The organism is Rahnella victoriana (assembly GCF_004330295.1).
GTDB lineage: Bacteria > Pseudomonadota > Gammaproteobacteria > Enterobacterales > Enterobacteriaceae > Rahnella > Rahnella victoriana.
This window is the reverse complement of record NZ_SJOJ01000013.1, coordinates 1-57,671: the sequence shown is the minus strand read 5'-3', so window position 1 is coordinate 57,671 and position 57,671 is coordinate 1. Positions and strand designations below refer to the sequence as shown.

46 protein-coding genes (1 of these 46 running past the window's edge) are annotated in these 57,671 nt (G+C 55.0%); 24 read left to right on the top strand and 22 right to left on the bottom strand.

Going from position 1 to position 57,671, the window contains the following annotated elements:
• Nucleotides 1-2,058 carry the 3' portion of a glycogen phosphorylase gene (gene glgP / locus EYY67_RS12680; protein ID WP_131693659.1) on the top strand. Its footprint begins 390 nt before the window's first position, so only the last 2,058 of its 2,448 coding nucleotides appear in the window; the start codon falls outside the window, past its left edge; the stop codon is at nucleotides 2,056-2,058.
• Nucleotides 2,059-2,263: 205 nt separating this feature from the next.
• Here glgP and glpD read toward each other — a convergent pair whose 3' ends face one another.
• The 9 genes from glpD to ulaG all read right to left on the bottom strand — a co-directional run bounded on the left by glpD (nucleotide 2,264) and on the right by ulaG (nucleotide 11,415).
• The gene (gene glpD, locus EYY67_RS12675; protein WP_131693658.1) at nucleotides 2,264-3,775 is read right to left on the bottom strand and encodes a glycerol-3-phosphate dehydrogenase; all 1,512 of its coding nucleotides are present in this window, start codon (nucleotides 3,773-3,775) and stop codon (nucleotides 2,264-2,266) included.
• A 273-nt stretch (nucleotides 3,776-4,048) separates the two neighbouring features.
• Nucleotides 4,049-4,807: a DeoR/GlpR family transcriptional regulator gene (locus EYY67_RS12670; protein WP_131693657.1), complete on the bottom strand. Its 759-nt coding sequence runs from the start codon at nucleotides 4,805-4,807 to the stop codon at nucleotides 4,049-4,051.
• Between the two features lie 9 nt (nucleotides 4,808-4,816).
• The gene (glpG, locus tag EYY67_RS12665; RefSeq protein WP_095923855.1) at nucleotides 4,817-5,647 is read right to left on the bottom strand and encodes a rhomboid family intramembrane serine protease GlpG; all 831 of its coding nucleotides are present in this window, start codon (nucleotides 5,645-5,647) and stop codon (nucleotides 4,817-4,819) included.
• A 108-nt stretch (nucleotides 5,648-5,755) separates the two neighbouring features.
• Nucleotides 5,756-7,024: a type II toxin-antitoxin system HipA family toxin gene (locus EYY67_RS12660; protein ID WP_131693656.1), complete on the bottom strand. Its 1,269-nt coding sequence runs from the start codon at nucleotides 7,022-7,024 to the stop codon at nucleotides 5,756-5,758.
• Nucleotides 7,021-7,509, bottom strand: a complete 489-nt coding sequence (locus EYY67_RS12655; protein WP_131693700.1) for a helix-turn-helix domain-containing protein — start codon at nucleotides 7,507-7,509, stop codon at nucleotides 7,021-7,023. Before EYY67_RS12655 ends, EYY67_RS12660 begins: the two co-directional genes overlap by 4 nt.
• Nucleotides 7,510-7,628: 119 nt before the next feature.
• Nucleotides 7,629-8,819 (bottom strand): trans-sulfuration enzyme family protein, encoded by a 1,191-nt coding sequence (locus tag EYY67_RS12650; protein WP_131693655.1) that lies wholly within the window; start codon nucleotides 8,817-8,819, stop codon nucleotides 7,629-7,631.
• 142 nt (nucleotides 8,820-8,961) lie between these two features.
• Nucleotides 8,962-9,282 (bottom strand): thiosulfate sulfurtransferase GlpE, encoded by a 321-nt coding sequence (gene glpE, locus EYY67_RS12645; protein WP_095923851.1) that lies wholly within the window; start codon nucleotides 9,280-9,282, stop codon nucleotides 8,962-8,964.
• 84 nt (nucleotides 9,283-9,366) lie between these two features.
• A complete protein-coding gene (gene ulaR, locus EYY67_RS12640) occupies nucleotides 9,367-10,122 on the bottom strand; it encodes an HTH-type transcriptional regulator UlaR (RefSeq protein WP_095923850.1) in 756 nt (251 codons plus the stop codon).
• Nucleotides 10,123-10,350: 228 nt separating this feature from the next.
• Entirely contained in the window at nucleotides 10,351-11,415 is a 1,065-nt protein-coding gene (gene ulaG, locus EYY67_RS12635) for an L-ascorbate 6-phosphate lactonase (RefSeq protein WP_095923849.1), read from the bottom strand.
• A gap of 414 nt (nucleotides 11,416-11,829) precedes the next feature.
• Here ulaG and ulaA point away from each other — a divergent pair, with 414 nt between their 5' ends.
• The 8 genes from ulaA to malQ all read left to right on the top strand — a co-directional run bounded on the left by ulaA (nucleotide 11,830) and on the right by malQ (nucleotide 21,060).
• Nucleotides 11,830-13,233: a PTS ascorbate transporter subunit IIC gene (gene ulaA / locus EYY67_RS12630; RefSeq protein WP_131693654.1), complete on the top strand. Its 1,404-nt coding sequence runs from the start codon at nucleotides 11,830-11,832 to the stop codon at nucleotides 13,231-13,233.
• Between the two features lie 42 nt (nucleotides 13,234-13,275).
• Nucleotides 13,276-13,584, top strand: coding sequence for a PTS ascorbate transporter subunit IIB (gene ulaB / locus EYY67_RS12625; protein ID WP_095923847.1), 309 nt, complete (start codon nucleotides 13,276-13,278; stop codon nucleotides 13,582-13,584).
• Between the two features lie 10 nt (nucleotides 13,585-13,594).
• Nucleotides 13,595-14,065 (top strand): PTS ascorbate transporter subunit IIA, encoded by a 471-nt coding sequence (gene ulaC, locus EYY67_RS12620; protein ID WP_095923846.1) that lies wholly within the window; start codon nucleotides 13,595-13,597, stop codon nucleotides 14,063-14,065.
• Nucleotides 14,066-14,090: 25 nt separating this feature from the next.
• Nucleotides 14,091-14,747, top strand: a complete 657-nt coding sequence (locus EYY67_RS12615) for a 3-keto-L-gulonate-6-phosphate decarboxylase UlaD (protein WP_095923845.1) — start codon at nucleotides 14,091-14,093, stop codon at nucleotides 14,745-14,747.
• A 10-nt stretch (nucleotides 14,748-14,757) separates the two neighbouring features.
• Complete coding sequence (locus EYY67_RS12610; protein WP_095923844.1) at nucleotides 14,758-15,618, top strand: L-ribulose-5-phosphate 3-epimerase; 861 nt, start codon at nucleotides 14,758-14,760, stop codon at nucleotides 15,616-15,618.
• Entirely contained in the window at nucleotides 15,615-16,304 is a 690-nt protein-coding gene (locus EYY67_RS12605; RefSeq protein WP_131693653.1) for an L-ribulose-5-phosphate 4-epimerase, read from the top strand. The genes EYY67_RS12610 and EYY67_RS12605 overlap by 4 nt, the downstream gene beginning before the upstream one ends.
• 257 nt (nucleotides 16,305-16,561) lie before the next feature.
• Nucleotides 16,562-18,976, top strand: a complete 2,415-nt coding sequence (gene malP, locus EYY67_RS12600) for a maltodextrin phosphorylase (RefSeq protein ID WP_131693652.1) — start codon at nucleotides 16,562-16,564, stop codon at nucleotides 18,974-18,976.
• 8 nt (nucleotides 18,977-18,984) lie between these two features.
• Nucleotides 18,985-21,060, top strand: a complete 2,076-nt coding sequence (gene malQ / locus EYY67_RS12595) for a 4-alpha-glucanotransferase (RefSeq protein ID WP_131693651.1) — start codon at nucleotides 18,985-18,987, stop codon at nucleotides 21,058-21,060.
• A 44-nt stretch (nucleotides 21,061-21,104) separates the two neighbouring features.
• On the opposite strand, the gene EYY67_RS12590 is transcribed toward malQ, so the two are convergent.
• From EYY67_RS12590 to gntX, 3 genes are all read right to left on the bottom strand, one after another.
• The gene (locus EYY67_RS12590) at nucleotides 21,105-22,523 is read right to left on the bottom strand and encodes a CBM96 family carbohydrate-binding protein (protein ID WP_119825334.1); all 1,419 of its coding nucleotides are present in this window, start codon (nucleotides 22,521-22,523) and stop codon (nucleotides 21,105-21,107) included.
• 272 nt (nucleotides 22,524-22,795) lie between these two features.
• Nucleotides 22,796-23,371: a Fe-S biogenesis protein NfuA gene (gene nfuA, locus EYY67_RS12585; protein ID WP_013573573.1), complete on the bottom strand. Its 576-nt coding sequence runs from the start codon at nucleotides 23,369-23,371 to the stop codon at nucleotides 22,796-22,798.
• A 97-nt stretch (nucleotides 23,372-23,468) separates the two neighbouring features.
• Nucleotides 23,469-24,158 (bottom strand): DNA utilization protein GntX, encoded by a 690-nt coding sequence (gene gntX / locus EYY67_RS12580; RefSeq protein WP_131693650.1) that lies wholly within the window; start codon nucleotides 24,156-24,158, stop codon nucleotides 23,469-23,471.
• A gap of 46 nt (nucleotides 24,159-24,204) precedes the next feature.
• On the opposite strand from gntX, the gene bioH reads away from it, so the two are divergent.
• The 11 genes from bioH (at nucleotide 24,205) to EYY67_RS12525 (ending at nucleotide 33,813) form a co-directional block, all read left to right on the top strand.
• Nucleotides 24,205-24,975 (top strand): pimeloyl-ACP methyl ester esterase BioH, encoded by a 771-nt coding sequence (gene bioH / locus EYY67_RS12575; protein ID WP_119825331.1) that lies wholly within the window; start codon nucleotides 24,205-24,207, stop codon nucleotides 24,973-24,975.
• Between the two features lie 232 nt (nucleotides 24,976-25,207).
• Complete coding sequence (locus tag EYY67_RS12570; protein ID WP_119825329.1) at nucleotides 25,208-25,477, top strand: YdgH/BhsA/McbA-like domain containing protein; 270 nt, start codon at nucleotides 25,208-25,210, stop codon at nucleotides 25,475-25,477.
• A gap of 309 nt (nucleotides 25,478-25,786) precedes the next feature.
• Entirely contained in the window at nucleotides 25,787-27,448 is a 1,662-nt protein-coding gene (gene mdcA / locus EYY67_RS12565; protein WP_095923836.1) for a malonate decarboxylase subunit alpha, read from the top strand.
• Nucleotides 27,449-27,453: 5 nt separating this feature from the next.
• Complete coding sequence (locus tag EYY67_RS12560) at nucleotides 27,454-28,311, top strand: triphosphoribosyl-dephospho-CoA synthase (protein WP_131693649.1); 858 nt, start codon at nucleotides 27,454-27,456, stop codon at nucleotides 28,309-28,311.
• Nucleotides 28,312-28,351: 40 nt separating this feature from the next.
• Entirely contained in the window at nucleotides 28,352-28,654 is a 303-nt protein-coding gene (locus EYY67_RS12555) for a malonate decarboxylase subunit delta (protein ID WP_095923834.1), read from the top strand.
• Complete coding sequence (locus tag EYY67_RS12550) at nucleotides 28,644-29,495, top strand: biotin-independent malonate decarboxylase subunit beta (RefSeq protein WP_095923833.1); 852 nt, start codon at nucleotides 28,644-28,646, stop codon at nucleotides 29,493-29,495. The genes EYY67_RS12555 and EYY67_RS12550 overlap by 11 nt, the downstream gene beginning before the upstream one ends.
• The gene (mdcE, locus tag EYY67_RS12545; protein ID WP_095923832.1) at nucleotides 29,492-30,307 is read left to right on the top strand and encodes a biotin-independent malonate decarboxylase subunit gamma; all 816 of its coding nucleotides are present in this window, start codon (nucleotides 29,492-29,494) and stop codon (nucleotides 30,305-30,307) included. The genes EYY67_RS12550 and mdcE overlap by 4 nt, the downstream gene beginning before the upstream one ends.
• 189 nt (nucleotides 30,308-30,496) lie before the next feature.
• A complete protein-coding gene (locus tag EYY67_RS12540; RefSeq protein WP_095923831.1) occupies nucleotides 30,497-31,459 on the top strand; it encodes an AEC family transporter in 963 nt (320 codons plus the stop codon).
• A 16-nt stretch (nucleotides 31,460-31,475) separates the two neighbouring features.
• The gene (locus tag EYY67_RS12535; RefSeq protein WP_095923830.1) at nucleotides 31,476-32,102 is read left to right on the top strand and encodes a malonate decarboxylase holo-ACP synthase; all 627 of its coding nucleotides are present in this window, start codon (nucleotides 31,476-31,478) and stop codon (nucleotides 32,100-32,102) included.
• Nucleotides 32,103-32,129: 27 nt separating this feature from the next.
• Nucleotides 32,130-33,065: a malonate decarboxylase subunit epsilon gene (gene mdcH / locus EYY67_RS12530; RefSeq protein WP_095923829.1), complete on the top strand. Its 936-nt coding sequence runs from the start codon at nucleotides 32,130-32,132 to the stop codon at nucleotides 33,063-33,065.
• A gap of 103 nt (nucleotides 33,066-33,168) precedes the next feature.
• Entirely contained in the window at nucleotides 33,169-33,813 is a 645-nt protein-coding gene (locus EYY67_RS12525) for a hypothetical protein (RefSeq protein WP_047607976.1), read from the top strand.
• Here EYY67_RS12525 and EYY67_RS12520 read toward each other — a convergent pair.
• The 6 genes from EYY67_RS12520 to greB all read right to left on the bottom strand — a co-directional run bounded on the left by EYY67_RS12520 (nucleotide 33,793) and on the right by greB (nucleotide 40,993).
• A complete protein-coding gene (locus EYY67_RS12520) occupies nucleotides 33,793-34,713 on the bottom strand; it encodes a LysR family transcriptional regulator (RefSeq protein ID WP_095923826.1) in 921 nt (306 codons plus the stop codon). The two genes, EYY67_RS12525 and EYY67_RS12520, sit on opposite strands and share 21 nt — an antisense overlap.
• A gap of 69 nt (nucleotides 34,714-34,782) precedes the next feature.
• Nucleotides 34,783-35,022: a FeoC-like transcriptional regulator gene (locus EYY67_RS12515; protein WP_131693648.1), complete on the bottom strand. Its 240-nt coding sequence runs from the start codon at nucleotides 35,020-35,022 to the stop codon at nucleotides 34,783-34,785.
• An 8-nt stretch (nucleotides 35,023-35,030) separates the two neighbouring features.
• Nucleotides 35,031-37,349: a Fe(2+) transporter permease subunit FeoB gene (gene feoB, locus EYY67_RS12510; protein ID WP_131693647.1), complete on the bottom strand. Its 2,319-nt coding sequence runs from the start codon at nucleotides 37,347-37,349 to the stop codon at nucleotides 35,031-35,033.
• An 87-nt stretch (nucleotides 37,350-37,436) separates the two neighbouring features.
• On the bottom strand, nucleotides 37,437-37,661 hold the full coding sequence (gene feoA / locus EYY67_RS12505; protein ID WP_014333518.1) for a ferrous iron transporter A: 225 nt from the start codon (nucleotides 37,659-37,661) through the stop codon (nucleotides 37,437-37,439).
• 414 nt (nucleotides 37,662-38,075) lie between these two features.
• Nucleotides 38,076-40,406: a Tex family protein gene (locus EYY67_RS12500; RefSeq protein ID WP_131693646.1), complete on the bottom strand. Its 2,331-nt coding sequence runs from the start codon at nucleotides 40,404-40,406 to the stop codon at nucleotides 38,076-38,078.
• 113 nt (nucleotides 40,407-40,519) lie between these two features.
• Entirely contained in the window at nucleotides 40,520-40,993 is a 474-nt protein-coding gene (gene greB / locus EYY67_RS12495) for a transcription elongation factor GreB (RefSeq protein WP_095923822.1), read from the bottom strand.
• Nucleotides 40,994-41,224: 231 nt separating this feature from the next.
• Between greB and EYY67_RS12490 the strand changes: the two genes are divergently transcribed.
• Together EYY67_RS12490 and pbpC are read left to right on the top strand one after the other, a co-directional pair.
• Nucleotides 41,225-47,233, top strand: a complete 6,009-nt coding sequence (locus tag EYY67_RS12490; protein WP_131693645.1) for an alpha-2-macroglobulin family protein — start codon at nucleotides 41,225-41,227, stop codon at nucleotides 47,231-47,233.
• A gap of 58 nt (nucleotides 47,234-47,291) precedes the next feature.
• Nucleotides 47,292-49,661 carry a penicillin-binding protein 1C gene (pbpC, locus tag EYY67_RS12485; RefSeq protein WP_131693644.1) on the top strand — a complete coding sequence of 790 codons (2,370 nt, stop codon included), beginning with the start codon at nucleotides 47,292-47,294 and terminating at the stop codon, nucleotides 49,659-49,661.
• A 14-nt stretch (nucleotides 49,662-49,675) separates the two neighbouring features.
• On the opposite strand, the gene EYY67_RS12480 is transcribed toward pbpC, so the two are convergent.
• The 4 genes from EYY67_RS12480 to EYY67_RS12465 form a co-directional block, all read right to left on the bottom strand.
• The gene (locus EYY67_RS12480; protein WP_095923819.1) at nucleotides 49,676-50,791 is read right to left on the bottom strand and encodes a fimbrial protein; all 1,116 of its coding nucleotides are present in this window, start codon (nucleotides 50,789-50,791) and stop codon (nucleotides 49,676-49,678) included.
• Nucleotides 50,792-50,800: 9 nt separating this feature from the next.
• Entirely contained in the window at nucleotides 50,801-53,344 is a 2,544-nt protein-coding gene (locus tag EYY67_RS12475) for a fimbria/pilus outer membrane usher protein (RefSeq protein WP_131693643.1), read from the bottom strand.
• Nucleotides 53,345-53,416: 72 nt separating this feature from the next.
• On the bottom strand, nucleotides 53,417-54,103 hold the full coding sequence (locus EYY67_RS12470) for a fimbrial biogenesis chaperone (protein WP_095923817.1): 687 nt from the start codon (nucleotides 54,101-54,103) through the stop codon (nucleotides 53,417-53,419).
• 106 nt (nucleotides 54,104-54,209) lie between these two features.
• Nucleotides 54,210-54,758 carry a fimbrial protein gene (locus EYY67_RS12465; protein ID WP_131693642.1) on the bottom strand — a complete coding sequence of 183 codons (549 nt, stop codon included), beginning with the start codon at nucleotides 54,756-54,758 and terminating at the stop codon, nucleotides 54,210-54,212.
• Between the two features lie 600 nt (nucleotides 54,759-55,358).
• On the opposite strand from EYY67_RS12465, the gene ompR reads away from it, so the two are divergent.
• Both ompR and envZ read left to right on the top strand, forming a co-directional pair.
• The gene (gene ompR, locus EYY67_RS12460; RefSeq protein ID WP_009635740.1) at nucleotides 55,359-56,078 is read left to right on the top strand and encodes an osmolarity response regulator transcription factor OmpR; all 720 of its coding nucleotides are present in this window, start codon (nucleotides 55,359-55,361) and stop codon (nucleotides 56,076-56,078) included.
• Nucleotides 56,075-57,436, top strand: a complete 1,362-nt coding sequence (gene envZ, locus EYY67_RS12455) for a two-component system sensor histidine kinase EnvZ (protein WP_131693641.1) — start codon at nucleotides 56,075-56,077, stop codon at nucleotides 57,434-57,436. The genes ompR and envZ overlap by 4 nt, the downstream gene beginning before the upstream one ends.
• The last annotated feature ends 235 nt before the right edge of the window (nucleotides 57,437-57,671 follow it).

Here is a 57,671-nt window from a genome sequence, read left to right as displayed (position 1 = left end):
GCCTGTTTCCTGGATTCACTGGCCACGCTGGCGCTGCCGGGGCGCGGTTACGGCATCCGTTATGAATACGGCATGTTCGCGCAAAGCATCATCAACGGTGAGCAGAAAGAGGCGCCGGATTACTGGCTGGAATACGGTAACCCGTGGGAATTCCAGCGCTACAACACCCGTTATAAAGTGCGTTTCGGTGGCCGTGTGCAGCATGAAGGCGTCAAAACCCGCTGGCTGGAAACCGAAGAAGTTATCGCCTGCGCCTACGATCAGGTGATCCCCGGTTACGACACGGACGCCACCAACACGCTGCGGTTGTGGGGCGCACAGGCCAGTAACGAAATCAATCTGGGTAAATTTAATCAGGGCGATTATTTCGCGGCGGTGGAAGATAAAAACCATTCCGAGAATGTATCCCGCGTGTTGTATCCCGATGATTCGACCTATTCCGGCCGCGAGTTGCGTCTGCGTCAGGAATATTTCCTGGTGTCAGCGACCGTGCAGGACATCCTCAACCGCCATTACACCACGCACCATACTTACGACAATCTGGCCGACAAAATTGCTATTCACCTCAACGACACGCACCCGGTGCTGTCGATCCCGGAGCTGATGCGTTTACTGATCGACGAGCATAAATTCGCGTGGCAGACCGCGTGGGAAACGGTGTGCAGCGTGTTCTCTTACACCAACCACACGCTGATGAGCGAAGCGCTGGAAACCTGGCCGGTGGACATGATCGGCAAGATCCTGCCGCGTCATCTGGAGATTATTTTCCAGATCAACGATCACTTCCTGAAAGAAGTGGCGGAGAAGATCCCCGACGATAACGGCCTGCTGTCGCGCGTCTCAATTATCGACGAAGGCCACGGCCGCAAAGTGCGTATGGCATGGCTGGCGGTGATCGCCAGCCACAAAGTGAACGGCGTTTCCGAACTGCATTCCGAGCTGATGGTGCAGTCGCTGTTCGCGGATTTCGCCCGCGTTTATCCGGACCGTTTCATCAATAAAACCAATGGCGTGACGCCGCGCCGCTGGCTGGCGCTGGCCAATAAACCGCTGTCGGCGGTGATTGACGATGCCATCGGTCAGACCTGGCGTTCGGATCTGAGCCAGCTGGCGGAACTGAAACAGAATCTGGATTACCTGAGTTTCCTGCAGGCGATCCGCAAGGCCAAGCTGGACAACAAAAAGCGGCTGGCGCTGTTTATCGCCCAGAAGCTGAACATTGTGGTGGATCCGAAAAGCCTGTTCGATGTGCAGATCAAACGTATTCACGAATACAAACGCCAGCTGATGAACGTGCTGCATGTCATCACCCGTTATAACCGTATTCTGGAAGAGCCGGATGCCGAATGGGTACCGCGCACGGTGATTTTCGCCGGTAAAGCGGCATCGGCCTATTATGCAGCGAAACAGATCATCCGGCTGATCAACGACGTGGCGGCGGTGATCAACAGCGATCCGCGTATCGGCAACAAACTGAAGGTGGTGTTTATTCCGAACTACAGTGTCAGTCTGGCGCAGCTGATCATTCCGGCGGCGGATCTTTCCGAGCAAATCTCGCTGGCGGGCACCGAAGCCTCCGGCACCAGTAACATGAAATTTGCCCTGAACGGTGCGCTGACCATCGGCACGCTGGACGGTGCCAACGTCGAAATGCTCGAACATGTGGGCGAGGAGAATATCTTTATTTTCGGCAACACCACGCCGCAGGTCGAGGAATTACGCCAGAAAGGTTACAACCCGCATACGTATTTTGAACAGGACGCCGAGCTGCATCAGGTGCTGACGCAAATCGCCACCGGCGTTTTCAGCCCGACCGAGCCGAAGCGTTATACCAACCTGTTCGACACGCTGGTTAATCTCGGCGATCACTATCAGGTGCTGGCGGATTACCGCAGTTATGTCGATACGCAGGATAAAGTCGATGAATTGTATAAACTGCCGGAAGAGTGGACGCGCCGCACGCTGCATAATATCGCCAACATGGGCTATTTCTCCTCGGACCGTACCATTCAGGAATACGCCGATGAGATCTGGAACATTAAACCGGTGAGGTTGTAAAGCGGGAATAGAGGTGGGACTTTCAGCTCCTCCCCCTGCGAAGGGGGATTCAGAAGCGACTTCAATCAGCTCCCTCCCCTGCGAAGGGGAGGGTTGGGGTGGGGTATTAAGGTCAAAAACAAGATGTTAAGTGTGCATAACCACTTGTTTTGTCTGTTAAACCCCCTCCTGGCCTCCCCCTTCGCAGGGGGAGGAGCTAACTAATTTAAGACGCCAGCGACAAATGTTTCTTCTGCTGTTTGTGTGTTTCCAGCCATTCGGCGACGCGTTGTTGCTGGGCTTTATCCAGCCACATACCGAGTTTGGTACGGCGCCAGATGGCATCATCGAGCTGTGACACCCACTCTTTTTCCACCAGATAACGCAGTTCCGCTTCGTAGAATCCGTGACCGAAATCTTCGCCCAGCGATTCCAGGCTGGTCGCATCATTGAGGAACAACTCCGTCTGGCTGCCGTAAGTCCGTGCATAACGGCGTGCCAGCGATTCCGGCAACCATTTGAAACGGGTACGCAGATTGGCGCTGTAGGTATCGCGGTCACCGTTGAGTTTCCCGCCCGGCAATACGGCCGTTTTGGTCCACGCCGGACCGGCTTTCGGATAATACTTCACCAGTTTTTCCAGCGCGTGTTCCGCCAGTTTACGGTAAGTGGTCAGCTTGCCGCCGAACACAGAAAGCAGCGGCGCTTTGCCATCCTGATCGTGCACGTCGAGTGTGTAATCACGGGTCACCGCCTGCGGTGAATCGGATTCGTCATCGCACAGCGGACGCACACCGGAATAGGTCCAGACGATGTCTTCGGTGGTCAGCTGTTTCTTAAAGTGGTCGTTATACACTTTCAGCAGATAACCGATTTCTTTGTCATCGATTTTCACGTCTTTCGGATCGCCGTGATATTCCACGTCGGTGGTGCCGATGATCGAGAATTCATCCATCCACGGGATCACAAACACGATGCGGTGATCTTCGTTTTGCAGAATGTAAGCCTGCGGCTGATTGTGCGCACGCGGCACCACAATATGGCTGCCTTTGATCAGACGGATGCCGTATGGCGATTTCAGCTTCAGGCCGTCGTCGAAGAAATGTTTGACCCACGGACCGGTGGCGTTCACCAGACCTTTGGCGCGCCAGGTGAAGGTTTTGCCGGTATCGATATCTTCGGCTTCCACCATCCACAAACCGTCTTCACGCCATGCGCGGGTGACGCGGGTGCGGGTACGGACTTCGCCGCCACGCTCTTCCACTTCCTGAGCGTTGACGACCACTAAACGCGCGTCGTCCACCCAGCAGTCCGAGTATTCAAAACCTTTGGTCAGTTCCGGTTTCAGCACGGATTCGCTGCCAAATTTCAGGCCCTTACTGGCCGGCAGGCTGGTGCGTTTGCCCAGATGGTCGTACAGGAACAAACCGGCGCGGATCATCCAGGCCGGGCGCAAATGCGGCTGATGCGGTAAACGGAAACGCATCGGGAAGGCAATATGCGGTGCCATTTTCAACAGCACTTCACGTTCAGCCAGCGCTTCGCTGACCAGACGGAATTCGTAATGTTCCAGATAGCGCAGGCCACCGTGGATTAATTTAGAACTGGCCGAAGAGGTCGCGCAGGCCAAGTCTTGCGCTTCAAGCAGCAGAACAGACAGCCCGCGGCCAGCTGCATCTACTGCGATGCCGGTACCATTAATACCGCCACCAATTACGATCAAGTCTTTGGTTTCCACGTCATCTTCCTCCAGATGTTCGCAATAGCTCTTTTATGTTCGTTTTCGCTCACGATTGTAATCGAGAATCGACAAACAAGCCAAGCGTTAACCAAATAAAAACAATTATGCGTGATGAAGGTAACATTTTTGTGTCGGTTTCGAGCAAAACGGCAAGAGGGAATCGAAACCGAGCTCCATGAAGGGCGGGTTTTTTCGCAATTGTTCGTTTTGGGATGTGTCGGGGAGAGGAATACAGGAGCGCCTGAGCGGCGCTCCGCAACAGCAGGAAAATCAGCAGAGTTCGAGATGCACGTCGTATTTGTCGATGATTTGCTTCACGCTTTCCGGCGGCTGTTTATCGGTGAACAGATAATGGATCAGATCCATTTTTCCGAGGTTCACCATCGCGTTACGGCCAAATTTGGAATGGTCGGTCACCAGCATCACACAGCGGGAATTTTCGATAATCGCGCGTTTGGTGCGTGCTTCGTGATAGTCGAATTCGAGCAGCGAGCCGTCCATATCGATACCGCTGATGCCGAGAATGCCGTAATCGAGGCGGAACTGGGAGATAAAATCGAGCGTCGCCTCGCCCATGATACCGCCGTCGCGGGCGCGCACTTCGCCGCCCGCCAGGAACAGACGGAAATCTTCTTTGGAGGTCAGCAGCGTGGCGACGTTCAGGTTGTTGGTCACAATGCGCAGGTTTTTATGGTTAAGCAGCGCATGGGCGACGGCTTCCGGCGTGGTGCCGATGTCGATGAACAACGTCGAGCCGTCGGGGATCTGGCTGGCGACACGTTCGGCGATGCGCGCTTTCGCTTCCGACCACATCACTTTACGGTCGTTATAGGCCGCGTTGACGGAGCTGGATGGCAATGCCGCACCGCCGTGGTGACGGTGAATTTTGTTCTGCTCCGCCAGATCGTTGAGATCGCGGCGGATAGTTTGCGGGCTGACTGCAAAATGCTCCACCAGCTCTTCGGTGCTGACATAACCCTGCTGGCGGACTAAATCGATAATCGCATCATGGCGTTGTGTTTGTTTCACCCGGATCCCCTACTTACTTTTTTTGCGCGGAGTGCGCGTATCAACAAATGCCATGATCAGGCCGAGGCCCAGACCAAATGCATGGGCGGCATTCGACACGGCAGCGCCACCTGTTGCATATCCAATAAACATGAAAATCAGCGAGATGACCAGCAATCCGCCCGGTACGTACAAACGGCTTTCCGGTTTCAGCTGGCCGGTCAGCCAGGCATAACCCATCAGCGCATAGACCACGCCGGACAATCCGCCGAACCAGGAACCGTTGACCATCGACTGGCCCCAGCCGCTGATCAGCGCAGAAATTAATGTCACGGTGAACAGCTTGCCGCTGCCCAGATGCATCTCTACCTGACTGGCGAGATACCACCACCACGCCAGATTAATCAGCAGGGCAATAAAGGAAAAATTCATCAGGGCAGGGGTGAACCAGCGCCATAACTGGAAAACGCGCGAACTGTCCGGCCACGCCAGCCAGCTCATCACCAGCTGGTCACCGACCATCTGTTGCAGAATAAACACCGCCAGACTCAGCACAATCATGCCGATGGTCAGCGGTCCGGCGCGGCTGCGCAGGGTTTTCAGAAACGGCGTATGCGACATGCGTAAATTCGGCTGCGCCTTGCCGGTTTTCCAGCTGGCTTCCTGATAGCGAGGATGCAGCGGATCGCGGACAAACAGCGCCACCTGCTTCTCGGCCTCTTCCAGACGGGATTCATCCTCCAGCCAGAGCTGCACTTCCTGACTTTCAAGTTTTATCGTCAGCGTAAAACCCTGCGTTGCCATGTAATCGACAAACGCCTGAGCGAGGCGGGGGTTGTTCAGGTTAAGAATGCGCACCATAGCGTTAAGCGATTTCCCTAATTGTTTGACTGCGGTAATTCATTGTTATGTAGACAGGCGATAACGGTATCGCCCGATTATCTGTCAGCAGGCGTCTGGTTAACAGTGTCATGCTAACCTAAATGCTGACGACATCGCACTTTGCTCGCGTGCAGAGAGGCCAATTTTGCTGGCAATTGTTGGCCACTGCCTGACGATTTGCCGGCAGCGCCAGATGATATCCTGCGCATCGCTGTCTGAAATGCGAAAAACTGGCGCGACGGAAAGCGCTAAATCGAGATCCATCGCATTATCAGATTCGCTGATATTCAGTTTCAGTCCTGTGCTTTGTGCCACCGGATTCATGTCATAGGCCGGTGCAAGACGCCATCCTTTTCCCGGTTCCAGCAGAAAGCCGTGATTACGCAGATGATCGTCGGTATTGGATACCAGCAAGTTGAAAACGATGCGCGACCAGAGTTCGCGTAAATCCTGATTGGGTTGTGCGCCCTGATTAATAAGTACCGCTGCCAGCTCAAGGTAGCTGACACCGGAAGAGGCGTCATCGCCATCCTGGTGGCCGGTCAGTGTCATGGCCGAGGCAAAATGTTTACGCTGACCCTCTGCCGTCCGGTCAAAACGCTTCACTAAAAAACAGTGGTGAGGATTGGCATAGCGGCGGGCAAGGCTTTCAGGCACATTCAGACCACAAGCTTTTGCCAGCGTATTGACCACCAGTTCCCAGGCGCCGATATCATATTCGTCATTAATGCTGGGGAATTTGGCTATCCAAAGATGACCATCTGGTGCGCTGACGCTGGCTTTCGGTCGGGCGCCGCCAAGCGATCCGCCCGGTGCAATCAGTAAACGTAACCATTCATCACCCGCGGCATCCTGATTTTCACTGTCCTTTTCCAGCGCCCGGCTGGCGGCTTCGAGTTCGCGGATCTGAATGAAAGGAGGAGCCGCGACATCATGACGGTCATCCAGAAAATTGCCTTCATCATTGAGCCGAAAACGCAGCGCGCCGATACGAAAATTGTCATGAACGCCCAGCAGGTAATCAGATTCATGCAGACGTTGAGTTGCAGGGGCCACGCCTGCGCGTTTTTCCCGTTCCAGCCGTCTTTTCATCAACAACCGTCCCCAGCGATCCGGACTGGTATCCGCGAAGGCACCAAAAATATCCTGCCCTTGTGCCGGATATTGGGGGCCAGTGAATAAACCTATCCGTGGATCAAGCTGAAGATTGGCAAAATCAGGATGCTCCAGCGCAGCCTGATCATATTCAAAGGCAAAAATTTCACGACCTGCGGCCTGATGCACATTGAGATAACCGATGCGCAAAGCTGCAGGGAGGGGGTTCCAGTCGGCATATACGGCAATCCTTACCGTCATTTCTTCGTCCTTTTAGGGTTTTTTTTACCGGTATCTTCACCCTCCTGAAGCAGTGACGCTAATGAACCGGCACTTAAAAAATCATCCCTGGCCCAGTCAGTTTCGGTATCCGTTTCCTCAGATTTTAAAGAAGGACTCTCTGAGGGCGCAGATGAAGGCGTCCGTTTTGAACGGGAATTGCGTGAGATGGGTTTACGGGGAATTAATGTGGCGTCCTGTAACTGGCGGCCGAACGGATCATCTTTGAGCAACAAATTGAGATCTTGTTCTACGCCCAGAACCTGCATTACCGCCAGACACGCACCGAGAGTGACGCCTGTGTTGCCGCGTTCAAGATTGCGCAATGTCATGGGAACCATACCTGCGCGTTCTGCGACCTGTGCTGCCGTCAGTTTGCGGCGCAGCCTCGCCAGACGAAGACGATCGCCAAATTCAGTTAATAGCGATTCAGTTGCCGGGAGCAAAGGTGACGTTTTACGGGGCATAGTAGCAGCCAATGTGAAGTGTAAACTGAAAGTATTATGGCGATATATGTTCAATATCGCCATAATAATTACACTTTAGCATGCAGGTGATGTGATGCTCAGCGCGATTTCCGGGTCTTTTACAACCCTTCCAGCGCCTGTTGCAGGTCCGCAATCAGGTCTTCGGTGTCTTCAATACCGATACTGATGCGCACCAGTCCGTCGGTAATACCGCTCTGACGGCGGATTTCCGGCGCGACGGCGCTGTGCGTGGTAGACGCCGGATGGCAGGCCAGCGAATCGGTGTCTCCCAGAGAAACCGCCTGCGTGATGATGCTCAGCTTATCGAGGAAAGTTCGTGCCGCGTTCAGCCCGCCTTTCAGCTCAATGGCCATAATCCCGCCAAACAGTTTCATTTGTTTAGATGCCGTAGCGTGACCCGGATGCTGTTTCAGTCCCGGATAAAACACGGTGTCTACTGCGCTGTGCCCGTCGAGGAATTCCGCGACTGCCTGCGCGCTCAGAGAGCTGGCCTCGACGCGCAGCGGCAAGGTTTTCAGGCCGCGGATCAGCAAACTGGCTTCGAACGGACTCAGATTTCCGCCGAACTGTTTCAGGCCGAGGGTACGGATTGGCGTGATCAACGCCGCAGGACCGGCCACCACGCCGCCGGTCGCATCGCCGTGACCGCTGATGTATTTGGTCGCGGAATGCAGAACGATATCAATGCCCAGTTCCAGCGGGCGCGTCAGGTACGGCGTGGCAAAGGTGTTGTCCGCCACACTGACGGCTCCGGCGGCTTTAGACAGACGGGCGATTTCCGCCAGATCGGCAATATCCAGCCCCGGATTGGCCGGGGTTTCCACCAGTACCACTTTGGTATTTTGGGTGAATGCGGCTTCCAGTTCTTTCACATTCGCGACGTGCACCGGTTTTATGCCATAACGTGGCAGCAGGTTACGCACCACGCCTTCGGTGCCGCCATACAGCGTGCCGATATGAATGATTTCATCGCCGGGCACCAGCAGCGCAAACAACGTGGCGCTGATCGCCGCCATGCCGCTGGCGCAGGCCACGGCGGTTTCTGCGCCTTCGAGCGCCGCCAGTTTCTGTTCGAAAACGGCCACCGTCGGATTGGCGAAACGGCTGTAAATATAGCCGGGTTCTTCACCGCTGAAACGGCGTGCGCCGCTGTCAAAATCCGGGTATGAAAATGCGGATGCGGCGGTGATCGGCGTCGCAATGGCACCGGTCAGGGCATCAGGTTGTTGTCCGCCATGAACGGCGAGGGTACGCATGCCTAAAGAACGTGAAGTGTTCAGATGTTTCATCTTGAAATCCTGTCGATAGTAGGCGGAAATTATATCAACACTGGAGAACGGTAGCTTTTTCGGCTTAAGAACATTTTCGGCGCAGACCGGATAGCCTGGTTATAAAGACTATAGCGTGCGCCGGAGGCAAATAAAGGCAGGATCAGGCTTCGATGTCTTGCGGGAAGGTTTTTGCCCAGGCTTCGAAACCGCCGTCAACGCTGTACACGGATTCGAATCCCTGGCCGATCAGGAACTGCGCGGCGCCACGGCTGCTGATGCCGTGATAACACATCACCAGCACCGGCGTTTTGGCATCGGCCTGCTCAATGAACGCAGGCAGGCTGTCGTTGCTCAGGTGATAAGCGCCCGGCGCGTGTGCGGCGGTGAAGCTTTGCGGGTCACGGATATCCACCATCACGGCTTCGCCGGACGTCAGGCGGGTATGGGCTTGTTCAACGCTGATTGCTTCAAATTGTTCCATTCTGGTCGTGCCTCATAAAAGGTGATGCCACCATTCTACCCAATAATTGCGCGACGAAGACCAGACGAAAAGCAGGGATAAGGGTTAAACCAGGATCACCTGCACGCCTTTCTGGCGTAACTGCGCGATGATTTCTTCGTTCGCTTCTTTCCCGGTGATCAGCACATTGATTTGTTCGGTGCGACTGAACAGCATGCCTGCGCGCTGGCCGATTTTGCTGCTGTCGACCAGCACCGCCAGTTTCCCGACATAATTCAGCATCTTCTGTTCAGCCATCGCGGTGAGCATATCGGTTTTGTACAACCCGTCGGGGGTCAGCCCCGCGCCGCTGGTGAACATCCAGTGTCCGGCATACAGGCTGGCGTCGCCGTCTTGCGGCGCTAAGGTAATGGACTGACTTTTATTGTACTGACCGCCCATGATCACCACGCTGTCATGCTCCTGCTCAATCAGATAATTGGCCAGCGGCAGATAATTGGTGATGACCTGAATGTCTTTTCCGCACATTTCACGGCCCAGCAGAAACGCCGTCGAACCGCAGTTTATCACCACACTCTCACCCGGCTGGCACAACTGGGCCGCCGCTTTGGCGATACGCATTTTCTCGTTGAGATTGTGCGTCTGATGGATATTCAGCGGTGTCCAGTTCTGGCGTGGCTGATTGACCGCTTCTGCCCCGTTGCGTACTTTGCGCAGTTTGCCGAGTTCGTTGAGCTTGGTGATGTCACGACGCGCCGTGGCGGGGGAAATATCAAACTGATCAATCACATCAGCGACGGAAATCTGCCCCTGACGTTGCAGCAGATCGAGAATGGCATTGTGGCGTTGTGGCTCTGTCATGGTGGCTCCGGGCAGGATCGTCAAATGATTATTCCATGATTATAAACGAGCGTAATTGCGAAATGCATTGTTTATGAAGACGCAAATTAACCGGCCTCAATCAATACCCTAAATAATTCGGGTTGCAGCAAGGCGACAAACTCAGAACGCCCCGGGAGCGTAGTTAACTCAGTGACCGGGGCGAGTGAGCGCAGTCAACGCATCTGCAACTTGAAGTATGACGGGTATTTATAGGAAAGATTTAAATGGCAGGTCGGTTTCTGTGGTAAAGCAGTCATCAAAGCCACGCGGATAATGATACTCGAAGTTATCCTTATCATTTGGATACGTGAACTTGCCGCCAACCTGCCAGATAAACGGCTTGAAGCCGTATTTCAGGCGATCTTTTTTCATCTCCCACAGCACGCGGATTTCCTGCGGATCGGCCTGGAAATTCGACCAGATATCGTGGTGGAACGGAATAACGACTTTGGTGTTGAGGGATTCCGCCATGCGCAGCATATCCACGCTGGTCATTTTATCGGTCACACCGCGCGGGTTCTCACCGTAAGAGCCGAGCGCCACATCAATCTGGTACTCGTTGCCGTGTTTGGCGTAATAGTTGGAATAATGCGAGTCGCCACTGTGATACAGGTTTCCGCCCGGCGTTTTGAACAGATAATTCACCGCGCGCTGATCCATCATGTCCGGCAATACGCCTGCGGCTTTCTGCTCTGCGGGCAGGGTGATCAGCACCGTGCGGTCGAAAGAATCCAGCGCGTGAATTTCCACGTCTTTGATCCGCACCACTTTGCCCGGCGTCATCACGATGCAACGGCTTGCTGGCACGCCCCAGCTCATCCACAAATCCACGCAGGTTTGCGGACCGATAAATGGTACGTCGGCAGCACAGTTTTGCATGACGGCGGCGGCCACGTTCACATCGATATGATCGTTGTGATCGTGGGTGGATAACACCGCGTCGATCTCCCTGATCGCAAAAGGATCGAGCACAAACGGCGTGGTGCGCAGGTTAGGCTGAAGCTTCTTCACACCGGCCATGCGCTGCATCTGGTGGCCGGTTTTCATCAGCGGGCTGCTGTGATTTTGCTTGCCGACGCCGCACCACAAATCGACACAAATATTTGCGCCGCCCTCAGACTTCAGCCAGATCCCCGTACAGCCCAGCCACCACATGGCGAAGGTGCCCGGCGCGACGTTTTCCTGCTCGATCTCTTCGTTTAACCAGGTGCCCCATTCCGGAAAAGTGCTGAGGATCCAGGATTCGCGGCTGATCGTTTCTACTTTGCTCATAGTATTCCCTCATCTGAGTTGGCGTTGAAATGACGTCACAATAAATCATTTAATGATTATATATGATTCGATGGTGAGAAAGTTATCACCGAAAACTCATCGTGACAATGATTATAAGCAGGTGATTTTTAGCGTTAAGAAGGGGTGAGCAAAGCAGGATGGAAGGGTTTCAGGGGTTTTTTGCCGGTGTTATTTCATAATATCTGACTGATATTTATCATTAATTGAGTGGGTTTTAGTGAGTTAGCTCATTGTGCCTGTGACGATATCTTGCGAGACTGCTCACAAATAATCATTATGAATCTTTATCTGATTTAATGTGAGCATTAGAGTGCGTCTGTCCCTCACTGTTTAGCGCGGAGTTTGCTCGTTAAGCGCGTTGAAGAGATCCAACAAGGTCAGACGGAGAGTCTTATGGAATTCCTCTACACCATCTTCACCGTATTTTTTAATCAGGTCATGACCAACGCGCCGTTGCTGCTGGGTATTGTGACCATGCTCGGTTACATCCTGCTCAGAAAAAGCGCCACGGTGATCATCAAGGGCACCATCAAAACCATTATCGGCTTTATGTTGCTACAGGCAGGGTCCGGCATTCTGACCGGCACCTTTAAACCCGTGGTGGCGAAGCTTTCTGAAGTCTATGGCATTAACGGCGCAATATCAGACACCTACGCCTCGATGATGGCGACGGTCGAACGCATGGGCGAAGCCTACAGCTGGGTCGGTTATGCGGTACTGATTGCCCTCGCGCTGAATATCCTGATGGTGGTATTCCGCCGGATAACCGGCATCCGCACCATCATGCTCACCGGCCACATCATGTTTCAGCAGGCGGGGCTGATTGCGGTGTTCTTCTTCATCATGGGTTACCCGATGTGGACCACCATCTGGCTGACGGCGATCCTGGTGTCGCTGTACTGGGGCATCACCTCGAACATGATGTATAAACCGACGCAGGCCGTGACTGAAAACAGCGGCTTTTCGATTGGTCATCAGCAGCAATTTGCCTCGTGGATTGCCTGTAAAATCGCGCCCGCTCTCGGTAAAAAAGAAGAGAGTGTGGAAGACCTGAAACTGCCGGGCTGGCTGAATATTTTCCACGACAATATCGTCTCTACCGCCATCGTGATGACCGTGTTCTTCGGCATTATTCTGTGTTCCTTTGGCCTCGATACGCTGCAACAAATGGCCGGAAAAACGCACTGGACGATCTACATCCTGCAAACCGGTCTGATGTTTGCGGTGGCGATTTTCATCATTATTCAGGGCGTGCGGATGTTCGTCGCTGAACTGACCGAAGCCTTTAACGGCATCTCCCAACGCCTGATCCCCGGTGCGGTGCTGGCAATCGACTGCGCGGCGATATACAGCTTTGCGCCGAACGCCGTGGTCTGGGGCTTTATGTGGGGCACCATCGGCCAGCTGATTGCCGTCGCCATTCTGTTTGGCATGGGCTCGTCCATCATGATCATTCCCGGTTTCATCCCGATGTTCTTCTCCAACGCCACCATCGGCGTGTTTGCCAACCACTTCGGCGGCTGGCGCGCGGCGCTGAAAATCTGTCTGGTGATGGGCATGATCGAAATCTTCGGCTGCGTCTGGGCCATCAAACTCACCGGCCTCAGCGCCTGGATGGGCATGGCTGACTGGTCAATTCTGGCCCCGCCAATGATGCAGGGCTTCTTCAGTATCGGCATCGCCTTTATGGGCGTTATCGCGGTGATCGCGCTGCTGTATATGTTCTTCGCCGGTCGTACGTTGCGTGCGGAAGAAGACGCAGAAAAACAGGCGCTTAACCAATCCACTTCTCATTAATGACTTCACACCAATGACGTCTCACAAACCAAGGAGATTCCCATGACAGTACGAATTTTGGCGGTATGCGGTTGCGGGCAGGGCAGTTCGATGATCATGAAGATGAAGATCGGTCAGTTTCTGACGCAGGAAGGCGTGGATCACACCATGAACAGCTGCGCGGTGGGGGAATACAAATCAGAACTGGGCGGTGCCGACATCATTGTCGCCTCCACGCATGTGGCGGATGAAATCACCGTCAGCGGCAACAAATACGTGGTTGGCGTGCGCAACATGCTGTCAGCAGCAGATTTCGGCCCGAAAGTGATGGACGTGATCAACGCGCACTTTTCCGCTGACCTGAAAAAGTAAGGAGCGATGTATGAAGTTGCGAGATTCGCTGGCTGAAAATAATTCTATTTGCCTGAACGCGGACGCTGAAACCTGGCAGGACGCGGTGAAAATTGGCGTCGATATGCTGGTCAGCGCCGGTGTGGTCGAGCCGCGCTATTACCAGGCGATCCTCGATGGCGTCGAACGATTCGGGCCGTATTTCGTGATCGCGCCGGGGCTGGCGATGCCCCACGGTCGCCCGGAAGAGGGCGTGATCAAAACCGGTTTCGCGCTGGTGACGCTGAAAAAGCCGCTGGTGTTTAACCATGAAGATAACGATCCGGTGGATATCCTCATCACGCTGGCGGCGGTGGATGCCAACGCGCATCAGGAAGTGGGCATCATGCAGGTGGTGAACCTGTTTGATGATGAAGCCAATTTTGACCGCCTGCGCGCCTGTACCACCGCGCAACAGGTGCTGGATTTAATCGACCTGACCTCCGCCACGGCGGTTCACTAACTCATTATCTGAGAAGGAATTCATTATGTCTCATTCATTACCGATGTTGCAGGTGGCGCTGGATAACCAGTCGATGGACGACGCTTATAAAACCACGCGCCTGATCGCCAGCGAAGTCGACATCATCGAAGTCGGCACCATTTTGTGCGTTGCCGAAGGGGTGCGCGCAGTGCGTGATCTCAAGGCGCTGTATCCGGAAAAAATCGTGCTGGCGGATGCCAAAATCGCCGACGCCGGAAAAATCCTCTCGCGCATGTGTTTTGAAGCCAACGCCGACTGGGTGACGGTGATTTGCTGCGCCGACATCAACACCACCAAAGGCGCGCTGGAAGTGGCGAAGGAATTTAACGGTGATGTACAGATTGAACTGACCGGTTACTGGACGTGGGAACAGGCGCAGGAATGGCATGACGCCGGTATCCTGCAGGTGGTTTATCACCGCAGCCGCGACGCCCAGGCTGCCGGTGTGGCGTGGAGCGATGCCGATATCACCGCAATCAAACGCCTTTCCGGCATGGGCTTCAAAGTGACCATTACCGGCGGGCTGGCGCTGGAAGATTTGCCGCTGTTTAAAGACATTCCGGTTCACGTATTTATTGCCGGTCGCAGTATCCGCGATGCGAAAGATCCGGTTGATGCGGCGCGTCAGTTCAAAAAATCCATCCGCCAGCTCTGGGGCTAAGGAATATCGCATGATGCACAAAGCCGTTCCGCTCGGTATCTATGAAAAGGCCCTGCCTGCGGGCGAAGACTGGCTGGCACGCCTGACCATGGCGAAAGCGCTGGGCTTCGATTTCGTTGAGATGTCGGTGGATGAAACCGACCACCGGCTGGCGCGGCTTGACTGGTCACGTGAGCAGCGTTTGCAGGTCGTCGATGCGATTTCGCGCACCGGCATCCGTATTCCGTCGATGTGCCTGAGCGCACACCGGCGTTTCCCGCTCGGCGCAGAAGACGATGAAACCCGCAATCAGGGGCTGGAAATCATGCGCAAAGCCATCGTGCTGGCGCAGGATTTGGGTATCCGCGTGATCCAGCTCGCCGGTTATGACGTCTGGTATCAACAGGCCAATGAAAATACCCGCGAGCGTTTTCGCGATGGCTTGCAGGAATCCGTCGAAATGGCCAGCCGCGCGCAGGTCACGCTGGCGATGGAAATCATGGATTACCCGCTGATGAATTCGATCAGCAAAGCACTTGGCTACACGCATTACCTGAACAACCCGTGGTTTCAGCTTTATCCGGACATCGGCAATTTGTCGGCGTGGGACAACGACGTGCAGATGGAACTGGCGAGCGGCGCGGGGCATATCGTCGCGGTGCATGTTAAAGACACCCAGCCCGGCGTATTTAAAAACGTGCCGTTTGGCAGCGGGGTGGTGGAGTTTGAACGCTGCTTTGAAACCCTGCAAAAAAGCGGTTATCGCGGGCCGTATCTGATCGAAATGTGGAGCGAAACCGCCGCCGACCCGATGCAGGAAGTGCGCAACGCCCGCGCCTGGGTGGTGGATAAAATGCAGAAAGCCGGGCTGAACATGGAGGCAACCGCATGACGGAAGCACTGAAACAACGTGTATTTGACGCCAACATGGCGCTGCCGGCTTTTGGTCTGGTGACTTTCACCTGGGGCAACGTCAGTGGCATCGACCGCGAGCGCGGACTGATGGTCATCAAACCAAGCGGCGTGGAATACGAAAAAATGCAGGCCAGCGACATGGTGGTGCTGAACCTGCAAGGCCGGGTGGTTGAAGGGCATTACAAACCCTCTTCGGATACCGCCACGCACCTCGAACTTTACGCCCGTTTCCCGCAGCTTGGTGGCATCGTGCATACCCATTCGACTTATGCGACGTCATGGGCGCAGGCCGGCGTCGCCATTCCCCCGCTCGGCACCACGCACGCGGATTATTTTGCCGGAGCCATTCCGTGCACGCGGCCGTTGTCGCGTCAGGAAGTCGGCGGTGAATACGAACTTGAAACCGGTAAAGTGATCGCCGCGTCGCTGAGCGGCATCGACCCCCTGCATATGCCCGGCATTCTGGTCGCCCAGCACGGCCCGTTCTGCTGGGGCATCACACCGGAACAGGCCGTCCACAACGCCGTTGTGCTGGAAGAAGTCGCCAAAATGGCATGGATCACCGGTTCCATCCGCTGTAACCAAACCCCGATGGATGACTATCTGCTGCAAAAACACTTCCGCCGCAAGCACGGGCCGGATGCGTATTACGGGCAGAAATAATCACGTCTGAGATGCCATTAAAACCCCCTCCCCGCCTCCCCCTTCGCAGGGGGAGGAGCAAAGCCCGATATGCTCACACCCTGCGAATAAGCGTGGGGTTTTAATGGCATCGCCCCCTCCCTACGACATGATTTCATGCATTTTTCCTCATCCCCGCAGTGAGCATTTTTCCAGCATAGGGTTTATACATAGATAGCGAGATCACACTTTTTCTCACGGAAGCATTCCGTCCCCTCAGACAGAAAAGAGACTGCCCTATGTCGAAGATCACGTTCAAGCAGGATGTTTTTTTGGCGGCGCTCACCCGCCAGTGGCAAGCGTTCGGACTCACTTCAGCTTCAGATATGACTCAACATCAGTGGTGGCACGCAGTCAGCGCCGCGGTCGCTGAGCAGCTTCCTCCGCAAAGCGACGCGGTCAGCAGCAAAAGCAAAAAAATCACCCGCCACGTTAACTATATCTCGATGGAATTTCTGGTCGGACGCCTCACCGGTAACAACCTGATTAATCTCGGCTGGTACGAAAAAATTGCCAGCGCGCTGGAGCGGTTTGATATCAACCTGACGGACCTGCTGGAAGAGGAAATCGATCCCGCGCTGGGCAATGGCGGACTGGGACGGCTGGCGGCCTGCTATCTCGATGCGATGGCCTCGGTCGGGCAGCCCGGCATCGGTTACGGCCTGAATTATCAGTACGGTTTATTCCGTCAGCGTTTTGTCGATGGCAAACAGAAAGAGTCGCCGGACGACTGGCACCGCAGCGACTATCCGTGGTTTCGCCATAACAGTTCGCTGGCGGTCAGTGTCGGGATCGGCGGTAAAATCGTGAAAAATGAGCAGGGTGTGTCGCGCTGGGAACCGGAATTTACCCTGCGCGGCGAAGCCTGGGATATGCCGGTGATGGGCTATCGCAACGGCATCACGCAGCCGCTGCGTTTATGGGAAGCTATCCATCCGCATCCGTTTGATCTGGAAAAGTTTAATGATGGCGAGTTTCTGAAAGCCGAACAACAGGGCGTCGAGGCCGCCAAACTCACCAAAGTGTTGTACCCGAATGACAACCATCAGGCCGGTAAACGCCTGCGGCTGATGCAGCAGTATTTCCAGTGCGCCTGTTCGGTGGCGGATATCCTGCGGCGACACCACTTCCATGGCCGCAAAATCAGTGAGCTGCCGGATTATGAAGTCATCCAGCTCAACGATACGCACCCGACCATCGCCATTCCTGAAATGTTGCGTGTGCTGATCGACGAGCATCAGCTGAGCTGGAATGACGCCTGGCACATCACCAGCCGCACCTTTGCCTACACCAACCACACCTTAATGCCGGAAGCGCTGGAAACCTGGGACGAGCGTCTGGTACGCAGTCTGTTGCCGCGCCATTTCCAGATAATCAAACAGATCAACGCCGATTTTAAGAAGTTGGTCAGCAAGGAATGGCCGGGTGACGAGGCGGTCTGGGCGAAGCTTGCCGTGCATCACGACAAACAGGTGCGTATGGCGAACCTCTGTGTGGTGGCCGGATTTGCGGTCAACGGCGTGGCGGCGCTGCATTCGGATCTGGTGGTCAAAGATTTGTTCCCGGAATATCACCAGCTCTGGCCGCAGAAATTCCACAACGTGACCAACGGCATCACGCCGCGCCGCTGGCTGAAACAGTGTAATCCGGCGCTTTCCGCGCTGATTGATGAGCGGCTGAAAACCGACACCTGGGTGAATAATCTGGATTTGCTGAAAGGTCTGGAAGACGGCGTCAAAGACAAAAAATTCTGCAAGCAGTACCGCAAAATCAAACACGACAACAAAGTCCGGCTGGCGGAATACGTCTGGCAGCGCATGGGGATCCGCCTCAATCCCGACGCGATTTTTGACGTGCAGATTAAACGCCTGCACGAGTACAAACGTCAGCATCTCAATCTGTTGCACATTCTTTCCCTGTACCGTCAGATCCGCGATAACCCGAAACTCGACATCGTGCCGCGTGTTTTCCTGTTCGGTGCCAAAGCCGCGCCCGGCTATTACCTCGCTAAAAACATTATCTATGCGATCAATCAGGTGGCGGAGAAGATCAACAATGATCCGATCGTCGCGGATCGTATCAAAGTGGTGTTCATTCCCGATTATTGCGTCTCGGTGGCGGAACTGATGATCCCGGCGGCGGACGTCTCTGAGCAGATTTCGACGGCCGGGAAAGAAGCTTCCGGTACCGGCAACATGAAACTGGCGCTGAACGGCGCACTGACCGTCGGCACGCTCGACGGTGCAAATGTCGAAATTGCCGAACAGGTCGGCGAGGACAACATCTTTATCTTCGGTCTGACCGTCGATGAAGTGAAAGCGCAACTCAAAAAAGGCTACAAGCCGAAAGCGCTGGTGAAACAAGACAAACATCTCAAAGCCATTCTCGACGAACTGGCCAGCGGCTTTTATGCCAGGGGTGACAAAAAAGCCTTTGATCTGATGCTCAATAGCCTGCTCGACGGCGGCGACCCGTATCTGGTGCTGGCGGATTTCGCCGCCTATTGCGAGGCGCAAAAACAGGTCGACGCGCTCTATCGTAATGCTGACGAATGGACGCGCCGCACGCTGCTCAACACCGCCCGCGTCGGCATGTTCAGCGCCGACCGTTCCATCCGCGATTATCAGCAGCGTATCTGGCAGGCCAAACGATAGGAGCCGACATGGAGGACAAGCAACTCGTTGAGGCCGCCCGCCGGGCGGGCATTGTAGACAGTTTTATTAATATGACGGACGAGGTGGAAACGGTCTCCGATGACACGCGTATTGCCTTGCTGGCGGCGATGGGGCGTGGTGTGGCTGACGTGCCGGAGATCACGCCTGTGCCGCCGGTGAAAGTCTTTATCACCGGCAAAAAAATGCGGCTGACGCCGGAAGGCAGCGGCGCATTTCAATGGCAACTGACGCAGGAAAATGGCCGTCAGACGCACGGTGACCTTCCGGCGGGCAAGGTGCTGAACCTTGGTGCGGCGCTGCCTGCCGGTTATCACCAGCTGACGTTATCGCAAAACGGCAATGTCTGGCCTTGCCGGATTATCGTCGCGCCGCCGCGTTGCTATGAGCCGCAGGCGTTGCGGGCGGGCAAAAAACTGTGGGGCGCGACGGTGCAGCTTTATACCCTGCGTTCGGAGAATAACTGGGGCGTCGGGGATTTTGGCGACCTGAAAAAAATGCTCGAGGAAGTGGGAAAGCGCGGCGGGGCGTTCGTCGGGCTTAATCCTATTCATTCGCTGTATCCGGCAAATCCGCAAAGTGCCAGCCCGTACAGTCCGTCGTCCCGCCGCTGGCTGAACCTGACCTACATCGATGTGAACGCCGTGGAGGAATTCGCCGCCAGTCGCGAGGCACAAAACTGGTGGCATTCCAGAGAGACGCGTGACGCGTTATTGCAGGCACGCAGTACGGAGTTTGTGGATTATCCGCAGGTCATGGCGCTGAAATCCGCCGCGCTGAAACTGGCCTGGCCGCTGTTTTGTGAACTGCCGCAAGACAGCCTGCGTAAGCAGGATTTCCGCCGGTTCGTGGAACTCGGCGGCGACAGTTTGCGGCAACAGGCGCTGTTCGACGCGCTGCATGTGCATCTGCGGGATCTGGATTTAGGCCAGTGGGGCTGGCCGGTGTGGCCGCAAGCCTATCGCGATGCCCAAAGCGCGGATGTACGCGAATTCAGTGAGCGTTATGCCAGTGAAGTTGAGTTCTATCAGTGGCAGCAATGGCTGGCGCATACGCAGTTTTCCGCGTGTTATCAGCGCAGCAGGGAGCTGAAAATGCCGATCGGCCTGTACCGGGATCTGGCGGTGGGTGTCGCTCAGGGCGGTGCGGAAACCTGGTCGGATCCGGCGCTGTATTGCCTGAATGCCGCCGTCGGCGCGCCCCCGGATATTCTCGGGCCGCAGGGGCAAAACTGGGGGCTTCCGCCCATCGATCCCAATGAAATGAAAGCCCGTGCCTATCAGCCATTTATTGATTTATTGCGTGCCAATATGGCGGATTGCGGCGCACTGCGTATCGATCACGTGATGGGGCTGCTGCGTTTGTGGTGGATACCGGCGGATCAGGAGGCGGGGAATGGCGCGTATGTCCGTTATCCGCTGGAGGATTTACTCGGCGTGCTGGCGCTGGAAAGTCAGCGGCATCAGTGCATGGTGATTGGCGAAGATCTCGGTACAGTGCCGAAAGAGATTGTCGCCAGCCTGCGTGACAGCGGCGTGTATTCCTACAAGGTGTTGTATTTCGAACACGATAAAAACTACGTTTACCGGCCACCGGAGGATTATGTTTCGCAGGCGATGGCAACGGTCACCACGCATGATCTGCCGACGTTGCGCGGTTACTGGGAAGGTGGCGATTTAACGCTTGGTGCGTCGCTGGGTGTTTATCCTGATCCGCAGGTGCTGGAGAAATTGCGCGGGGAGCGTGAACACAGCAAGCAGGGATTGCTGGATGCGTTACATCGGACAGGGTGCGTGCCGAAATCGATCGGCAAAACCGCAGCAAACATGCCGATGACGCCGGTGCTAAATGGCGGGCTGCAGCGTTATCTGGCGGCGAGCGCCAGCGCATTGCTCGGCCTGCAACCGGAAGACTGGCTGGATATGGATTTGCCGGTTAATGTGCCGGGCACGAATACCGAATACCCTAACTGGCGGCGCAAACTGACGCGAACGCTGGAGGAAATGTTTGGCGATGAGCATATTGATGCGCTGCTGGCCGATTTGAGCAAACGGCGAAAGGGGTAATCCAGGAAGCAGAAAAGGGCCTGAGTTTCCTCAGGCCGCTGTGATTAATTCTCTGTTGCCGCCTTGTAGCCTTTCACGATCAGCAACGGTGGATGGTTGGTTTCGGTGGAATCGAAGGTGTACGTCCCGCCGTTCTGATCACCGCCGAGGTAGAAAGCGACTTCTGTTTTGCCTTCTGCCAGCGCCTGTCGGACCGCCGTATCCACAGTAATATCGCGATACTGATGATTATTGTTCATCGAGACTGATCCTGCGGACTGGTAATCCGTTGCCGGATGGTTATCCCAGTTCACTGTTTTGCCATCCCAGTCTGTTGAGGTGTTGTAGGCATATAATCTACCGGTGGCAGTTGAAGCAGCATTGCCACCAAACACCCGCAGACGGTAGACGAATAATCCCTCTTCAGAGGCCGGGATGGCTTCCGGCAGTGCAGGAATTTTAAACTTAAACAGGATCAGGCTTTCCGGATTGCTGGCATGGCCGCCGTTTTTCCAGTTGTCGCTGGCGGTCAGCAATGTGCTGCTGCCGTAATTGGTGCTGCTGTTGGTACTGCTGACAACCGTGTCTTCCAGTGCCGGCTCGTAGCTGTAAGGGATGGTGTTACTGCAATCGAAAGCCAGATTCATGCACAAGTCGGTCATGTATTTCGCTGACTGTTCAGGCCAGCCATTCACGAAATCCGCATGGGCTGTATAAATGCTGCCCCACTTCTCGATGCGTTGATCACCGACCATTTCAGGGTCCAGCGAAAGCTGTATTTTGCTGGTATCCAGTGAGGTGATCTGCGGCAACACGTAGGCAATGTTCATGTTGACCTTAGGTATTTTCACCGGAAAAGCCGCAGGACAGACATTGTTTGAGTCATATGTGGCGTTCGCCACACCCTTCTCAGGTTTCAGATGAACACCGTCCCAGCAGTTGGGGAAGTTAATGCCGATGTTGAACTGCACGGCATCCCCGCCTGAGCGCAAACCACAGACCTGATCGGCGGTGTTTGTGTAGCCGTTGCCATTGGCACACAAGAAGCTTACGTGCGGATTGGGGCCGGTGCCCACGTGATCCCCGGCCAGCAACTGTAACCCCTTTGGGAAAGGCGTCAGCGGATACTTTTCTACCGAGTTGGCCTGATAGTAGGTTTTCTGATACGACGGCTTCACCACTTCGCCTGTAGGCAGTTTCATGGTCGGTGCCCAATAGGCGGTGGAGTCCGCCTTATTGTCACAGGTAGTTTCCGGTTTTGCCTGCAACGTATCGTAGGTGGAATACGCATCCGTGCTGGTGTTACCGAAGAAGTCGTGGAGCATCGCATGATTGGGCATACCAAACATCAGAATGGCATCGTCGCCCAGCGTGTGACTGTAGGAACAGGAGACGTTCGACTGGCCGGACGCCGCATGAGACGCCAGCGGTGTCAGGGCGAACAGACCTGCGAGAGGCACTAAAACGCGTAAGATTTTTTTCATAACAGACTCCGGACAGACAGTGATTTCCTTAGAAATGACATCCGGGGAAGTGTGTGTTCCGTGCCTGACGCCTGCGGCAAAAAGCAGGTCTGAGACGTGTTGTATTACACGATTCCTTTTCCCCTGCCTCTGTTTTATGCGCAATCCGCAGGCGCTGACAGCGGGTCTGGTTGTGCCATCACGGGCACATCCGGAAGGGGGGAAAACAGGCAATAAAAAGGGCTCAGCAGTGCTGAACCCTTGATGATGGAGACTGAAATGTACTCAGGCGATCAGTAGAACGAGTGCTCGCCGCGCTGGTGTTCGGTCAGGTCGCGCACGCCTTTCAGCTCAGGGAAGTTTTGCAGCAGTTCTTTCTCGATGCCGTCTTTCAGGGTGACATCAATCATGGAACAGCCGTTACAACCGCCGCCGAATTGCAGGATAGCAATGCCGTCGTCGGTGATTTCCATCAGGGAAACACGGCCGCCGTGGCTGGCTAACTGCGGGTTAATCTGCGACTGCAACTGATATTCAACACGTTCCATCAGCGGCGCATCGTCAGAGACTTTACGCATTTTGGCGTTCGGTGCCTTCAGCGTCAGCTGGGACCCCAGCTGATCGGTGACGAAGTCGATCACCGCGTCCTGCAGATAAGGCGCGCTTAATTCATCAATAAAAGCAGACAGTTTCTCGAACTTCAGTTCGGTATCCGTCGCTTCTACGGCGTCAGGTGGGCAATAGGAGACACCGCATTCTGCGGTTGGCGTACCGGGATTGATCACGAATACGCGGATTTGGGTGCCTTCTTCCTGGCTTGCCAGCAATTTGGCAAAGTGCTCTTGGGCAGCATCGGTAATAAGGATCATAACATTCGCTCAATAGTTGACTACTCTAGTTGGTTATAATACGCCCTTTGTTTTTACCCGTCACCCTCAGTGTTGCGCTGGTGTTAGCAGCACGTGCCTATGTCTGCAACGTCCGGCAAATACAGGCGATTTGCAGCGAAGCAACGCCCTGATTGCGCAGAATTTTACCGATTTCCCGCACCGTGCTGCCGGTGGTGACCACATCATCGAGCAACATCACGTGTTTACCGCGCAGGCGGGTATGGCAGGTAAACGCCTTGCGCAGATTCCACTTCCGCTCCCGTTCGGTCAGGCTTTGCTGTGATGTCGTTTGCCGGTCACGGCTTAACGCACCGGGGAGATACTCACAATGCAGCCAGCGCGCCAGCGGTCTGGCGAGCAATTCACTCTGATTAAAACCCCGCCAGGCATAACGTTGCCGGTGCAGCGGCACGCTGAGGATGACATCGGGGCGGCGCAGGGTATTGCCCCGGTAGCGTTCCAGCCAGCGCAGCAGGAGCAGACGGGCGAGCGCGGTGTCCGGTTCCGGAAACCGGGACGATTTAAGGCGTAGCACCAGCCCGCTGACCGGCGGCTCATAGGGTGTGGCGAAAACCATGGCATCCCACGGCGGCGGTTTTTGCAGGCAGCGCCCGCAGTCGTGATGACCGCCGGAAGAGGGCAGTCCGCAGCGCGGGCAGCACGGCGGCGCGACGGGCAGATGTGACAGGCACACACTGCAAATGCCCTGAACCGCAAGATGCAGCGGACACTGGCATAGCCAACAGCGGCTGGCAATTGTTAGCATAGTGGCGGATTCCTTTTGCCATTCAGACAGACACGGACAATACGCTATGAAAACGCTTTACCGGGAGACAATCGGCGAAGGAGATCGCCATCTTGTGCTGCTTCACGGATGGGGGCTGAATGCCGAAGTGTGGCGTTACACCGCAGAGCGACTTGCGCCGCAATTTTGTCTGCATCTGGTGGATTTACCGGGCTATGGTCGCAGTGAAGATTTCCCGGCCATGAGCCTGACGGAAATGGCCGACATTGTGCTGGAGGCGATGCCGGAAAAGGCGTCATGGATGGGCTGGTCGCTGGGCGGGCTGGTCGCCAGTCAGGTGGCGCTGAGCGCACCGGAGCGCGTCGAAAAGCTGATCACCGTGGCGTCCTCGCCCTGCTTTGGCGCGCAGGAAAACTGGCCGGGGATCCGCCCCGACGTCTTGCAGGGATTCCAGCATCAGCTGAGTGAAGATTTTCAGCGCACCGTCGAGCGTTTTCTGGCCCTGCAAACGCTCGGCAGCAACAGCGCACGTCAGGATGCGCGCCTGCTGAAATCCATTGTACTCGGACAGCCGATGCCTTGCGTGGATGTGCTGAACGGCGGGCTGGAGATTTTACGCCAGGTCGATTTACGCCAGGCCATGACGACGCTGACGCTGCCGCTATTGCGCATTTACGGCGCGCTGGACGGACTGGTGCCGCGCAAAATAGTGCCGCTGCTGGATGCCTTACTGCCGCATTCCCGTTCTGAAATCATTGATAAAGCGGCACATGCGCCGTTTATCTCCCATCCCGAAAAGTTTTGTGAGCTTGTCGAGCGGTTCCTGGTTTCAGACTGAAAATCAATGTAAATATTTTTTTCGATTTTCTGGCTAATTTCCAAGGGTGACTAATACTTAAGCCGATGATGACGGGGTGAAAGGCACGCGTAAGTTGTTACGCCTGCCTGTTTGCGTCTCTGGGGAGTTTACTGGTGTTTAACCATGAAGGTCATGCCAGCGCAGATGCACCGATTGTTCATATCTTGACTGCTTTCTTTGAGAATTATTCATCCAATTTAGAGGTATTGTCATGAAATCAAACAAAATTATTATTGCTGCCGTGCTGGCAGGATTGTTCTCAGTTAACGCAATGGCCGCTGAAATGATCTCGAAACAAGAAGCCAAAGATAAGGGTTACACCAGCCTGGGTCTGGTTTCTACTATTAACGAATACACCGCGCCGATGGACGCGAAAGAAGAGTTGTCCAAGCTGGCGGATGAAAAAGGCGGCAAATACTATGTCGTTATCGCCGCGCAGGAGAAGAAGAAAATCAGTGCGTCGGCTGAAGTCTTCAAATAATCGTTCTTCTGACGGTCTGAACCCGGGGATGCCTTTGTGCATCCCTTTTTTATTTCCCGCTTTTTGTGCACTTCCTCTCTTTCTTTGTTCTGTATCAACTTGTTTTTAATGAATTAGCCCGAATCGTTACTCTCAGAGTAACGAACTGTCAGAGCGCTTAATTGATGGAAAATTCCGCGCTGCCTACACTTAGCAGGCTATCAAAACAGGTCAAATGTGATGCAACCGCCACTTGACTGAACTTCCCAACGCCTCTTTGTTTCATCACGCCGGGAAAGATTCAGCAAGCTCAACCCAGGGAGGTTTGGCATGCCGCAACATCCGCAGACCACGAAAGTGTGGGACACCCGCCGCAATGAAAAACAACGGCGTATCGACAGTGTCCGTTCCGTGGCCGAGGGTAAAGTCTTACCCACAGATAAAATTATTCCTGTCCTCGAAACGCTGATTGCCTCCGGCGACCGCGTGGTGATGGAAGGTAACAACCAAAAACAAGCTGACTTCCTTTCCCGCTCACTGGCGAAAGTGAACCCTGAAAAGCTGCATGATTTGCATATGATCATGCCGAGCGTCAGCCGCGCCGAACATCTGGATCTCTTCGAACGCGGTATCGCCCGCAAGCTCGACTTCGCCTTCTCCGGCCCGCAAAGCCTGCGTATCGCGCAGCTGCTGGAAGACGGTCAGATGGAAATCGGCGCGATCCACACCTATATCGAATTGTATTCCCGCCTTTATGTCGATCTGGTGCCGAACATTGCCCTGATTGCCGGTTTCAAAGCCGACCGCAAAGGTAACCTGTACACCGGCGCAAGTACCGAAGACACCCCGGCGCTGGTCGAAGCCGCAGCCTTTAAAAACGGCATCGTGATTGCGCAGGTTAACGAACTGGTTGACGAAGAAACCGACCTGCCGCGCGTGGATATTCCCGGCGACTGGATCGATTTCGTGGTGGTGGCCGACAAACCGTTCTTTATCGAACCGTTGTTCACCCGTGATCCGCGTCTGATTAAACCGGTTCACGTGCTGATGGCGATGATGGCGATCAAAGGCATCTACGCCAAACACAACGTGCAGTCGCTGAACCACGGCATCGGCTTTAACACCGCCGCCATCGAACTGCTGCTGCCCACTTACGGCGAACAGCTCGGGCTGCGCGGCAAAATCTGTAAACACTGGACACTGAACCCGCATCCGACGCTGATCCCGGCGATTGAAAGCGGCTGGGTGGAAACCGTGCACTGCTTCGGTGGCGAACTGGGGATGGAAGAATATATCCGCGCCCGTCCCGATGTGTTCTTCACCGGTTCCGACGGCTCCATGCGCTCCAACCGTGCGTTCTGCCAGCTGGCAGGCCAGTACGCGGTGGACATGTTCATCGGTTCGACCTTGCAGGTCGACGGACTGGCGAACTCCTCAACCGTGACCCGTGGCCGTCTGGCCGGTTTCGGTGGCGCACCGAACATGGGGCATGACCCGCACGGTCGCCGTCACTCCACGCCCGCCTGGCTCGACATGATCGAAGAGCCGGACCCGATGGCGCGCGGTAAAAAGCTGGTCGTCCAGATGGTGGAAACCTTCCAGGCCGGTGGCAAACCGACCTTCGTTGAGAAACTCGAAGCCGTCGATGTGGGTAAAGAATCCGGTATGCCTCTGGCACCGGTGATGATTTACGGCGACGACGTGACTCACGTGCTGACCGAAGAAGGCATCGCCTATCTGCACCGCGCCCGTTCTCTCGAAGAACGTCGTGCGATGGTGGCGGCCGTGGCCGGTATCACTGACATCGGTCTGGGCGTTGACGCCAAACGCGTCGCCGACCTGCGCCGTCAGGAACTGGTGGTCTTCCCGGAAGACATGGGCATCCGCCGCACCGACGCCACCCGTTCATTACTGGCGGCAGGCAGCGTGAGCGAGCTGGTTGACTGGTCCGGCGGTTTGTATAACCCGCCCGCCAAATTCCGTAGCTGGTGATCACCATGCCGCAGACTTTAACGATTGGCGCTGTACTCACAGCGGAAGAACTGGCCGAAAGGCTGGCAGAAACGGCGACGCAGGCGCTGATCGACGAAGCGCGGCTTAGCCCGAAACCGGGGCTGGTAGACAGCCGGAGTGCCGGAGCCCATCAGGATTTAAGTTTGGATCTGATGGTGCGTTCGGCGCGCAGCCTGACCTCCACCTTCTATTTGCTGGCCTTACACAGCTGGCAGCGCCCGGCGGATATCGCCCTGCGTCAGGAAGTGGGGCGTTTAGGCCGCGCGGGAGAAGCGCAGATGATGGCGGAAACCGGCGGAGTGAATACTCACCGGGGCGCTATCTGGGCGATGGGGTTGCTGGTCAGCGCCGTCGCCATGCAGCCGGAAAAATTACTGCCGATGCATATTGCGCAGCGCGCCGCGAAAATTGCGGCGTTGCCCGACGCTTTCAGCCCGAAAAAATTCAGTAAAGGTTCGCACGCCGTGCAGCGCTATCAGGTGCCGGGTGCACGCGAAGAGGCACAAAGCGGTTTCCCGCACATTATCGGTGGTGCGCTGCCACAGCTTCATCACAGCCGGGCACGTGGCGCGAGCGAAAGCGAAGCGCAGGTCGATGCCTTACTGGCGGTGATGACCACACTGGCCGATACCTGCGTGTTATCGCGCGGCGGGTTGCCGGCGCTGGAGGCCATGCATCAGGGCGCGCAGGCCGTGCTCGAAGCCGGCGGAATGAGAACCATGGCGGGCAAACAACTGTTACGCCATCTCGAATACCGCATGCTGGCCGATAACGTATCGCCCGGAGGCGCTGCCGATTTACTGGCCGCGACGCTGTTCCTTGACCGCGTCAGCGTGGCCTGAACCGGACACGAATTAACTAACATCAGGACAAAGAGGTGTTATGGAACGTTTTGAATTTTCTTACCCGGCGGCCAAACCGCTGGCAGATCACGCCCAGGCGGGTGTGGTAGGTTCCGGCGATTTAGAAGCGCTGTATGAACCACAAACAACCCGTGCGCTGAACATTACCGTGACCACGTCCGTCGACGGCAGTCACAGCCTGTGGCAGCACTTTTTCGACCGTCTGAACGCGCTGCGTGAATTACCGGCCGGGCGTCTCGACATTAACGATTTTGGCGCCACACCCGGGGTTGCCCGTCTGCGTATCGAACAGGTCTTTGAGGAGGCTGAACATGCCAACTGATACTTCCGTTCAGGATCAGAGCTTTATTGAACTGAATGCGCGCCAGCGCGCCCGCAAATTGCTGGACGCAGGGACTTTCCGCGAACTGCTCGGGCCGTTCGAACGCATCCAGTCACCGTGGCTGGAACCGCAAGGCATCGTGCCGCAGGCCGATGACGGCATGGTGGTGGCGAAAGGCCAGATTAACGGCCAGCCCGCTGTTGTTGTGGCGATCGAAGGCAGCTTCCAGGGCGGCAGCATGGGCGAAGTGTCCGGCGCCAAAATGGCCGCTGCGCTGGAAATGGCCGCAGAAGACAACCGCAACGGTATCCCGACGCAGGCCGTTCTGCTGCTGGAAACCGGTGGCGTGCGTTTGCAGGAAGCCAATCTGGGCCTTGCCGCGATCGCTGACATTCACGCCGCGATTGTGGATTTACGCCGCTATACACCGGTGATCGGCGTGGTTGCCGGTACTGTCGGTTGCTTTGGCGGGATGTCGATCGCCGCCGCACTGTGCAGCTATCTGATTGTCACCCGTGAAGCGCGTCTGGGGCTGAACGGTCCACAGGTGATCGAACAGGAAGCCGGTATCGATGAATACGATTCCCGCGACCGTCCGTTTATCTGGAGCATGACCGGTGGCGAAGTGCGTTATCACAGCGGTTTTGTCGATGCGCTGGTGAAAGATTCCCTCGCTGAAGTGAAAGACAGCATGCTGGCCTTCATCAAAAAAGGCGTTCCGGCGACCCATCGTTCGGATAACTATGAGTATTACCTGCCAAAACTGACCGGTTTTGACACCGCGCAGCAGGCCAGCCGTGAAGTCACGGAAGCCTTGTTTAACCGGGAGGATCGCGCATGAGCAACGTAAATAACAACGCAGTCAGCCGGGGTGATTACTGGTTCGCTGAACTGACCAAAGACGCCACACCGGTTGCCGGTCTTTGCCCTTCCGTGAAAGCGGCGGACGGCAAAATGAATGACCAGCCTGTGCGTTTCATCGCCGTGGTGCCGGACAAAAATAACCAGTATCCGCGTGCAGCGGGCGGTGAAGTCGGTCTGCTCGAAGGCTGGAATCTGGCGAAAGTCGTCAACGACGTCATTGATGCCGACGCTGATGCCAGCACCAAACGCGCCATCGTGGCAGTGATTGACGTGCCAAGTCAGGCATACGGTCGTCGCGAAGAAGCATTCGGTATCCATCAGGCGCTGGCCGGTGCCGCAGGCGCTTACGCCAAAGCGCGTCTGGCCGGGCATCCGGTGGTCGGGCTGATTGTCGGCAAAGCGATGTCCGGTGCGTTTCTGGCGCACGGGTATCAGGCCAACAAACTGATCGCCTTCAAAAACAACGGCGTGATGATCCACGCGATGGGGAAAGAATCCGCCGCACGTATCACCTTACGTTCTGTGGACGCGCTGGAAAAACTGGCTGCCACCATTCCTCCGATGGCTTATGACATCGAAAACTACGCCACGCTTGGGCTGCTGTCGCAATTACTCGACATCGCTGACCCGGACAAGGCAACACCCGATGACATCAGCAGCGTAGAAAACGCTGTCTGGCAAAACATCCAGGACGCACGCAAAGAAGGCGTTAGCCTCAGCAACCGTCTGGGTGCGGAAAACCGCGCAAGTTCGCAGCGCGTTCGCCAGCAGATGCGTCAGGAATGGTAATTCGTTAACACTTTCAGTCTCAACCGGTAACGCACCTGCAAACAGCGTGACGCAGCCGCATTGCGGGTTCCCGCCCTGACATACCGTCCGGGCGAGGGCCTGCTGTTGTCTGCAACTGGACTGTCATACTAAAAAAACCATCGCACCGGCGCCGACTGAGCATTCATTTTTTGCCTCAGGAAAAACGCTATGACTTACGTAATATTGCACGCGCTTGCCCCTATTTTCGTCATCATGATCCTCGGTTTTTATGCCGGGAAAGCGAAAATGGTGGATAACCAGAATGTCTCTTTACTGAATATTTTCGTGATGGATTTTGCTTTACCCGCTGCGCTGTTTGCAGCAACCGTACAAACCCCGTGGGCGGGCATTGTGGAACAGTCGCCGCTGATTCTGGTGCTGGTTCTGGCGATGTGGATCACCTACGCGGCGATTTACTTTATTTGCACTAAAGTCTTCAAAAAGTCTCCGCAGGATGCGGCTGTGCTGACGCTGACCGTGGCACTGCCAAACTATGCGGCACTGGGCTTGCCTATTCTGAGCAGCGTAATGGGCGATGCGCCGTCAACGTCACTGTCCGTCGCGGTGTCTATCGCCTGCGGTTCCGTGCTGATGACGCCGTTCTGCCTGCTGATCCTGGAGCGTGAAAAAGCGCGTCTCAGTGGCGAAAATCAGGGGTCTTCTCTGGCACTGCTGCCGGTGCTGATGTGGCGTTCAGTGAAAAAACCGATCGTCTGGGCACCGTTGCTGGGCGTGATCCTGTCAGCGATTGGCATTAAAATGCCGGAAATTTTCCTGGCATCGATAAAGCCGCTGGGTCTGTCAGCGACCGCGTCTGCGCTGTTCCTGACTGGTGTGATCCTGTCAGCCCGTAAACTGAAAATTAACGGTCCGGTGTTGTTGTCTTGTGTGGCGAAAAACCTGATCCAGCCGTTTATCGCCTGGGGTCTGGTGCTGGCCTTTGGCCTGAGTGGTCAGGTGGCGGTGACCGCTATCCTGATGATTGCACTGTCTGCCGGTTTCTTCGGTATCGTGTTCGGTAACCGTTTTGGTGTGCAGTCTCCCGATGCCGAAGCGTCACTGCTGATCAGTTCCGTGTTGTGCATCGTGACCTTGCCGCTGTTTATCTCACTGACCGCTGCATTGCATTGATTTAAAAGGATTGAATATGTGTGACCCGCGTGCCCATGATTTTGTCTGGATCCGTGACCGCTCCGCGCTGCAAAGCGACGATGAATTACCCGCGTGGGTGAACACCGGCTGGCGCAGTTCGCTGCCGCTGGTGGTGCGTCGTGACCAGCGGGCTGACGGCGCAGTTCCGGTGGGCATTCGCGGCATGACCCGCATTCAGCGTGCCGCCGCCTGGGTCAGCCCGGCGGCGGTGGTGCGGGTCGTCACACCGGAATCACTGGTCAGCGACGTGAATGCGCTTTTGCACTCTCCGTTTGTGTCACAGCAACCGGTGCAGGCGCTGATTACGTTATGCAGTCTGCAACTGCCTTTCCCGTGGGGCGTGACGGGCAGTTGCGCCTACGCGCTGGCCAGTGACCTGCCGGTCATGCACGCCGACAGCGATCTCGATTTACTGGTGCGCTGCGACGCACCGGCGGATCCTTCTCAGTTTTCTGATTTTTACGACCAGCTTCAGCGGCTTCCCTGCCGCGCCGACGTTCAGATCACGACGCCGCAGGGGGGATTTGCCCTCAGCGAATGGCTGCGCGGCGGTGACATCATGCTGAAAACGGCGTCCGGCCCGGTGCTGGTGCGTGACCCGTGGCAATCGCCTGCAGGCTGATGCCTGCAAAAAGAAGCAAGGAGCACGATGAAAATCTTATTTACCTTCCCCGGACAAGGGCCGCAGGTGCCGCAGATGCTGCATCGCCTGCCGGATAATCCGCTTACGCATTCCCTCATCGGACAGGCCAGTCGCGCCCTCGGCGAAAACGTTCTGCTGCTCGACACCGCCGATGCCTTACGATCCACCCGCGCGGTACAACTGTGTTTGCTGATTGCCGGTGTGGTCTGGGCGAAACAATGTCAGGCCGCAGGGATTGAGGCAGATTTTTGCAGCGGGCTGTCCATTGGCGCGTTTCCTGCCGCAGTGATTGCCGGTGCCCTCGACTTTGATGATGCCGTGCGTCTGGTTGCCCTGCGCGGTGAACTGATGCAACAGGCGTATCCGCAGGGCTTTGGCCTGTCGGCGATCACCGGACTGCGTCAGATGCAGGTTGAAGCGCTGGTGGCGCAGGTCAACAGCGCCACATCGCCGGTGTATCTGGCGAATATTAACGCCGAAGACCAGCTGGTGATTGCGGGCAGCGACGCCGCGATGGCGCAGGTGATGCAACTTGCGAAAGGGCTGGGGGCGCAGAAAACGCATCAGCTGGCGGTCAGCGTGCCGTCACATTGCGCCCTGCTCGATGAGCCTGCGGCAAAACTGGTGGAGGCGTTTAAACAGATCCCCATTTCCCGTCCGGCCTGCGGCTATCTCAGCGGAACAACGGGGCGTGTTTACTGGCAGCCTGAGAAAATCGCCGACGATCTGGCGATGAACATGGCGCGCACCGTCAACTGGCGGGACGCGATGGTGGCGGCCTACCAGCGCGATGTCCGGCTGGCGATTGAAATGCCCCCTGGCGCGGTGCTGACCGGCCTGACCCGCCGTGCGATGGAGCAGGGCGAAGCGTTGTCTTTATGCCAGTCCGGCATGCAGGTTGCGGCACGTCTCGCAACACGGTTACGGGAAAACGAACGTTGATTAAAGGCATGATAGGTTGGTGATGAAGGAACAATGCGCAATCATTTTTGTTTGATTCTTGCGCAGCGTGCTATTGTCCAACCACTCTGATTGAAGGGATATCATGCCAGTTTTAATTCGCGGGGATTCGCAAATGATCGTGCTTGAAAGATCGTACAGTCCGGCCACTCTGTCCAGACGGTTTGAAATCATTGATGAAATACGTTTCAACAACATTGATATGTTGGTCATCTATGATGAAAAAATCCCCTTTATCGCCATTGCTGAAGCGCAAACCCGAACCGATAACCGGGGTGAAAACCGACACCACGTGGTGGCAACGCTGGAACTTGCCCGCAGGGAAAAGAGCGATGAACTGCTCGAAGTGCGTCAGTTCTGGGAAGACGATAAAGCGTTTCAGGTTGAAGGCATTGTGGTGAATCCCGGTATGCGGGATTACCGTTTAGCGACGTTGTTGTATGAGACGCTGGTTGTGAAAAAGCATCTCACATTGATGAGCGATAATGACCAGTACACTGGCGGGCGTGCCCTGTGGAAACGTCTGGCGCAGGATTCTGCAGGCTTACTGGTTTTCGTACTTGATACAGAGAAAGGGCAGTTTTACCCTTATGATGGATCAAAAATGCGTTATGACGGTGTCAGCATTCCGGAATCTGCCATCTGGAGTCACCATCCTGATAAAACGCACTGGCCGGTGGTGTTGATTGCGCAAAACAGCGAGCATCTGTCAGCGCTTTCTGCTCGCTAGCGCATACATCCGGCTTTCAGCGGCGAGGGCGAGCAGGTTCGGATCGTGCTCGCGGCTGTGCGGGAAGACCAGCGAGATGGTCTGGCGCATCTGGTAGGCTTCGGCCAGGGGCAGTAACTTCACCGTATTTTCATACACGCCTTTCATCCTGCCGGGGATCAGCGTGTAACCGACACCCGCCTGTACCAGACTCAGCATTGAGAAAATATCGTTCACCCGCGTCACGATATCCGGCTCGAAACCGGCCACCTGAAAGGCTTCCTGAAAGCCGTGATAGGTGGCGAATCCTTCGGCCAGCGACACGAACTTCTTCTGTTTGAAATCACGTAAATCTGCGGTGCCTTCTGACGCCAGCTCTGCACTGGCCGGTGCGGCAAGAAAAATATCATCCTGAAACAGCGGCAGTTGATCGTAACGCTGGGCATCGACGGTCGAATCGCTGGTCGAAATCAGGATGGCATCCAGCTGACCGTCTTCCAGCTTGTGCAGCAAATCATTATTCGACCCCATCACCAGTTCCAGTTCAAGCTCCGGACGGCGCAGTTTCAGTCCCATGATCAGGCGCGGAATGGTTTCCAGTGTCAGCGAATATAAGGTGCCGACTTTCAGGCGCTTATCACCAAACCCGGCGGCGCGCTGGGTCGCCAGAATGCCGTGTTCCATTTGCTCAATCACCTGCGTGGCGTGCTCCAGCAACGCTTCGGCGGCGGGCAACGGCAGCAGGTTACGGCCACGATGGATAAACAGCGGACAACGCAAACCTTCTTCCAGCGAATGCAGGGCGCGATGCACGCTGACGCTGCTCAGACCGAGTTGCTCGGCTGCGCGGGTGATATTTTGCTTTTCCATGTAAGCGAGAAAAATTTCGAGTTTACGGAAGGTAATTTCACTGTCGATCATGCAGGCTCCTGCGGCGCGTAAACGAGGAGTGATGATAGCCGCGACGCGGCTATCATGAAAGGCGTGGGTTCAGTGTTGCGTCAGCTGATAGCTGACCGTGAGGCACTTTTTACCGTCGGCGCAGCTTTTACAGCTGCCGCTCAGACAGCTGTCATCGGCGTCGATCACTTCGGCTTTGCGCATGGCGACCAGCCGTTCAAGCATCGCCTGCACCAGCGGTTGTGGCGCGTTAAGCTGCTGGCTGAGCTGGCGGGCATCGGCCCATCCGGCCAGTGCAAGACTGTCGCGCACCTGAATCAGACTGGTCATCGCATCTCCTAATGGCAGTCGCTGCCGGTGGCGGGTTCACAACAGGCCGCCACATTACGCGGTTGCAGGTGAACACTAACCCGGCTGCGGGCTTTGCGCAGGGCAGTCAGGATGATGGCATTGAAAATCAGCACGCAAAGGATAATGCCCGCGCTGTGAGCCGGATGGCTGCTGAACGTCGCCGCCTGATAGAACAGCGTGGCCAGCGAGTACGCTACATTCAGCCCCCAGAAGATGGAGAATGTCATCCAGCTGCGGCTGGTTTCACGGGCAATCGCCCCCATCACCGAGACGCAAGGCACGTAAAGCAGCACGAAGATCAGGTAGCTGTAAGCTGAAACCGCCGAGCCAAATTTGGTGCTCATCACGCCCATCGAGCTGACGCCCATTTCGCCGTCACCTTTGCTGGCTTCGATCGGGTTCGACAGCACGCTGAGGCTGAAGGTGTCTTTCAGGCCCTGCCAGGTTTCATTTACCGCGCCACCCAGTTCATCGAACAGGTTGAAACTGGCGGCATCGAACGCTTCATTATGGATATGTTCGGCGGTGTACAGGGTGTTCAGCGTACCGACCACCACTTCTTTCGCCATCGCACCGGTCACCAGACCGACAGTCGCCTGCCAGTTGTCAGAATGGACGCCCATCGGCGACAGCACCGGTGTCAGCACTTTACTGACCGACGCCAGCGCCGAGTCATTGATGTTATCCACGGCCTTGCCGCTGAACGAGAAGCTGTTCAGTGCGCCGATGAAAATACTGGCGACAACGATCACCTTACCGGCACGCAGCACGAAGCCTTTCAGGCGTTGCCAGGTTTGCAGCAGCAGGCTTTTCAGGTGCGGAACGTGATAAACCGGCAGTTCCATCACAAACGGAGAGGCTTCGCCGCGCATGATGGTGTATTTCAGCAGCAGGCCGGTCAGGATGGCGACCACGATACCCAGCAGATACAGCGAGAACACCACGGACGCGCCTTTCTGCCCGAAGAAGGCCGCGGAGAATACCGCGAAAATCGCCAGCCGTGCGCCGCAGGACATAAACGGCGCCATCATTACAGTGATCAGACGTTCGCGCGGCGCATCCAGCGTACGGGCACCCATAATGGACGGCACGTTACAGCCGAAGCCGACGATCAGCGGCACGAAGGATTTACCCGGCAGACCGAGGGACTGCATCAGGCGGTCCATCACGAACGCGGCGCGCGCCATATAACCGGAGTCTTCAAGGAAGGACAGGAACAGATACATCATGCCGATTTGTGGCACCAGCGGCAGGACAGTGTTGATCCCGCCGCCAATGCCCTGCGCCAGGAAAATGGTCAGCCACTGCGGGAAGTGCAGGGTAAAACCAATCCACTGCATCCCCTGAATGAAAATCGCGGCTGAGCCGATATCGAAAATCGGTTGCAGTGCACCGCCGATATTGATCGCCAGCACGAACATCAGATACATCACCAACAGGAAGATCGGCACGCCGAGGAAACGGTTGAGGATCACGCGGTCCAGCGCCTGCGTCAGTTTGTTCGGTGCGGTGAGGTGCGAGTTACTGACGTCTGCGCAAAGCGCCGCAATGCTCTGATAACGCGCGTCGGCAATCAGCAGCGCCGGGTCTTCCAGCTTCTGCTCAGTCAGCCGGGCTTTCACCTCGGGCAGAAGTGCCTGCGCTTTGCCCGCATGCGTCTGGCTGTAAATATCCCCTTCCAGAATTTGCAGCGCCAGCCAGCGGCGCTGTTGCAGCGTCATGTCTTGCGGCATGTCAGCGGCCAGCACATCCACTTCCTGTTGCAGCACCGGGTGATATTTCACCCGTTCCAGCGCGGCCACTTGCGGCAACGGGTCGATGGCGGCTTTCAGCTCTTTGATGCCGCTGGCGCGGGTAGAAATCAGCGGCACGACAGGGCAACCCAGCCGCGCTGACAGCGCCGGGATATCAATATGGATGTTCTGGATTTTGGCGATATCGAGCATGTTCAGCGCCACGATACAGGGCACGCCCAGCTCGAGCAGTTGCAGAGTCAGGTACAGATTGCGCTCAAGGTTTGAGGCATCCACCACGTTGATCATCAGATCTGCGTCGCCGCTCAGAATGTAATGGCAGGCAATTTGCTCATCGAGCGAGGTTTGCTCGGAAATGGTGGTCAGGGAATAGGTGCCCGGTAAATCCACCAGCGTAATCTGATGCTCTGCGGTAGCGAACTGGCCTTCTTTGCGCTCGACCGTGACACCGGCCCAGTTACCTACACGCTGGCGGGAACCTGTTAACTGATTGAAGAGTGTGGTCTTGCCTGAATTGGGATTACCAATCAGGCCGATCGTTAATGGTTTCATACGATAAAGTCTACGTGTCAGAAAGGGTAAACAGGCAAGCCAAAGGGCTGCCCCAAAAAATGAACTGCCAAAGGCCTGATGTGAGGATCAGGCCAGCATCTCGAGCTGGAGGAGATCGAGGTCTTTTCTGCGGACGACGAGACTGGTGCGGCGGGTTTCGATTTGTACCGGATCGCCCATCGGCGCAACGCGGATGATGTTAAAAAAGGACCCCGGTAGCATCCCGAGTGACAGCAGTTTCTGACGGTAGGCCGGGCTGATTTCGTGTGAAAAGCCGGTAATTTTATAAGCACGTTTTGATTGAAGTTGCATAGTTCCTCGCGAGGCGATCAGGCATTAAGGGTGACGGCGCCTGGATATTGTGCGCCGTGCGTCCCTGCCCGGTGATGTCGCTGGCTGGCGATATATGTGGCTAAAATTATTGCTCAGAAATTGTCCCTGGTGCGAAATTGCCGGCCTGTGGCTGGCGGCGTAGTGAATACGCAAAGAAGTACAAACGAAAATAGTTATCATAATTAGTACGCGTAGTGAGACAAAAGAGAAGAGGCGAACCTCTTCGCGGGTATCTCCACCGCGACGCTATCCTATGCCTGCCAAAGCCCCGATTTATTGATTTACCTCAGTGATTGATTCATTAGGATAGAGTTTAAAAAGTGTCGAAAAAAGATACATAAAACAAGCCGCTGATTTTCAGCGGCTTTCATAACGCGGAGGGAAAAACAAAAATTAGCGTTTTTTGCCGAGGGCAGCCGCCAGCGCATCCGCCATGGCGTTATTGCCTGCTGGCGCGGCATTGCGGCCCGCAGGTTTGTTCGGCGAATGGCGTTTCTGGTTGTCGCGGGCATCTGACGCTGGCGCGGAAGAACGGCGGGCTGGCGCTTCGCCCGGCTGCTCATCCAGTCGCATGGTCAGCGCGATACGTTTGCGTTGCAGATCGACTTCCATCACTTTGACTTTGACGATATCGCCGGCTTTCACCACGGTATGCGGGTCTTCCACGAACTTGTTCGCCAGTGACGAGATATGAACCAGACCGTCCTGATGCACGCCGATATCCACAAACGCGCCGAAGTTAGTGACGTTGGTGACCGAGCCTTCGAGGATCATGCCAGGCATCAGGTCATTCATGGTTTCGACACCTTCGGCAAAGGTCGCGGTTTTGAACTCAGGACGCGGATCGTGCCCCGGTTTTTCCAGCTCTTTGATGATGTCGGTGACCGTCGGCATGCCGAACTGTTCGTCCGTGAATTCACTGGCTTTCAGGCCGCGCAGCACATTCGAATCGCCCATCAGTTCTTTCAGCGCCAGCTGCGTCGCAGCCAGAATGCGTTCGACCACCGGATAGGTTTCCGGGTGAACCGTGGAGGCGTCGAGCGGGTTGTCGCCGTGGTTGATACGCAGGAAGCCCGCGCATTGTTCAAAGGCTTTCGGCCCCAGACGGCTGACTTTCAGCAACTGTTCGCGATTGCGGAACTGGCCGTTTTCGTCACGCCAGTTAACGATATTCTGCGCCATCATGCGGGTCAGACCGGCCACGCGGGTCAGCAGCGGAACAGACGCGGTATTCAGATCCACGCCGACGGCGTTTACGCAGTCTTCCACCACGGTATCGAGTTTTTTCGCCAGCTGAGACTGACTGACATCGTGCTGATACTGGCCGACACCGATAGATTTCGGGTCGATTTTCACCAGCTCGGCCAGCGGATCCTGCAAGCGACGCGCAATGGAAACGGCACCACGAATGGACACATCCAGATCCGGGAATTCCAGCGCCGCCAGTTCGGACGCGGAATACACCGACGCACCGGCTTCACTGACAATCACTTTCTGCGCTTTTACCGCCGGGAACTGTTTTTGCAGTTCGAGGAAGAAACGCTCGGTTTCGCGGGACGCCGTACCGTTCCCGATCGCCACCAGTTCGACGTTATGTTTGATGCACAGTGCAGCAACCTGTTGCGCGGCTTTCGCGGACTGACCGGTATGGGGATAAACGGTATCGATATCCACCAGTTTGCCGGTGTTATCCACAACGGCGACTTTCACACCGGTACGTAAACCCGGATCGAGGCCCATGGTGGCGCGCATACCGGCCGGTGCGGCCATCAGCAGATCATGCATGTTGCGGGCAAAGACGTTAATCGCTTCATCTTCGGCGCGTTCGCGCACGGTGCCCATCAGCTCAGTTTCGAGGTGCAGCAATACTTTAATGCGCCACGTCCAGTTAACCACCGCACGACGCCAGACGTCGGCAGGCGCGTTGTTCAGACGCAGACCCAGATGATCAATGATCAGCTGTTCGGCATAACTCTCTTTCGGCGGCTCATCGTGCTGCGGATCGGCATTCAGCGCCAGCTGCAATACGCCTTCGTTGCGGCCACGGAACATCGCCAGCGCACGGTGCGATGGCACCTGAGAAATCGGTTCGTGGTGATCGAAATAGTCGCGGAATTTCGCGCCTTCCTGCTCTTTGCCTTCCACCATGCGGGAAGTGAGATGGGCATTTTTCCACAGATAATCACGGACTTTCGCCAGCAGCGATGCATCTTCGGCAAAGCGTTCCATCAGAATGTAGCGCGCGCCATCCAGCGCCGCTTTGGTATCGGCCACGCCTTTACCGGCATCAACGAATGTGGCAGCGGTCGCTTCCGGCTCGTTTTGCGGATCGTTCCACAGCAGTTCGGCCAGCGGTTCCAGACCGGCTTCGATAGCGATCTGACCACGGGTGCGGCGCTTCGGTTTAAACGGCAGATACAGGTCTTCCAGCTCGGTTTTGCTCAGCGTGGTGTTGATGGCTTTCGCCAGATCGTCGCTGAGTTTGCCCTGTTCTTCGATGGATTTGAGGATGGTCTGGCGGCGGTCTTCCAGCTCCCGCAGATAACCCAGACGGGTGTCCAACTGACGCAGCTGGGTATCATCCAACCCACCGGTGACTTCCTTACGATACCGCGCAATAAAGGGCACGGTATTACCTTCATCCAGCAGACGCACCACGGAAGCAACCTGCTCCGGGCGAACCTGCAATTCACTTGCGATAATGCGGCTCAGTTGATCATTCATAGGTCTGTTATCTGTTTAATTGGCTGTAAAAAGCAGGGGCACAGTTATACGGTTTGAAGACCAAAAATGCCAGTCATCAGGCCGAACGCCCGCGTGTTTTGAGAGTTAGCTGATCATTTAACGTATTCAATGTCATTGACGTACCAGGTCGCGTCGCCGACCGGCGTGGTGACAATCAGGCTGTCGCCGACTTCTTTTTTCAGCAGCGCGCGTGCCATCGGCGAGTCGATAGAAATGTAATCCTTGCGGCCAAAGATTTCATCGTAACCGACAATGCGGAAACGCTTGATGTCGCCGTCGTCGTTTTCCACTTCGACCCACGCCCCGAAGAACACTTTACCGTCCTGTTGCGGCGAGTAATCGACGATGCGCAATTGCTCCAGACATTTCGTCAGGTAACGCACGCGGCGATCGATTTCACGCAGCCGCTTTTTGTTGTACTGGTAGTCGGCATTTTCGCTGCGGTCGCCCAGACTGGCGGCCCAGGTGACCTTTTTGGTCACTTCCGGACGCTCTTCACGCCACAGGAAATCCAGTTCAGTTTTGAGCTTGTCGTAGCCTTCCCGGGTAATCAGTTTTGTTTTCATGTCACCTGCCGCTTTCCTCAAAATCCTTTTACTATTGTTTCACACAATCGTGCCGCTGACAGCGCAGAAATCAGCCGGAGATGCCGTGTTACTGCTACGCTTTATCTGTTGGCTTTTTAGTCAAATAATCTTTATCCTGCGGCGCAATATATTGAATTTAATAAAAGTCCTGATTTAAATAAAAATATCACTTCTGGCTATGGATCACAGGGATTAGGGGTACAGCAACAAATGGATTTATTAAAATTCTTACTTCGTCTGCCTTTTACATTGATAAAAGGCATCTTCCGCGCGCTGGCTTTCATTCTGGGTCTGCTGGGTCGCGTCTTTAAACCGGTGGTCGGCAATATTGACTGGCGGGCGCCCGGCTGGTGGACGGCCACCTCCGGCTGGCTGAAGCGGGGTTTCCTGCGCATGGAAAGCGGGGTGGACAAATACCCGAAAACCATCAGCCTGACGATCCTGCTGTTACTCTGCGCCGCCGGGGCGGGCGTTTATGGCTGGCACTGGTGGCTCAACCGTCCGCAGCCGATCGAACCGGCACCGATGGTTTATCAGGACACCAGCGTGCGCGTCAGCGGCCCGGAGGCCGTCAATTACGCGGCGCAAAAACCGGCACCGCAGCAGGCGATTTTCACTTTCCGCCATTCTGCCGCGCCGGTGACGGACGTCGGTAAAGTGGTCGAAAAAGGGATTTCCCTGAAACCGGCCACCGAAGGGGAATGGAAATGGCTGAGCGGTTACACCCTGGCGTTCACCCCGAAAAATCCACTGCCGATGGGCAGCAAATATGAAGTGAACTTCACGCCTGAGGTGCTGCTGGCGCCACAAATCAGGCTGGCAGAAACCCGCTATGAATTTACGGCTCCGGCTTTCGATTATCAGCTGGGGCAGGCCGAGTATTATCAGGACCCGCAGGATCCACAAAAACGCAGCGCGATTTTTAACGTGAAATTCAACGCGCCGGTGGATGTCGCCAGTTTCGAAAAACACATCTCCCTTGGCCTGACCGAAGGAAAAGCCAAAACCGAGTCGAAACTCAATTATTCCGTGGTCTATGACCAGAAAAAACTCAACGCCTGGGTGCATTCCGAACCGCTGAAATCGCTGGATCACGGCGGTGCGGTGCGCGTCATTCTGGGCGAGGGCATTAAATCTACCGTGCCGTCGAATTCGACTGCGCAGGCGAAAAATGCCGTGGTGTCTGTACCGACGCTGTACAGCCTGACGGTAAACGAAGCCAGCGCGCAGGTCGTGGATGCCGAGGGGGCGAAAGGTCAGCGTGCGCTGATCGTCGGGTTCAGCGACGCGGTGAAAGATAAAGATATCCGTCAGGCCGTCAAAGTCTGGCTGTTGCCGCAGCATAATCCTAACGATCAGGACGAGGCCAAAGGGCCGGATGATTACGCCAGCTGGGACGTCGACAGCGTGGAGAATAACGTCCTCGCCCAGTCCACGCCGCTGAACATTCAGCTCAATGACGCGGAAAGCGATTATCAGCCGCAGTTCAGTTTCCGCTTCGATGCCCCTGCGCACCGCGCCATGCTGGTGGAAATCGATAACGTGCTGACGTCGTCCGGCGGCTACAAAATGCCGGAAAAAGTCTACCGCATCGTCGCGGTGCCGGATTATCCGAAATCGCTGCAATTTATGTCACAAGGCTCGCTGTTGTCAGTCAGCGGTGACAAACAAATCAGCGTCGCTGCGCGCAACGTGCCGGGGCTGCGTCTGGACATCAAACGGGTGATCCCGAGCCAGCTGCAACACATCGTGTCGTTCAAAAGCCGTGAATATTCGTCGGCGGAATTTAACCGTCTGAACGACGAGTATTTTACCGAGCACTTCAAATACCAGACGGCGGTAAACAACGACAAACCGGGTGAAGTGAATTATCAGGGCGTCGATCTCTCGCGTTATCTCTCCACCGATCCGGCCTCGCATCGCGGCATATTCCTGCTGACGCTGTCGGAATGGGATCCGAAGAAAAAAGAACAAAAACCCGAAGCCGATGACGACGGCAATGTGTATCAGGATGAAGAGCAGAGCGGAGATGATGCGCCGGCCGGTGATTCGCGATTCGTCGTGGTCACCGATCTGGGGATTATCGCCAAGCGTTCGCAGGATAAAACCCGCGACGTGTTTGTGCAGTCGATTCACAGCGGGGCGCCGGTCGCGAATGCCAAAGTCTCTGTCATCGCTAAAAACGGGGTGACATTGCTGACCCAGACCACCAGTGCCAACGGCCATGTGCGCTTCCCGGCGCTGGACGTGTATACCAGCGAACGCCAGCCGGTGATGTTCCTGGTGGAAAAAGAGGGCGATGTCTCCTTCCTGCCTGCGGACCGGAATAACGATCGCGGCCTCGATTTCTCCCGCTTTGACGTCGATGGCGAAATCACCCCGAACGATTCGCGCACGCTGAGCAGTTATCTGTTCTCCGATCGCGGCGTTTATCGTCCGGGCGACACCTTTAATATCGGGTTGATCACCCGTGCCGCTGACTGGAGTCACGGTCTGGCGGGCGTCCCGGTACGTGCGGAAATTCATGACCCGCGCGATAAGCTGATGAGCACTATCCCGCTGACTCTGGGTGCCAGCGGTTTCAATGAACTGAGTTATACCACTGACGATAATTCACCAACCGGTGAATGGAATATCTATCTGTACCTGATCGGCAAAGACAATGAATCATCGACCTTCCTCGGGCATACCGCCGTCAACGTCAAAGACTTTGAGCCGGATCAACTGAAGGTCAAACTGCAACTGACGCCGGACCGCAAACAGGGCTGGGTGAAACCGTCGGAATTGCAGGCCAATATTGATGTGCAAAACCTGTTTGGTACGCCCGCGCAGGACCGCCGTGTAACCTCGAAACTGACGCTGCGCCCGATGTATCCGAGCTTCGAACAGTTCCCGGATTACGCCTTCTACGAGAACCGCCAGAACAGTGACGGTTTCGAAACGGAACTGGAAGACCGTACCACCGATGAAAACGGTGCCGCGAATATCCCGCTGGATCTGAAATCTTACGCCGACGCCACCTATCAGCTGCAACTGCTCTCCGAGGCGTTTGTGGCCGGTAGCGGGCGCTCGGTAGCCGCAACGGCGCGGGTGCTGGTGTCGCCGTATGATTATCTGATTGGCGTGAAAGCCGATGGCGATCTGGGTTACATCAACCGCGATGCTGCTCGTCATCTGAACATTATTGCCGTCGACCCTTCCCTTAAACAGATGGCGATGCCGGACCTGAAAGTCGCGCTGATTGAACAGAAATACATTTCAGTGCTGACCAAGCAGGATTCCGGCGTCTACAAATACCAGTCGAAAATGAAGGAAGTGCAGTTGTCGGAACAGCCGCTGTCGTTGACGGCGCAGGGCAACGATCTGACGCTGGCGACGGACAAGCCGGGCGATTTCGTGCTGGTGGTGGAAGACGCGAAAGGTAACGTGCTGAACCGCATTGGCTACACCGTGGCCGGTAACGCCAATCTCAGTCGTTCGCTGGACAGAAATGCCGAGCTGAAGCTGAAACTCAATCAGGCGGAATATCAGCCGGGTGAAGAAATCGAGGTGTCAGTCAACGCGCCGTACACCGGCAGCGGGTTGATCACCATCGAGAAAGATAAAGTGTACAGCTGGCAGTGGTTCCACACTGACACCACCAGTTCGGTGCAGAAAATCCGCGTACCGGCGGGAATGGAAGGCAACGGCTATATCAACGTGCAGTTCGTGCGGGATGTGAATTCCAACGAAATCTTCATGAGCCCGCTGAGCTACGGCGTGATGCCTTTCAAAATCAGCACCAAAGCGCGTCAGAACTACCTCGAAGTGGATGCGCCGGAAGTGATTAAGCCGGGCGAAAATCTGGCCATGACGGTGATGACGGACGGCCCGCAACAGGTGGCGCTGTTTGCTGTCGATGAGGGCATTTTGCAGGTGGCGCGTTATCGCCTGAAAGATCCGCTGGAATACTTCTTCCGTAAGCGCGAACTGAGCGTGGAAAGCGCGCAAATCCTCGACCTTATCTTGCCGGAATTCAGCAAGCTGATGCAGCTGGCGGCTGCGCCAGGGGGCGACGCCGGAGAAGGACTGGATCTGAACGTCAATCCGTTCAAACGTAAGCGTGATAAGCCAGTGGCGTACTGGTCGGGCATTACCGAAGTGAACGGCGAGAAGCAGTTTGATTATCAGGTGCCGGATTACTTCAACGGCAAGATCCGCGTGATGGCCATTTCCGTGACGCCGGACAAAATCGGTAAAGCGCAGACCTCCGCGACCGTGCGCGACAACTTCATCATGACGCCGAACGTGCCGTCGATGGTGGCGCCGGGTGATGAGTTTGATGTCAGCGTTGGCGTCAGCAATAACCTCGAAGGTCTGAATGGCAAAAGCATTCCGGTTGCGGTTCACCTGACCGTGCCACCGCAGCTTGAAGTGGTCGGTAAAGCCGAACAAAGCCTGTCACTGGCGGAAAAACGCGAGGGCGTGATGAATTTCCGTCTGCGCGCGAAATCTCTGCCGGGGGATGCGCCGCTGGTGTTTGACGCGACGTATGGCGACAAAACCAGTCGCCGGACGATCAGCACCTCGGTGCGTCCGGCGATGCCGTTCCGTACGCAATCAGTCATGGGACGCATGAGCGGCAGCAGTCAGAACGTCGATAACCTGCGTCAGATGTTTGATGCTTACGCGGTGCGCAAAGCGGCGGTATCCAACTCGCCACTGGTGCTGACTAACGGGCTGTCGCAGTATCTGGCGGATTATCCGTATTACTGTTCTGAACAGATTGTCAGCCGCTCGGTGCCGCTGATCCTCGAAACGGTACATCCGGAAATGCGCGGTAACCTCAGCCCGGCGGACAGCAACAAACAACTGAAAGACATGCTGGCGGTGCTGCGTTCCCGTCAGAATGACAGCGGCGCGATTGGCCTGTGGCGCTCATCGCCGCAAACCGATCCGTTCGTCACGCCGTACGTGGTGCAATATCTGCTGGAAGCCAAAGCCGCGGGCGTTGCATTGCCAGCCGGAATGCTGGAAGAGGCCAATTCGGCTCTGCGCGAACTGGCGGCAAATCAGAATGATGATCTGTATACCCTGCGTCTGCGCGCGTGGGCGGTGTATCTGCTGACCCGTCAGGGTGAAATCACCACCAGTTCGCTGGCCTCGGTGCAGGACACCTTGCAGCAGCGTTACCCGGACACCTGGAAAACCGATCTCAGTGCGATGTATCTGGCCTCGTCTTATCGTCTGCTGAAAATGGATGATGAGGCGAATACCCTGTTGCAGCCGACGTGGAAGCAACTGAGCAAGGCGTATGACAAAGCCTGGTGGACGCAAAGTTACTTTGATCCGCTGGTACAGGACGCGACGCGGTTGTATCTGATCACCCGTCACTTCCCGGAAAAAGTCTCCGCCATTCCGCCGCAGGTGCTGGAAAATATGGTTAAGGCGCTGAAAGAGGAACGCTACACGACTTACTCCTCGGCGATGAGCATTCTGGCGCTGGAGAGTTATTCCGCCCAGGTGGCCGCGCAGGCGACGATACCGGATGCGCTGAAAATTACGCAGATCAGCAAAACGAAAAACGTCGAACCGCAGGTCATTTCGCAGGTTCAGGGGCTGTTTGCGAAAGCGAACTTCACCGCCGACGCGAAGGCACTCCGCATTGAAAACGGCAACAATGCGCCCGCGTGGTACGTGGTGACGCAGGCGGGTTACGATCTGGCTGCACCGAAGAAAGCCATTTCACGCGGTCTGGAGATCACCCGTGATTACACCGATGAAAAAGGCAACGCCGTCACGCAGATTACGCTGGGGCAGAAGATCAACGTGCATCTGAAAATCCGCGCCAATTCGCAGGAAGGGCAGGATAATCTGGCGATTGTGGATTTGCTGCCGGGCGGATTCGAAGTCGTCCAGCAAACACCACCGGAACCGGAATCCGACGACAGTGATGAAAACAGCGACGCCGACGCGTCGGCATCCTGGCAGTCACCGCTGGCGGCATCGGGTTCCACATGGGCACCGGATTACAGCGATATTCGTGAAGACCGCGTGGTGATTTATGGCAGCGCCAGCACCGATGTGCAGGAGTTTGTGTATCAGATTAAAGCCACTAACACCGGCAGTTTCCTGATCCCTCCGGCTTACGGCGAAGCGATGTATAACCGCGAGGTTCAGGCGCTTTCCATCAGCGACCAGAAACTGGTCGTCGTACCCGCGGCTGACGCTAAAAAATAATAAACCGTTGCTAACGCCCCGCTAACATCGCGGGGCGTTAGCGGGTCTGAGTAGCAAGATGATCACCTTTCCCGCGTTTTTCAAATCCACCAAACGGCTGCTGCAAAATATCGCGATGGCCGTTTTTTTACTGGCGCTGATGGTGCTGGCATGCCGTCTGTGGCCGCATCCGCCTCTTTCTCAGGAACAACCTTTTTCCACCGTCTATTATGACCGGCAGGGTACGCTGATGCGCATCACGCTGGCGAACGACGACCGTTACCGGCTCTGGACGCCGCTGGAGCAGATATCTCCGCTGGCCATCAATGGCCTGTTACTGCATGAAGATCGCTGGTTTTATATCAACCCCGGTTTTAATCCGTTCAGTCTGTTGCGCGGATTCTGGCGCAGCTATGTGGCGGGCGGCAAAATGCAGGGCGGCTCGACCATCAGCATGCAGCTTGCGCGTATGCACTGGCATCTCAATACCCGCTCGCCTTCCGGCAAAATCATGCAGGTTCTGCGCGCGGTGCAGCTTGAACTGAGTTACTCCAAACACGATATTCTCGAAGCCTATCTCAACGCAGCGCCTTATGGCCGCAACATTGAAAGCATCGGCGCGGCCAGTCTGATCTATTTCAACAAAGCGCCGAAAGATCTGACCTTGCCGGAGGCGCTGACGCTGGCCGTTTTACCGCAATCCCCCAGCTACCGCATTGACCCCAAAACCGGTGTGCTGGGTAATGCACTGACGCAGGCGCGTAACCGGCTTTTCCTGCGCTGGCAGACGCATTATGCCACCGACAGCAGCCAGACCTCCTTGTTCCGATTGCCGCTTGCGCTGCGTCAGCCTGAACGGATGCCGTATATTGCGCCGCATCTTATCGAGCAGTTACGCCAGCAAAACCAGCAACTTGCCGGTACGGATACCCGTACGGACACCACCATAGACGCCGGTTTGCAGCGGCTGACTGAGCGGCAGGTGAATGCGTTTATCACCCGTAACGAAAGCCGCGGCATTCACAACGCCGCCGTTTTGCTGGTCGATACCCGCGATATGGGCGTGCGGGCGCTGGTCGGTTCCGCCGATTATTACAACCGGACTATTCAGGGGCAGGTGAACGGCACCAACGCCCGGCGCTCTCCCGGCTCTGCGCTGAAACCGTTTATTTACGCGCTGGGCATGGAACAGGGGGTGCTGCATCCGATGACCATCCTGAAGGATGTGCCTTCGGCGTTTGGTGCTTACGCACCGGAGAACTTTGACCGGCGATTTCTTGGTCCGGTGACGGCGACCGATGCGCTCAACTTCAGCCGTAATATTCCTGCTGTGTATGTCGCGTCGCAGCTTCGCCAGCCGACGTTCTATCAGTTTCTGCGCCTTTCCGGCGTCGCGGATATGGCCAGCGAAAACCATTACGGGTTATCGCTGGTACTGGGTGGCGGCGAAGTGACGATGCAGGAACTGGCAAAGCTGTATGCACTGCTGGCGAACCGGGGTGTGTTGCAGCCGTTACGGATGCAAAAAAGCGATCCGCGCCAGACAACGCCGGTGCGTTTACTGAGTGAGGAAGCCAGTTTCATGACGCTCGATATGCTGCGTCAGCACCGCCGTCCGGGGGATACGCTGGCACAGGCGCCTTCCTCGCTGCCGGTGTACTGGAAAACCGGTACCTCGTGGGGATTTCGCGATGCGTGGAGCGTGGGGATTTTCGGGCCATACGTGTTAGTGGTATGGGAGGGGAATTTCGACAGCAAAGGCAATAACGTGTTTGTCGGCGCAGACGCCGCCGCGCCGCTGTTCTTCAATATTATCGACAGCATTAACGCCAGCTATCCCGAATTGCAGGAGCCCAAACGCCCGTTGCCTAAAGGGCTGAAACGGGTGGATATCTGCCTCGCCAGCGGTGATTTGCCGACGCCGTGGTGTCAGCAAAAAGGCAAAACCTGGTTTATTCCCGGCAAATCGCCGATCAAAGTGGATACCGTTTACCGGCCGGTGCGTCTCGATAAACTGACCGGTGAAGTGGCGTGCCCGCCTTTTGAGGAAGAGCAAACCCGTACGGAAGTGTTTGAGTTCTGGCCGTCAGATCTGGCGAATGTCTTTGCGCAAGCCGGACTGCCAAAACGCAAACCGCCGGCCAGTCACTGCAAGGATAACGGCATGGATGTTGGCGGCAACCCGCCGCGCATCACCTCACCGCTGAAAAACACCACGTACACCTTGCGGCAATCCCGGCAAGGCCGGGACCGGATTTCCTTCAACGCGGTGACGGACGCGGACAGCAAAACGGTCTACTGGTTTGTGGATGATATCTATCTCGGCAGTTCCGCCAGTAAAACCGCCATCGACTGGCAGCCCATCAATAACGGGCAATACCGCATCCGCGCAGTGGACGACCACGGACGCGCGGACAGCCGGTTGGTGAGTATTGAGATTGTGAACTAGGAGCCATCGCGGGCTTATCTGATATCGACTTTCAGCGTTGCCATACCACTGAACTCGCCGGTATCCAGCCCGCCACCAATGAGGTTAACCGGGTAGGCGGTCATAGATATATTGCCGATACCATTTTGGTTCATCGGAAGGTTTCCTGATTCGAAAGGGATTGCCAACCCGCCCGCGTTTTCAACCCGAATACCTATGTCAGCTTTGTTATCTGAAGGTCGGCGTCTTGCCACCAGCGTGTACTGATCCGCCAGATCGTCACCTTTCAGCAGCATGGCCAGCTGTGTACCTGTCGGGATCTGAGGCAATCCATGTGCTGTACAGTCATATGTGATGTTGAACGTGGAAGGAATAAAGCCCTTAGGGGGTTGACCGAGTGTGGTGAATTTGTTGGCTGCGATAGCACCGAAGTTGACAGTGATTGTCTCACCCTTATTGATTTCGCAACTTTGAGGCACGGTCAGTTTGCCACTGATGTACACGCGTGCAACGGGGGAGCCCAGCGGTGGCGCGGTCACTATCGCCGTACCTGAGGACAAGTAAACCTGTGCAATCTCTGTTCTTGGAATCTCCAGTTCACCGATGAAAGGAGTGGTAATAGAAAAGGATAATGAACCTTTTGCCCCAACATCGAAGCTGGCACGGGTATTTTGCTGGGCGCAAACGCCGTTATTATTGGCATCAGTGTGATGCGTCGCATCACCGAGTGTTTTCGCTGTTGGTACAGCAATACCTGTTGCTGGCGGCAGATCGAGCAGTGCTTTGACGTCAATATGATCGTTAATTTTGTAATATCCCGGCTCAGTGCCTTTAGGCAGGGCCGTTTTCACGGTGTACATCAGCAATACACCGCCACTGCTATTGGCATCATTGTCAGTACAGTTGCAGACGATGGTGTAATTCTGCATCCCCCCGTTCATATTCCGTTCATACTTTTTCCCTCTCTCGTTATCAGTCGCGGGAATATCTTCGTGAAGAAAATTTTCATAATCCGCCCCTGCGCCATCTTCCGGCGAACACATGGCTGACCCTGCCAGTGCAAAGGATGAAAAACTGTTGAGGGTGATCCCCAGAAGGGTGAGCTTTAAGAGAGATGTCAGGTTGCGCAGGATCTGTTTTTTAGTGTGCATAAATTATCCTTAAATACACTTAGTCGTCAGTGAGTTAACCTGAGCGGTTGAGGCGGAAAGGCTGATCTGAGCCTGACATTGCTGGGATGCGGCATTTCCCCATTTCACATGGAGCAGAACAGGTTTCTCCAACGGAATACCCGACAGATAAACGACGCCGCCTTCATCAACGATATTGCTTTGTTTTTCAGTCGTAGCGACGGCACCGAAAGGTACCGTCGCCCCGTTTGAGCGCACCAGCGTCACCAGCACCCTGGCGCCCACGCGGGCATCAAAGTGTGCGGTCACCATAGCGCCAGAATTGGGGATCACGGTGGCTGAGGTGTTTTCGATATCCACATCCCCCGGCAACGTCGTTGTATCCATCGCAATGCGGTTTTCGTTATACGCAGTCAGGTATGGGACGACAGCAAACCCGCGCCAGTCAGTTCTGACGCCGGGAAGGTTTTGCAGACGTGCGCCACTGGCACCATTGGTGTCTATTAATGCAAAAGATTCCCCGAGCGGTTGAGACAACGTGATGCCATGAGCATGAGCCACGATGCCCCCCGCAATGCCATAGCTGAATTGCTGCGAATCCTGACTGTAGTTATAACCGGCATTGAGATTGCCAAAGGACGAGCGATAGGATGAATACAGGTTGCTGCTGCTTTCGCTATCCTGATCGGTGTAACTTTGCTGCATCGAATAACTCAGGCGACGATCGTCAAGTGCGGTTCCGCTCAATCCAACCTGATGACGTGTGCCTTCGCCTTTCTGGTTAGAGACATTGTAAGTGGCCCAGCTTTGAGGCAACCAGCGACTCAGAGGGATACGAACGTTCAGGGATACCTGCTGATCGTCATCCTCACCTTGTAATTTGCTGTAGGAATAACTCAGGTTATAACTGATGCCAAACACGCTGTGGTTGAAGCCAAGCGAGAGATTTTTCTCTTTGCCGCTGTTGTTCCAGTAGTCCTGCTCATAACCTGACAGATATAAGCTCGCACCGTCCCACAATGTCTGGTTGATATTGAACTGAACTTTGCTGCGCTTGTGGTAATCAAGGGCAGACGTATCCCATTCATCAATATGCTGCGTTGATTCGTCAAAATCGTAATAACCGGCACTCGAATAGCGATAACTCGCCAGACTGAAATTGGTGTCTGTCATTTCTATATTCTTGGAATACTGGACGCGATATGACTGGCCTGATGTGGTCTGATGGTTGTCCAGTGTCGTGCGGGCATGGGTAAAATCTGCGGAAATTCCGCCTAACCACTGAAGGTTATAGCCAAGCCCGAAAAGGGCGGAGAGGTAATCTTCCGATACCACCGAGCCGCCGTAGGTGGTGATGGTATTGGAAAAGCCATAGATAGCCGTGCCCTGGGCGAAAGTGGGCTCTTTTTCATCGGCATTCGTGGCCCGGTAAACACCCGCGGTTGCGGTATATTTCAAACGCCCCGGACGCTGCATGATCGGAATAGCGGAAAACGGCTGATTAAAGCGACGCTCCGTGCCATCCGCTTCTTTCACCGTTATCTCAAGATTTCCGCTATAGGAAGAAGGATAAAGATCGTTTATCTCAAATGCGCCTGGCGGTACAAAGGACTGATAAATAATGTGATCATTTTGCCGGATGGTCACTTCAGCATTTGAGTTTGCGACGCCCCGTATTGTCGGTGCGAAACCCCGCTGACTATTTGGCAGCATATTATCGTCGGAGAAAAGCTGAACCCCTGAGAAAGGAACACTGCTGAGGATTTCCCCGGACGTTGAATTTTCACCGATCTGGAATTTTGATTTTAAGGCTTTTATATCCCGTTCGGCATAGGTTGAGATCGTATCCCAACGCTGCTCATCCCCGCTGTTACTGTAGGTCGTGTAATTGCGTACGCGCCACGGGCCAGCGTTAAACCCGCTTTGTAAATTCAGGTACTGACTGGAGTCGTCGCTGCCATTGCGGTTGCTACGTTGGCCGCCGGAATAGGCGTAATTTGAGAAGAGGGCGGGTTCGCCATCATCCCATTTTGTCGGGTCAATATAATCCTGAGCATTATGGACGATCGCAGCCTGCGGAATGCTGAAGTTAAGCTGCATGAGGAAGAAATCAAATTTGACGTCGGCAGCAGGGATATATTGCGCAAGCTGACCCAGCGGGGTATCAGGCTGATGATTTTTTAACGCCGGAAAAGCATCAACATTGACACCCAGAGCCCGCAATATATCAGGTGTAATTTGTGGCTCAAGTGTGCCATCTTCTCTGGATAAGTAGCTAATTGAACGACGTAATTTTAATTTTTTGTTCACATATAACGCGGTGTCATAGTCACCGGGCAACTGTGCCTGATCATTATTCTGGAACAAGGAGAGATCAACTTCCCCCACATCGCCTGCTTTGCGCTCGATGAACTGAGGATCGAAATAGACGCTTTCTGAACGGGCGGCGTGAGAGGCGAGTAAGCCAAAAGCCGTACCGGCCAGCAGGCGACCCAGTTTAAGCACGAGCGGCGCTGAGTGTTTTTTAACGTCTCCAGACAAGCGTGTCTGTAAAAATTTTTCATCCGTGAGCATAGTTTTCTCGTACTTCTGAGTGGTCGTCATCAGGCGATGGCTGCGAGTTATGGGGTGGCTTTGTTTGTCTGATTACAAAGGTTGTTCATAGGGTTCCGTTGTTCCGCCATAGTCATTAATCGCATCCCATTTCACGCTGCTGCCTGAAGTATTCGCCGGTAGAACGACATCCAGCTCACTTAAAGGAGCAATCATCGCCACTTCTTTTAAAAAGGTAGGGCCAATGCTGAGTGAGCTGAACACGACGTGATAGGGACTCGGGTTTTTAATAATGAGATGCCCGTTGTTTCGCGTAAAAGTGAGAGACTTTGGTGCTTCAAACGCTTTTCCTGACAGTGATGTCGGCCGGTAAAAGAGTTTTATCCGCGTATTGACCACCAGTTTGAGTTCATTTTTTGTATTTTTAGGCGTTGAAGGTATCGCCTTAACATTGATATAGAAAACAGACTCTCTGTCGGCAGGAAGAGACTTTCCGTTATAGGAAATGCGAAGGTTGCTTTCCTGTTGTGCATTCAGGCGAAATAACGGCGGCGTGATGATGAAAGGACCGCGTGTTTTTTCTCCCCCGGCATCAACCCAGGACTGTATCAGGAATGGATTGCTTTCTGAGTTGTTTTTAACAGAAAGACTCGCTTCTCTTTTATTCTCATCATAAATAACGCGGGTTCGCCCCACGACAATGCCACCCGCATAAGACAGTTGTGATGTGAGTAATGAAAATATAATCAAAATCAATGTAAGTGGATTTTTTTTACCCATACAGATATCAACCCTTAGAGTAGTAATATATTCAGACGATAATTAGATGAACGCTTAATAAAAATGCCCTGTAAGGATTTTCCCTACAGGGCATGATGAAAAGTGCTTATCGGTAATCGAGAGTAACTTTTACACGCGCGTCTGCGGCACCGGCAGTGATATCACCAGCTAATTTAAATGACTCATAGTATGCAAGCAGATCGACAGTCATGACTTTACCAGGGATAGGATAAATAATGTCTGGTAACCCGTTGATTTTCATAATCTGGTTCGTTTTGGCATCTTCGACCCGAATACCGACGCCATCTGCCATGGCATCGCCATAATCATTGCCAAGGGCAATCAAATCAGTGGTATCAGCAACGGTATCTGCTTCCAGCCATATCCGGAAATGGGGAGTAGGGTTCGTCTCTGAAGCGATAGGGCAGTTATCAAGAGGCAAAGTAAAAGGGATTTTTGGCGAGAGATCACCAATTTCCTGGAATTGTGCTGCTGAATAAGTCCCTAACGGTATATTGAGTTCTTCCCCACCATTGATCTGACAGGCTTCTTCGACAATTGCCCCGGTAAAGTTGATGGCACCATCGATCGCATAGCTATTTGCAGCCATAGCCAAAAATATCCCGCCCGCTAAGAGCTTGAACTTGTTTTTCATTTTTTGCATCCATTCAGAAATAGAAAATAAAGGGTTGTCTAAAGATAAGTTGAGTCAATAAGAGTAAAGCCAATTCAACCTCTTTAGTCGGCGGATTCTATCAAGTGTTTTATACATTGAATAGTAGAGGGTCGCTAATCGATTTCAATGATCTGAACTTTTTATCCTAATATATAAATATGGATGATCTTTAATATTTGAAAATTCACTTGAATGATCGGTTGGTGGCTAAATGATCTCTTTTTAAAAGAAAGCATCATTTTCACTCCTGTATTATTAAGTAAACTTATTTTTCGATTCATTAAAATTAATAATTACTTTACCGGACAGCGGTTGTTTTGCTTTTTTTTCACCCAAAAGGTCAGGTCAGAAAGGTCAGGCCATGTACAGCGGAAGGAGAGGCGCAGCTTTTCGTGGGTGGACAAACGGTAACAAACCAACCTTCGCGTGCGGAAGATTCCTCTGATATTGTTGATAAATTAGGAAATCCATAATCATTGTTACAATTTCGGCTAGAATATATACCATTAAACGCTGTTTGTTTTGGCTGACATTTCTAACAATACAAGCTTCAGGCACTCACGCCTTTGGGAGAGTTACATGCAAGAAAATCACAAGATTCTGGTGGTCGATGATGACATGCGCCTGCGCGCACTTTTGGAGCGTTATCTGACCGAACAGGGCTTCCAGGTGCGTAGCGTTGCCAATGCTGAACAGATGGATCGTTTACTGACCCGTGAGTCATTCCACCTGATGGTGCTGGATCTCATGTTGCCTGGCGAAGACGGGCTGTCTATTTGCCGTCGTCTGCGCAGCCAGAGCAACCCGATGCCGATCATTATGGTCACCGCTAAAGGTGAAGAAGTTGACCGTATCGTGGGCCTCGAAATCGGTGCCGACGACTATATTCCTAAACCGTTCAACCCGCGTGAACTGCTGGCCCGCATCCGCGCTGTCCTGCGCCGTCAGGCCAATGAACTGCCGGGTGCGCCTTCTCAGGAAGAAGCGGTGATCTCCTTCGGTAAATTCAAACTGAATCTCGGGACCCGCGAAATGTTCCGTGAAGACGAGCCTATGCCGCTGACCAGCGGGGAATTTGCCGTGCTGAAGGCGCTGGTAAGCCATCCGCGGGAGCCGCTGTCCCGTGACAAGCTGATGAATCTGGCGCGTGGTCGTGAATACAGTGCGATGGAACGTTCTATCGACGTGCAGATTTCCCGTCTGCGCCGCATGGTGGAAGAAGATCCTGCTCACCCGCGCTATATCCAGACCGTCTGGGGCCTGGGCTACGTGTTTGTGCCGGACGGCAGTAAGGCATGAAGCGAATACGCTTTTCACCGCGTAGCTCGTTTGCCCGAACACTGTTATTAATCGTCACCTTGCTGTTCGTCAGCCTGGTGACGACCTATCTGGTGGTACTGAACTTCGCCATTCTGCCCAGTCTGCAGCAGTTCAATAAGGTGCTGGCATACGAAGTGCGTATGCTGATGACCGACCGGTTGCAGCTGGAAGATGGTACGTTACTGGCCGTTCCACCGGCATTTCGTCGCGAAATCTACCGTGAACTGGGCATTTCTCTTTATACCAACTCTGCGGCCGAAGAGAGTGGTCTGCGCTGGGCGCAGCACTACGAATTCCTCAGTCAGCAGATGGCGCAGCAGCTCGGTGGCCCTACCGATGTGCGCGTCGAGGTTAATAAGAATACCCCGGTGGTGTGGCTGAAAACCTGGTTGTCGCCTGACATCTGGGTGCGTGTCCCGTTAACCGAAATCCATCAGGGCGATTTTTCGCCGTTGTTCCGCTATACGCTGGCGATTATGTTGCTGGCCATTGGTGGCGCGTGGCTGTTTATCCGTATTCAGAACCGACCCCTGGTGGAGCTGGAGCACGCGGCATTGCAGGTGGGGAAAGGCATTATCCCGCCTCCGCTGCGCGAATACGGGGCGTCTGAAGTCCGTTCCGTGACCCGGGCGTTCAACCAGATGGCTGCCGGGGTCAAATTGCTGGCGGATGATCGTACTCTGCTGATGGCGGGTGTCAGTCACGATCTGCGGACCCCGCTGACCCGTATCCGTCTGGCGACAGAAATGATGAGTGATGAGGACAGTTATCTCGCCGAGTCGATCAATAAAGACATCGAAGAGTGCAACGCAATCATTGAGCAGTTCATCGATTATCTGCGTACGGGCCAGGAGATGCCGACCGAAATCACCGATCTCAATAGTATTCTTGGGGAAGTGATTGCAACAGAAAGCGGTTATGAACGTGAGATCGACTCTGATCTGGCCGACGGCGAATTGCTGGTCAATGCGCATCCGCTGTCCATCAAGCGTGCCGTGGTCAATATGGTGGTGAATGCCGCCCGTTACGGCGATGGCTGGATTAAAGTCAGCAGTGGCCGGGAACTCCAGCGGGCGTGGTTCCAGGTGGAGGACGACGGTCCGGGCATTGCGCCTGACCAGCTTAAGCATCTGTTCCAGCCGTTCGTACGCGGTGAAAGCGCACGAACGACCAGCGGAACCGGACTGGGTCTGGCGATTGTTCAGCGTATTGTGGATGCCCATTCAGGCACACTGGATATCGGGAAGAGTGACCGGGGTGGATTACGGATCCGGGCGTATCTGCCGTTACCGGTGGAGATGCTGAAAGCGGTGGCGGTTCAGCAAAAACCGGTTTGATTAAGGGGAGTCTTAATGATCCTGTTTTCAGACGGGTGAAAGTTTCGGTTTCTCCATTCGGGATTGCAGCCTCAGGTCTGCAACCTGTCATTCAGCACGTTTCTGAACCGCCCGCACGAGGCAGATTTGCTCCTCCCCCTGCGAAGGGGGAGGCAGGGAGGGGGTTTTAAGGGCTAACACCGGGTCAGAGCAAACGCTAACTTTTTAATTTTTCTTTAATACCCCACCCCAACCC

What these genes read in the sequence shown, in the direction of transcription:
- glpG (WP_095923855.1), bottom strand. Translation starts at nt 5,647, where the DNA reads ATGGTGCGCATTCTTAACCTGAACAACCCCCGCCTCGCTCAGGCGTTT.
- EYY67_RS12660 (WP_131693656.1), bottom strand. Translation starts at nt 7,024, where the DNA reads ATGACGGTAAGGATTGCCGTATATGCCGACTGGAACCCCCTCCCTGCA.
- EYY67_RS12655 (WP_131693700.1), bottom strand. Translation starts at nt 7,509, where the DNA reads ATGCCCCGTAAAACGTCACCTTTGCTCCCGGCAACTGAATCGCTATTA.
- EYY67_RS12650 (WP_131693655.1), bottom strand. Translation starts at nt 8,819, where the DNA reads ATGAAACATCTGAACACTTCACGTTCTTTAGGCATGCGTACCCTCGCC.
- glpE (WP_095923851.1), bottom strand. Translation starts at nt 9,282, where the DNA reads ATGGAACAATTTGAAGCAATCAGCGTTGAACAAGCCCATACCCGCCTG.
- ulaR (WP_095923850.1), bottom strand. Translation starts at nt 10,122, where the DNA reads ATGACAGAGCCACAACGCCACAATGCCATTCTCGATCTGCTGCAACGT.
- ulaG (WP_095923849.1), bottom strand. Translation starts at nt 11,415, where the DNA reads ATGAGCAAAGTAGAAACGATCAGCCGCGAATCCTGGATCCTCAGCACT.
- ulaA (WP_131693654.1), top strand. Translation starts at nt 11,830, where the DNA reads ATGGAATTCCTCTACACCATCTTCACCGTATTTTTTAATCAGGTCATG.
- ulaB (WP_095923847.1), top strand. Translation starts at nt 13,276, where the DNA reads ATGACAGTACGAATTTTGGCGGTATGCGGTTGCGGGCAGGGCAGTTCG.
- ulaC (WP_095923846.1), top strand. Translation starts at nt 13,595, where the DNA reads ATGAAGTTGCGAGATTCGCTGGCTGAAAATAATTCTATTTGCCTGAAC.
- EYY67_RS12615 (WP_095923845.1), top strand. Translation starts at nt 14,091, where the DNA reads ATGTCTCATTCATTACCGATGTTGCAGGTGGCGCTGGATAACCAGTCG.
- EYY67_RS12610 (WP_095923844.1), top strand. Translation starts at nt 14,758, where the DNA reads ATGATGCACAAAGCCGTTCCGCTCGGTATCTATGAAAAGGCCCTGCCT.
- EYY67_RS12605 (WP_131693653.1), top strand. Translation starts at nt 15,615, where the DNA reads ATGACGGAAGCACTGAAACAACGTGTATTTGACGCCAACATGGCGCTG.
- malP (WP_131693652.1), top strand. Translation starts at nt 16,562, where the DNA reads ATGTCGAAGATCACGTTCAAGCAGGATGTTTTTTTGGCGGCGCTCACC.
- malQ (WP_131693651.1), top strand. Translation starts at nt 18,985, where the DNA reads ATGGAGGACAAGCAACTCGTTGAGGCCGCCCGCCGGGCGGGCATTGTA.
- EYY67_RS12590 (WP_119825334.1), bottom strand. Translation starts at nt 22,523, where the DNA reads ATGAAAAAAATCTTACGCGTTTTAGTGCCTCTCGCAGGTCTGTTCGCC.
- nfuA (WP_013573573.1), bottom strand. Translation starts at nt 23,371, where the DNA reads ATGATCCTTATTACCGATGCTGCCCAAGAGCACTTTGCCAAATTGCTG.
- gntX (WP_131693650.1), bottom strand. Translation starts at nt 24,158, where the DNA reads ATGCTAACAATTGCCAGCCGCTGTTGGCTATGCCAGTGTCCGCTGCAT.
- bioH (WP_119825331.1), top strand. Translation starts at nt 24,205, where the DNA reads ATGAAAACGCTTTACCGGGAGACAATCGGCGAAGGAGATCGCCATCTT.
- EYY67_RS12570 (WP_119825329.1), top strand. Translation starts at nt 25,208, where the DNA reads ATGAAATCAAACAAAATTATTATTGCTGCCGTGCTGGCAGGATTGTTC.
- mdcA (WP_095923836.1), top strand. Translation starts at nt 25,787, where the DNA reads ATGCCGCAACATCCGCAGACCACGAAAGTGTGGGACACCCGCCGCAAT.
- EYY67_RS12560 (WP_131693649.1), top strand. Translation starts at nt 27,454, where the DNA reads ATGCCGCAGACTTTAACGATTGGCGCTGTACTCACAGCGGAAGAACTG.
- EYY67_RS12555 (WP_095923834.1), top strand. Translation starts at nt 28,352, where the DNA reads ATGGAACGTTTTGAATTTTCTTACCCGGCGGCCAAACCGCTGGCAGAT.
- EYY67_RS12550 (WP_095923833.1), top strand. Translation starts at nt 28,644, where the DNA reads ATGCCAACTGATACTTCCGTTCAGGATCAGAGCTTTATTGAACTGAAT.
- mdcE (WP_095923832.1), top strand. Translation starts at nt 29,492, where the DNA reads ATGAGCAACGTAAATAACAACGCAGTCAGCCGGGGTGATTACTGGTTC.
- EYY67_RS12540 (WP_095923831.1), top strand. Translation starts at nt 30,497, where the DNA reads ATGACTTACGTAATATTGCACGCGCTTGCCCCTATTTTCGTCATCATG.
- EYY67_RS12535 (WP_095923830.1), top strand. Translation starts at nt 31,476, where the DNA reads ATGTGTGACCCGCGTGCCCATGATTTTGTCTGGATCCGTGACCGCTCC.
- mdcH (WP_095923829.1), top strand. Translation starts at nt 32,130, where the DNA reads ATGAAAATCTTATTTACCTTCCCCGGACAAGGGCCGCAGGTGCCGCAG.
- EYY67_RS12525 (WP_047607976.1), top strand. Translation starts at nt 33,169, where the DNA reads ATGCCAGTTTTAATTCGCGGGGATTCGCAAATGATCGTGCTTGAAAGA.
- EYY67_RS12520 (WP_095923826.1), bottom strand. Translation starts at nt 34,713, where the DNA reads ATGATCGACAGTGAAATTACCTTCCGTAAACTCGAAATTTTTCTCGCT.
- EYY67_RS12515 (WP_131693648.1), bottom strand. Translation starts at nt 35,022, where the DNA reads ATGACCAGTCTGATTCAGGTGCGCGACAGTCTTGCACTGGCCGGATGG.
- feoB (WP_131693647.1), bottom strand. Translation starts at nt 37,349, where the DNA reads ATGAAACCATTAACGATCGGCCTGATTGGTAATCCCAATTCAGGCAAG.
- feoA (WP_014333518.1), bottom strand. Translation starts at nt 37,661, where the DNA reads ATGCAACTTCAATCAAAACGTGCTTATAAAATTACCGGCTTTTCACAC.
- EYY67_RS12500 (WP_131693646.1), bottom strand. Translation starts at nt 40,406, where the DNA reads ATGAATGATCAACTGAGCCGCATTATCGCAAGTGAATTGCAGGTTCGC.
- greB (WP_095923822.1), bottom strand. Translation starts at nt 40,993, where the DNA reads ATGAAAACAAAACTGATTACCCGGGAAGGCTACGACAAGCTCAAAACT.
- EYY67_RS12490 (WP_131693645.1), top strand. Translation starts at nt 41,225, where the DNA reads ATGGATTTATTAAAATTCTTACTTCGTCTGCCTTTTACATTGATAAAA.
- pbpC (WP_131693644.1), top strand. Translation starts at nt 47,292, where the DNA reads ATGATCACCTTTCCCGCGTTTTTCAAATCCACCAAACGGCTGCTGCAA.
- EYY67_RS12480 (WP_095923819.1), bottom strand. Translation starts at nt 50,791, where the DNA reads ATGCACACTAAAAAACAGATCCTGCGCAACCTGACATCTCTCTTAAAG.
- EYY67_RS12475 (WP_131693643.1), bottom strand. Translation starts at nt 53,344, where the DNA reads ATGCTCACGGATGAAAAATTTTTACAGACACGCTTGTCTGGAGACGTT.
- EYY67_RS12470 (WP_095923817.1), bottom strand. Translation starts at nt 54,103, where the DNA reads ATGGGTAAAAAAAATCCACTTACATTGATTTTGATTATATTTTCATTA.
- EYY67_RS12465 (WP_131693642.1), bottom strand. Translation starts at nt 54,758, where the DNA reads ATGAAAAACAAGTTCAAGCTCTTAGCGGGCGGGATATTTTTGGCTATG.
- ompR (WP_009635740.1), top strand. Translation starts at nt 55,359, where the DNA reads ATGCAAGAAAATCACAAGATTCTGGTGGTCGATGATGACATGCGCCTG.
- envZ (WP_131693641.1), top strand. Translation starts at nt 56,075, where the DNA reads ATGAAGCGAATACGCTTTTCACCGCGTAGCTCGTTTGCCCGAACACTG.